The organism is Paenibacillus validus NBRC 15382, assembly GCF_004000985.1.
GTDB classification, from domain to species: domain Bacteria; phylum Bacillota; class Bacilli; order Paenibacillales; family NBRC-103111; genus Paenibacillus_G; species Paenibacillus_G validus.
The window spans coordinates 1-57,671 of the sequence record NZ_BIMH01000018.1; the positions used below are offsets into that span (position 1 = coordinate 1).

Consider the following 57,671-nt stretch of genomic DNA (forward strand, 5'->3'; position numbering starts at 1 on the left):
CCGGCGGCTTCCCGGGGCAGGGGCCGGGACCAGGGCCGGGCGGCCCTCCGACGGGAGCCCCGCAGAGCCCGCCGCCATCGTTCATCCCGCAGCAAAGCGGCCAGCAGCTGTTCGCGGTCGATCCCGGAGGGATACGCCGCTGCTTGTTCCGGTTCGTATACATTTGGCAGCAAAACGGCGAGCAGTATTGGGCCTATTTGACCTTCGTCGGACGAAATTCCTTGGCCGGTTTCCGCTGGTACGGATTCGGTCCGTTCGGGCGCTGGATTTATTTCGGCCTCGATTTGCGGCGTGTGGAGCAATTCTTCTGCTATTGATGCTGGATGTGAGCCAAAACCGGCATATACCGAAAGAACCGTCTGCGATGTGATCGCAGACGGTTCTTTCGCTTGCTCCGGTTCCCAGGGGCCGTTATGATCCGACTTTGGCGGCGCGGCCGTAGCTGCGGTAGTACAACAAGGCGCCTAAAACAATGACCAGCGCGGATAGAAGCATCAGATTGCTGTACATCCACGCCTTGGACTCCCAGACGAACGGATTCAGCTTGAATTGGAACATATTCTCTGCAAGCACCCGCCCGACCAGCGCCATCCCGACGGCGCCCGAAATAAAGCCTACGAGATTGAACAATCCCATGCCGACCCCGGTTTCCTCCATCGTTAGCGTCCGCGACACGCTGTTGGCGATAGCCGTTTGGATAAAGGATAGCCCGATGTAGGTCAGCACCATGGCGCCGGAAATCAGCCACGCGTTGAATCCGACGAAGCTTGAGATCAGCACAAGGCTGGCGATCAGCAGCAGGATGCCGATCGACACGACGAACGGATTGCCGCGCTTGTCCGCCAGGCTTCCGCCGATCGGCCCGAACAGCACCGCGCTGATCGCACCCGGGAACAGCACCCAACCGACTTGATTGGCGCTGAGTCCTTTCACGCTATCCAGCATGAACGGAACGGCGTACATAATGCCCATGACCGTGCAAAAGATAATAAACGCTACGATCAAACCGTTTCGGAACAACACGTTTTTGAATAAAGAAGGCTCGATGAACGGTTCTTTCGTGCGACGAATATGCAGCGTGAACCAACCGAGCAGGCCGACGCAAGCGAGCAGCCAATACCAGTGCGACTCCGTGGAGAATAAGATAAGCGCGGCGACTCCCAAGGCAATCAAGACCGCTCCTGCCACATCCACCTTCCCCGGCTTCGCCCCTTGGCTCGGCAGCGTCCGGTTGAAGAACGGCAGCGAAATTAATGTAAAGACAGGAATGAGGAACAAGTAAGACCAGTGCAGGGAGGATGACACGAAACCGCCGATGACCGGGCCGATCCCGACCGCAAAGGCGACCGTCGAATTCAAAATACCGAATACTTTCCCCCTGTCTTCCATCGAGAAATACCGCGCGATCAGAACCATGATCAACGCCGGTATCGCCGAGGCGCCGGCTCCCTGCACCGCCCGGAACAAAACGACCAGCGGGTAGGAGAATTGGCACACATAGCCGAGCAACGACCCGACATTATAAATGACGATGCCGATGACGATCAGCTTCTTCAGACTAAAAATATCCGACAGCTTCCCGTAAATAACCGAGCCGATGGCGAAAAAAATGATGAACGTCGTGGATACCCAGCTGACCCCCGAAGGCGTTAATCCGTACTGCTCCGCGATGCTCGGCATCGAAACGTTGAATACCGTCTCGTTCAACACCGCGAAAAAAATAATGAACATGATCCATGGCGCCGTTCTCCGCACGTCGAGTGCGGGGTACACGGCCTTATCCCCTGCGCTTTGCGCGCTTGAATCCAACATCTGATTTCTCTCCCTCCCTATCCGAAAACCCATAATATCACATCATCCCGGTGAAAAGAGCGGTAAGTTTGGTTATAGCCAAACATTACTTGCACTTCTTCATACACTTTAACCGCTATCCCTGACAGGAACTGTCATAGTCATTAAAGAAAGAAAGTAGCGGAACGGAGCATCCACCTATAACCATTCTTCCAATCCTACATAAAATACATGGAGTTAAGTTTACTGAGAAGGGGTGAAGCTATGCGATACTTGGATATGCTGACGCGCCTTGGCGTAGGGAGCGCACATCCCGGCGGATTCTCCGCGACGCTCGATCAAATGCAACGTTATCCCCTTCCTCCGGGAAGCCGGATCCTCGAGGTCGGCTGCGGGACGGGACGGACCGCTTGTTATTTGGCGCGGCAAGGGTTTGCGGTTACCGGACTCGATCTGCGGCCCGAGATGCTTGTCAAAGCAGCGGCTCGCTCCGCCTCCGAGCAGCTGCATGTCGATTGGGTGGAAGGCAGCGTTACGGCGCTTCCGTTTCCGGACGAGACCTTCGACGTTGTGCTTGCCGAATCGGTGACCAATTTCACACACATCCCCGAGGCGTTGGCGGAATACTACAGGGTGCTGCGTCCGGGCGGAACGCTATACGACCGCGAGGTGCTGGCCTTGGCAGGACTAAAGGAAAGCGACAGCCAAATGTTGCGCGATTTCTTCGAGTTCGGCGGCTTATTTAACGAAGAGGAATGGTTGTCGGCCTTAAGCGCGGCCGGATACGAACGCTTCGAGCTGGTGGATCGGTCGCTTTTTGAGGAGCACTTGAGCAGAGATCAAATGCAGCATCCGGATCTTCATCAAATGATGGACCACGAAGCGATCATGGATCCGGCGCTATGGCAGCTTTCGCTTCGGCACGACGAGCTCATCGACGCACATCGGGACCGTCTGGGCTACGCGCTTATACGCGCCGAAAAATAAACGTGAATCGAGCGTGATTCCTGTGAGAATGAACGGCATGGAAGCGGCCGGACGTTGTATCGATACGTATTTCCCGAACTGCGAAGCGGCGCTGCTGGCCGGCAGCGTCGTGCAAGGCGGCGAAACCTCCGCCTCCGACTTGGACTTGATCGTATTCGACGAGTCGCAGGAAGGACCATTCCGGCGAACGTACCGCGCATTCGGCTGGATCATCGAAGCGTTCGTCATGACCCGCGATTCGTACCGCTACTTCTTCGACCAAGCGATTGACAGCGCCATCCCTTCCATGCTGCGCATGTGCGCCTGCGGTCAGGCATTGAAGGGAGAAGACGCTATACGCGACATTGTGAGCGAAGCGAGAGACGCCTTGGCAGCCGGGCCTTTCCCCTGGTCCGTGCAAGAGCTTGACCGGGCCCGATACGAGATCGGCGAATCGCTCGCCGACTTGTCGGGCGACCGCAGCGACGCGGAGTGCTTGTTCATTGTCGCCAAGCTTACGCTGCAGCTCGCTTCCTTCGCGCTGCGCAGCGCCGGCTGCTGGCTCGGCGACGGCAAATGGCTGTACCGCGAGCTGGAGCGGCACAGCCTCGAACAGAGCCGCGAGCTGCTCGCGGCGCTGGACGCCTATTATACGAATCGCAACCCGGAGCCGCTGTTTGCGCTCACTGGTCGCTGGCTGGAGCCTTACGGCGGCTTGCTTGCGGAAGGTTATGCAGAGGGCTGGACGTAGAAGGGCATGAAGTAGAATCGGCTTCCTGCCGGTGGTATAATCATGTCAATCAGACGATTCAACCGGGAGGCTGTATACGTTGATTCACTTCGGCACCATCCAACTGCACACCTTCGCCAGCGCCGGCATGGTGGTGATGGCGCTGCTCGCCGTCTTCGTCCGCTCGCGCGCCGGAAGCAAGCCGATCACCGTGTCAAGCATCGTCATGCCGCCCATCGGGATGAGCACCGGCTTTCTGATGTTCGCCCTGCCTTTCTTCCGCATTCCGCTGGCATGGGCCGGAAGCGCGTTCCTCGCCGGTCTGCTGCTGTTCTCCTATCCGCTCATCCGCAGCTCCAGGCTGGAACGGCGCAGCGGCGGCATCTACGTCAAACGCTCCAAATCGTTCGCTCTGGTGCTGCTGATCCTGCTCGCGCTTCGGCTGGGACTTCACGAGTACATCGAACGTTTCGTTTCGATTCCGCAAACAGGCGCTCTCTTCTTCATTCTTGCGTTTGGCATGATCGTCCCTTGGCGGGCAGCCATGCTGCGGCAGTACATCCGGCTGCAAGCCCGGTCCGAGCCTAAGGATACGCGAAACTAGCGGAACAGCCCGTTTCTCCGGCCAACAAAGGCAGCCATCGTTCTCCTCGAAGAACGATGGCTGCCTTTGCCATACCTATAGCGAAGCGACGATACCCGCCGTCTGGGATTCCAACGCGGCCAGAATGACGTTCACGGAACGCAAGTCTTCTTCGCCGGAAATCCACATCTAATTACGCCTGCTGCACATCGTGCTGCTTCAGCCAGTTCAGGCTGTTGGCCACGCTCACCAGCGGCGGATTCTGACAATGATCCTGCTCGACAATCAGCCATTCCACGCCGGTTTCCGAGGCCGCCTCGATGACGTCATTCAACGGAACGATGCCTTGGCCGAGCTCCAGCGTCTGAACCCCGTCGCCCTCGTATTTAAAATCCTTCAAATGAATCAGCGGCAGCCGCCCTGCATATTTGCGGATATAGGCAAGCGGATCTTGGCCGCCACGCATCACCCAGCACACATCCATCTCCACCAGCAGCGTCTCCGGCGACGTCGATTCAAAGATCGCATCGAAAATGAGCGAGGGTCCGAGCTTCGCTTCGAACTCGAACTCGTGGTTGTGATAACCGAACGCCAACCCTTGCCTCCGCACTTCCTCCCCGTACGCTTGCAGCTCGGCAATCACCGATTTCCAGCCTTCTTCGTTCGTATCCGGGGACACATACGGGCATATGATGTATTTGCCGCCGATCGCTTTCAAATAATCGATCTCGCCCTGCAGGCCGGACTGCAGCCGCTGTAAGCCGACATGGCCGCCGACCGCCCGCAGGCCGAGCTCCTGTAACAGCGCATTCATCTCCTCGGCAGGCACACCGCCGTAACCCGCAAATTCTACGCCTTCGAAACCGAGCTCCGCCACTTTACGCAGCATGCCGCGAAAATCGGCCTCCGCTTCTCCCCGAAGCGTATAAAGCTGCAACGCTATTCCCATTTTACCCATGCGTATCACGCTCCCGATCAGGGTGGTATGCAGGACGCAACCTCCTATATAACTTACATACGCTTCAGCCGTAACCGAATTAAAGAAAAAAGTCCCTCTAATAGAGGGACAGAGCAAGCGAATCTCTTTCGTTGAAGGAATGCAGGATAGCTTCGCATCCGACAACTTCGATGCTGATTAAGGTTTGCAAGCATTTTTGCAATGCGTTTCTTCCGGTTTCCACCTTTTTGTCGAGGGCCGCTCTTAGCAGCTTGAGCGTTTTCTTATTCAAGTTGTCGGCGAAGACCGGGATTTGTTTGTTTTGAAAGTTAACAAAAACCTTCATCCCTAACACCGTCCCATCTATCAAAAAATCTAGCGGTACTGCGCCATGCGCTTACTTACTTAATAGGATAAATTACGATGATTAAAATAAGCTTAAAATAATATTACAAAATGGCAACAACTTTGGCAAATTTCCGCGTCATATTCACGCTCTCAACAACAAACGACCTGGGGCGAACCGTATGAAAAGCATCCGGCCGACGCTTGTACACGCTCGCGGCGAAGCGGAGCTCGCCGGACCTCCTCCAGCAAACGCCTGTCGTTCGGACCGGATTTCTCCCCGTTTTCATCCATTCGGGCGATGGCTCATCATGGCAAAAGAACCGTTGCAAGAGCAACCGTTAGGATTTATACTTATTTATAGTGGCATTTGCAACTGATTATTTAAACACGAGGAGGATTCCGATGCCGGATCATAAATATACGATTTCCCGCTTGATTTCGCTGCTGTACCGTACAGGCCAAATGTACATCGGCAGCCGGTTGAAGGAGCACGATATCGGGAAAGGCCAGTATATGTTCCTCAGCGCGCTGTATAAACAAGACGGCTTGAGTCAGGAAGAGCTCTCCGATTATTTGATGATAGATAAAGGCACGACGGCCAAAGCGTTGAAGAAGCTGGAAGAACAAGGCTATGTAAGCCGCGAGGTGAGGGATGACGATAAACGCTTTTACCGGGTATTTCTAACCCCGAAGGCGCTTGAAATTAAAGACGAGGTGCGCAGCGTATTGGCCGATTGGCGAAGCCTGCTCACCTCCGGCTTCACGGAGGAGGAGAAGGAAGCGGCAATCGCGCTGCTCGACAAGATGGGCCATAACGCCGCCCGGTTTACGAAAGATAGCAGCCGCTTACAACCGGAATCATCCGAACATCAGGAGGCAGGTGACAGGTCTTGAATGTAAAGCTAGCTGGCGCTCGGCTCGTCAATAATCATTTTCACGCGCTGACGCATCGGAATTATCGATATTTTTGGATGGGGCAATGCGTCTCGCTCGTCGGAACGTGGATGCAGAACATCGGGCAAGCATGGCTCGTGCTGACATTGACGGGATCGCCTTTCCTGCTCGGTCTAATCGGCACGATCCAATTCCTGCCCTTCACATGCCTGTCCCTGTTCGCAGGCGTCGTGATCGACAAGTTTCCGAAAAAGCGGATTTTGCTGGTGACGCAGAGCATGTCGATGCTGCTCGCGCTGACGCTGTCCGCACTCGTCTTTACCGATACGGTCCGGTACGGCTACGTCATGGTGCTCGCCCTGCTGCTTGGCCTGACGAACACGTTCGATATGCCGACGCGGCAGGCGATCAATATCGAGATCGTCGGGAAGGACGATCTGATGAATGCGATCGCCTTGAATTCGATGACGTTCAACCTGGCGCGAATTCTCGGACCGGCAATCGGTGCGACGATGATGGCGCTGCTCGGGCCGGCCTGGTGCTTTCTGTTGAACGGGCTAAGTTTTATCGCCGTCATATACGGTTTGCTGCAGATTGAGGCGGTCCCGTATGTGCGGGAGAAAAAACAGAACATCGGGGTGTGGAATGAGATTAAAGACGGTCTGGTTTATATCCGGGGAGATCAAGTGCTGCTGCAGACGCTGATGATGGTAACCGTCGTCGGAACGCTCGCCTACAATTTCGCCGTGCTCATTCCCGTATTCACGAAGGACGTCCTGATGATGAAGGAGCAGATGTACGGGCTGCTCATGTCGTGCCTCGGTGTCGGCTCGTTCGGCGGGGCGCTTGCGATGTCGTTCATGAGTAAGAAAGGCCCGCGCCGCAAGCTCATCCTGATCAGCTCCGTGCTGCTGTCCGTCTTCCTGCTGCTGATCGGACTCACCCATTCGCCTCTGATCGCCGGCTTGTGTCTGGCCGTCACCGGCGTATTCAACATTCTGTTCGCGACAAACAGCAACTCAACGCTCCAGATACACGCGAAAGACGAGTACCGCGCGCGCGTGATGAGCATCTACTCGCTCGTCTTCGCCGGTTCGACGCCGATCGGCAACTTCTTCGCCGGGTATGCGGCCGACCGTTACGGTGCAAGCGGCGCCTTTATGCTGTGCGGAGGCATCTGTCTGACGCTGTGCCTGGGGATCATTTGGATGTTTCGCCGGAAGGCCTCATCCGTTACGCCCGGCGAAGCCTTGCAGCAGAAATAACCGTTCGGCCCTCTGGGCTGAACGGTTATGTGGCTTTCGCCCCTTCCGGGGATGGATTCGGAAAGAACGCCAAACCGGACATCGCCGCTGCTTCTACTTATGCATGTGATAGGCAAGGGGCATCACGCTGATCCCTTGCTGTCGTTCCCTCGCCAGAAAGCGAACAAACTCGTCGGCCGGCAGCGGACGGCTGACGAAATACCCCTGCACTTCGTCGCAGCCCAGCCGTGCCAGCATGTTCCACTGGCCGAGCTCCTCCACCCCTTCGGCAACCACCTTCTTGCCTAAGTTGTGGGACATCGCGATCATCGCAATAATAATCGCCCGGTCACTGTCGTTGGTCTCCAGCTCTATGACGAACGAGCGGTCAATCTTGATCGAGTGAACCGGCAGCTGCTTCAGCAAAACCAACGACGAATACCCTGTACCGAAATCATCGATCGACAGCTTGACGCCGAACGACATGATTTCCCGGCAAATGTCGGCGCAGCCCCCCTTGTCGAGCATCGCCGTGCGCTCCGTAATCTCCAGACAGAGCAGCGAAGGCTCGATGCCGGTCCGATTCAGCGTATCGGCCAGCACATCCGGAAACTTCGGATCGAGGAACTGCTTGGCCGACAAATTAATCGATATGCAGAGCGGCGCATACCCGGCTTCCATCCACTTCCGCAGCTGCTCGCAGGCGGTGTCCAGCACCCAGTAGCCGATATCGACAATCGTGCCCGATTCTTCCGCCAGCGGAATAAATTCGTTGGGCGGGATCAATCCCTCCTCCGGGTGGTGCCAGCGAATCAAGGCTTCCGTTCCGGTCACACGCCCGCTCTCCATATCGACCTGCGGCTGGTAATGAAGCGCAAACTCCCCTTGTTTCAGCCCTTTGCGAATCCAGCCGTCCATGCGGAACCGCTCCTGCTCTTCCCGATGAATGAAAGGATCATACAACACGTACCGGTTCCTTCCCGATTGCTTCGCATGGTACATCGCTAAATCCGCAAACTGCAGCAATTGTTCCGCCTGTTGCCCGTGCTCGGGGAAGAGAGAGACGCCCACGCTGGCGGAAATATAATAGGACTTATCCTTATACAAGAACGGCGCCTGAAATCCCTCGAAAATGTCGTGGCAAAGCTCGGAAATAGAAGCCTGGCTCTCCGAATGCGGCACGATCATCGCAAACTCGTCTCCGCCTAAACGGAAGACGGTCGCGTCGAGCGCCGCTCTCTTCAGCAAAATATCGGCCACATGCTGCAGCAGCAAATCTCCGACATGATGGCCTTGCGAATCATTCACTTTCTTGAATCCGTCCAAACCGATAAGAATGACGGCAATTGATCCTTGATGATGCTTGACGGCGGATAATGACTCTTGGAGCCGCTGCTGGAACATAAACCGGTTCGGCAGGTCCGTCAATGTATCGTGGTACGCCAAATGCCGATTTTTCGCTTCTGCCAGCTTCGTTTCCGTAATATCCAATAAAGCGACGCATTGAAACCGCTCCCCGGCGGTATAGATGAATTCGCTGTCGGCGCGAACGAACCTGATGTCGCCTTGCCTGTTGTGAACCGCATATTCTCCTCTATACAGTGCTTCGCGCTGCGAATCCTCTGCCGGCTTCGCAGCGTCCTCCTCGCACGGGGTCAACCATTCATCCAGCCGGCGCATTGCCGGCTCCTGGTGCAAGGGTCCCAGCATCGCCTCCGTCTGGGCATTGGTTTCCCGGATGATACCGTTCCGGTCCACGATCAGAATCGACACCGGCGACATTTCGCACAATATCTTACGTTCGATAGAAAGCAGGAAATCATACTTCATCATCGCATACCGCATGAAAAACGCATAAATCAAAACGCCGAACATGCTAAGATCGGGCATCCACAGATCGTCCGGCACGATAGAAAATCGCTTATGAGAGGCAAGCAGCACCGCCCATGCTCCTCCGAGACCAACCCCCCACATCACCATCTGCAGTTGCTTGCGCTTGAGCTTCAATTGAAGAGCAGCCGCTTCGCGCAGACCGGCGCCGACCAAATAGAGCGACAGCCCCATCGTGTACACGGCCGTCACGACCGTCACCCCCATTAACAGCGGACTGACCTCATGATAACGCCATCCCCCGATCTCAGCGATCTCGATGTAGGACCACTGCGGAAAGAGCAAGGTCGATAGGCCCGAGAGGAGCGGCGCATAGCAAAGAATGAGCAACAAGGGGCGGCTCATCGCCCGGTCCCGCTCGCTCAGCAGCGCACAAAACCGGATGAGCAAACACATCGCCGCAAACGCGGGGAGATAAATAAACAAGTAGCTTATCTTGCCCGAAAAAGGAACCGTGAATAAGCTGGTCATAAAATTGCCGAACAACATAAGCATGGCGGAGAAGAAAAACAGTGAGGCGCATTGGTTCAACCGGTCACGCTTGTTACGCTGCAGCGTTTCAACAGCCATATAGAATAGGATGAAAACAGGAGTTAAAAACAAACTGAGGGAAAGAAGAAAATAAAACATGTCTCTTACCTCCGAATCGAGTGCTGTGATGCCTCATTCAGTTACGGAGGGCTGATCGGTTCATTCCCCATAAACGGAAAACGGCAACTGGCTGGCATGCGGCGAATGGCGCGTAGCCCCTGTAGTTTTGCGTCCCATATTTTCATATGGTTTGCCTAAATTTTAGGTGATGTCTAGTTCTTTTATAGCATGCTTTGTCGAAAATTGAAAGCGTTTTTTGCAGGATGTATGATGCCCGGCGTTTCCTCCCGAATTTTGACGAATCGTAAAGCCGCCCCTGTTTGCGATTGCGGCGATCGTGTCCATCTTCTGGCGAACAGCACGAGGAGCCCTGCGAGTGTCCAGCCAGACAGTCGCAGGGCCGGTCGTGATCCGGTCACCATTTTTGAGACGTATACCTGCATTCAGATGAATTACCCTTGGAAGGTAACTCGAATGTCCAGCAGCTCGGATCGGCTTCCGATACGCAGCGGCGGTCCCCATGAACCGAAGCCCGAGGAGACGATCGCATGCATGACGCCTTTGCGCAAATAACCCCAATCTAGTTCGAAAAGGCGCCGTGTAATCAAATGGTTCGGCATCATTTGGCCGCGGTGCGTGTGCCCGGACAGCATCAAGTCGACGCCCGCTTCGGCGGCTGCGCCGAGTTGATGCGGCTGATGATCCATCAGTATAATCGGCTTGGACCGATCCACGTTCGAGCTTTCCAGCAGCGCATCGACGGTAAGCCGTCCTTCGTTCGTGAAGCTCTCTACGGCGTGGTCTTTGCGCCCGGCGACATACAGACCGTCCTCGAACTCCACGACGCGATCGAGCAGTACGTCGATGCCGATCGCCCGCATCCGCTCCACATACTCGGCAATATGGCCGCCGATATATTCGTGGTTGCCGAGCACGGCGTACACGCCGAGGGGAGCGCGCAGCCCGCTCATCACCTCAGCCATATTTTCGCGTACGAAAGGCTCTATGCTGTCGTCGAGCACATCCCCCGGCAGCAGAATGAGATCCGGCGCAAGCGATGCCACCCGCTCCGTCAGCCGGGAGAGATGCCGTTTGCCGACCATCGTGCCGAGGTGCAGATCCGAGGCGGCGGCAATGCGCAGCTCCTTGCGCCCTCCGCCCGGCTTCGCGATCTCGATGTCGTAACGGCGGACGATAGGATTCCACGCGTTCCAGGAGCCGACCAGCAGCAGCACCGCCATGACGGCCAGTACGGCGGAGCCGACGACGGTGACGGCAACCGAGGCATCGGTTCCCATTAAGATGAGCAGCCAGGCCGTCAGATCGGCGAGCGGCACGAGCAGAACCGCGTAGAACAACAACCCAATTCCATAGGAACCGATAACCTTGAGCGCTTTGTACAACGCGTACGGCATCGCGCGGCGGGCCAGCATCGCGATCAAATACGAGAAAGCCAGCAGCACGTACACGAATATAAACAACGCGTCGGGGGCTGCGGGCATGACAACGTTCCAATACTGCAGGCCGCTCCATCCGATGAAAGCGCTCAGTCCCAAATAAGCGAGCAAGATCAGAACAAAAACGGGGATTCGACTTCTCATTTCATCTGGCTCCCTTGCTGTGAAAATGTTCATTTGCCAGTATTGTCTCATATTTCATGCCCCCAGGTAAAATGCAGCCGGCTCGGGGAAAGCGGCAGCCGCTCCTGCTGCGCCTCCCCTTCGTTCAGCTTACAGTCCGATGGCAGCAGCTGCGCTAGAGGCACCGTACCGAAGAATCGAAAGGAACAGCACGTTTTTCCGTCCGAACCGGTCGGATAACGGTCCGCCGAAGAACGCCTTTTATCAGCCGGCCGCGTATTCGTGCATGTGACGGATATACTGGCCGACCATCGCATTCAGCGCTTCGCTCACGTCTTCAAGGTCCGCTTTCCCGGCCAGCTGCGTAAGAATACGCCCGACGGCCTCGTCGCATGCCGGTTTCAGCGACGGCTGCACCCGGCTGAAATCCTCCAGGTACGCCGGAACGAAGAAGCAATCGAGGGAATTCATCGCGTAGACGTACGGCTCGGCCCGCTCGTCGCCGCCATTCCACGCTTTCAGCTTGTCATAAAGCTCGCTTAACGTAATCAGTCCGAGTCTGTAGGTGCGCCGCGCATATTCGTAAGACGTCGGATCTATCAGGCCGTTCTCGTGCCGCTTCTTGTTCGTTTCATCGAGCAAGTACAACGCTCCGCCCCATTCCGAAGCGAATTTCAACCAGAAATCCGCATCCTTCGTCCCGATATCGATCCGGATCCGCTCGTCAAACACGAGATCCGGATTCGCCGCCAGCAGATGTCTTGCTTCCTCGGCACTCCCGTTTCGTTGGTTTCCCTGTTCGCTTCCGCTGTTCATCTGTTATTCCTGCCCCTTTGATCAGAATCTGTTGTTCTCCTATCATACTACACGAAACCTATTTTATATAATGGCTCCTTAGGCAAGAGACGTCTGAAGAAGCCGGCGTTATCCGCGGGAGTTGAACAAAATTTGTGGGTCAACTCATTTCGCGCAATCTAAAATATATCCCTGTTGTTGTTTATACTGCAACAAGTCTATTTCGTTATTTTTCATTTCGTCATAATATGATAATGATTAATAATAAATAGAGGTGATCACATTGTCTACATACGTACTCGTACATGGAGCCTGGCATGGAGCATGGTGCTGGGAGAAGATTGTTCCTTTACTCGAGCAAAAGGGTCATACCGTTCACGCTATTGATTTACCGGGACATGGTTCTGATCAAACACCCGTTTCACAAATTTCACTTAAGAGCTATACGGATAAAATTTGTTCCGTTATTGATGAAGCAGACGAACCTGTTATCCTTGTTGGACACAGCATGGGTGGTATGGCCATCACGCAAAGCGCCGAATATCGTCCGGAGCAAATAAAAGCACTCGTTTATGTAACCGCATTCTTGATTAGAGATGGAGAATCCATGGTAGATGTGATTCAAACGGATGCCGGGGCTCTGGTAGCATCTAATATGATCGTATCCAGTGACGGCAGTTACGCAACCGTTAACGAGGCAAAAATAAAAGAGATTTTTTACGGCTGTTCTGAACATGCTGATGCAGAGCGTGCGAAATCTTTATTGAATGCTCAAGCTTTGGAAGTTTTAGCAACAAAGTTAAGTCTGACGGACGAGCGGTTTGGTCAAGTTCCGCGTTATTACATTGAGTGCCTGCGTGATCAAGCGATAACGAACTGGTGTCAAAAAAATATGTACGCTGCAACTCCCTGTGAAAGCGTCTACACTCTGGATACGGACCATTCGCCGTTTTACTCAACCCCTCAAGAACTGGCGACGATTTTACTTGAGATCGAACAAATTAATCAGGTAGCGGATGATCTGGTTTCATAAATGATCGTTCTTGAAAAGTTCCTTACACCAAGAGGCTGTTGACAAAGTATTACCTAAGAGTTTAAAAAGAACTGCGTAGAATTTATTTCTATGCAGTTTTTCTTTGGGGAAATTGCCATGCTTTCAGGAACAATCCCATGGGTTCGATCGTGCGTTCGGTTTCCCGCTTTTGTGAATCCGTCCAGCAACATTGCTGATGGGTAATGCGTTTGAGATAAGATAGCGTTGTAAAGATTAGGATCGGAGATTAGATCGATGAAAAATTCCTTTCATCCTGGGGGGGTAACTATGCGGGCATTTCTAATGGTTTGTTCTTTCCTTATTTCCATCTCTGTTTTGTCCTCCTGCACGAAATCACAAGAGGTACAACGCGACTTACTCCATGTGAAGCCTGTAAATGTATTTGAAGGTGACGCCAAAAAGTTCCAGCCCTTTATGGGACCCATGTCAGGAGCGGTGAAACTAAACTATAAAGGAGATCAGAAATCGATTAGGGCAACCGCTGAAATATGGGAGAACGGGGTGAAAAAACAGACCATAGGGGAATTCAGCACATTGTTGCGAAGTGAAGAACAAAGAACGTTTGACGGTGAATTCATAGTTTCGATGAAAGAGCTGGATACTGACAAAGAAGGAACCCATTACATGGCCACAGTAGCCATCATTCATGAGGATGGGTCCTCCAGCACTCAGTTTCGGATTGATTCCCCTGTGAAGCACACATCAAAGATGCCGGTCACTTTGGGCAAGCCTATAGATGTTCCCGACAACGAGGAGGCTGCCGTTTGGGGGATGCAGGCAACGAATGAAAACAGCATGAGAACGATCGATTTTACGCCTGAATCTCTGAAAAACGCAAAGTGGGTTATACTCTTTAAAATTAATATGTCAGATGACTCCTAAATCTAGCGATCAAGTTGCGGCAGATCGTTGCCGTTGAAACAACGAAAAAGGATAGAGGCACCGGATCCGTTCCGGTACTTCTATCCTTTTTTTCATGTCCTATGTATATTTTGCTAGCTACTGAACCCACACTATGTAACAAAGGAGGTGAAACCATGGCACAAGATGTATTATGCGAAGTGAACTCCTGTAAGTACTGGGCTGCAGGCAACAAGTGTAACGCTTCCTCGATCTATGTCGTCAGTCATCGCGGAAAGCAAGCCAACAACTCCGAAGAAACCGACTGCAAAACGTTTGAATCTAAGCTGTAACTTCTTTTGGGGCGACCTTGTATAAGGTTGCCTCTTTTTCGTCTACATCCGATAGTATACCCAACATTGATAATGATAATCATTGTTATGTTGAAATATTCGGTTTCCGTGTCCGTTTGAATCGTTCGATTCAGGCCAGGACCGCCTTCCCGACTTGTGACGCCGATTTATGAAGTATAACCGTGTCGTAGATCGGGTTTGACTCGATGATTTGAACCGGTAACCAGTCTCTGGTTAACCCGTATTCAAACGGATAATTAAAGATGGACTTCACTCCGTTCCCGAATCTTACCATAATTTCGACATCGTCCCTGGTTGTTTCTTTTAATTGCTTCAGCACCTCGTGCTTGTTCTTGACCAGCGAAGCGATCATGATATGAGTCGCCTCCCGCCGAAAGGCGAGGCCGCTTAATTTCTCGTCTGAGAAACGAACGAGCGTCTCCAGTCCGCAAGCTTTAGCCGCACGATTGGCTAACCCTACGGTTGCGGGGTCAATATCAATTCCCAATGCTGTCGAACCGAACTCCTTGGCAAAGGTAAGAACCGAAATGGGCAGCGCCCCCGCTCCGATAAAAAGCAATTTCGAGCGGCCGTCCATACCAAAGCTTTGCCATTCTCCCTTCACCGAGTGGAATAGGTGGTTTAAATACGGGCTTGCTCCCCATTCCTCAAGCGAGATGGATTGGGATACATATTTTTCTACATTGCAAAGGGCTTCTAAGGAGGCTTCTCTTAATCGCTCCGCTTGATTTTGAATTTCTTTATCACGTCCCCAAACCTTCCATTGTCGTATGGTTTCGTCCCTAACCATAAACTCGCACAGCTCATCCAATTTAGTTCGGAGAAGGTTGTAACCGCCGCCGCACGCTTGGGAACCATGCGTTAAAGCCATTATTTCATCTTCAAGCAACTGCAAGAGCGACAACAATTCAAGCTTTCCCCTCATTTACGCCCCCCCATCAGCTATCATGAAGTATATTGCTGATGTATATTTATGAACGGGGAACAATTTTGAGAAGCATACGATTCGGGGCCGGTTGGTCCTCGGCTCGCAGCAAGGGGACGCGGCTCCATGTCATCGGATCGAATGACGCAACGTAGTAGAGCAGGTCCTGCAACAAAAGAAAAACCGTCCCGGAGGACGGCTTTCAATCGAAATCCTTATGTACCCACTCGTCCTCCGGCAGCGGCAGCGGCTCCCCGGAGAACCGTTCTTCCTTGAACGGATCGGCTTCGTTATGAAACCCGTTGTTTTCCCAGAAGCCGGTCCGGTCTTCCTTCATAAACTCGAAGCCGCGCACCCACTTGGCGCTCTTCCAGAAATACAGATGCGGCACGAGCAGGCGAAACGGCCAGCCGTGCTTCGGCGTCAGCGGCTTGCCGTCATAGCTGTGCGCCAGCATCGCCTGATCGCCGAGCAGATCCTTCAGCGGCACATTCGTTTCGTAGTCGTGGTCGGCGTACACCATCACGTAACCCGCTTCGGGGTTCACGTCCAGCAGGCCCAGCACGTCCCGGACCAAGACGCCTTCCCATACCGTATCCGCTTTGGACCAGCGGGTGACACAGTGGATGTCGCAGGTGATCCGCGTTTGCGGCAGCGCCATGAGGTCCCGGTGCGTAAGCGTCTTCTCTTCCTTCAACTCGCCGAACATGCGCAAGCTCCATGTCGCCAAGTCGTACGCCGGCACCGCGCCCTCATGTAAAATCGGAAACCGGTCCGTCCACACTTGGCCCGGCGGCAGCCGATGCTCAAAGCCCGGCTTGGACACCTCGCCGGGTAGTTTCATTCGTTTGATGCGTTCCGCTTTCTCGTGCATGGCCGGTTCCTCCGCTCGTTTCATAAACTCGCTCCTGGTAAAAAAAATTCGGCATTTCCACCCGATTCTCGTAATGGCTGTGAAACACATGCGTCGTCGCCGGGGACATCGGCGGGATCAGCCAGGTCCAGTCCCCGGTCGTCTGCCGTCCACGCTTCGCCTCCAGCTCTTCAAAGCGCCGGAACTGCGAAGCCGCCGTGTGATGGTCGACAATCGTGACGCCCTGCCGCTTGTACGAATCCAGCACCGCCACGTTGAGCTCGACGAGCGCCTTATCCCGCCACAGCGACGATTCTCGGTTCGTGTCGAGCCCCATGACGGCCGCGACCCGAGGCAGCATGTCGTAGCGCTGCGGATCGGCCAAATTGCGCGCCCCGATTTCCGTGCCCATATACCAGCCGTTGAACGGCGCTGCCGTGTACGATAGGCCGCCGATGTCGAGCCGCATATCCGATACCATCGGCACTCCGTACCACTTCAGCCCCAGCCCGGCCATCGCCGGATACTCCGGATGCGTAATCGGGACCTCCAGCACAAGCTCCTTCGGAATCGGGAATAAGCGCGGAGGACGCCCGTCCATGCTCAGCACCAGCGGCAGCACGTCGTAAGGGGTGCCTTCCCCCTTCCAGCCCAGCTCCAGGCAGCATCGGGTCAGCGACGCCGAAGCCGGGTCTCCGACCATGCCGAACTCCGTCTCGTACCCCGCATACCGGATAAGCTGATGATTCCATATTCGCGCCCCCCGCCCCGGCTCGGTTTCCGGCTTGAAGATCGTGATCGCGGGACGAATTTTCCCGCTGTTGGCAGCGAACGCCATATAACGGAATAACGTCTCCGCCATGTCCGCCTCCGTATCGATATGTCTGGCGTCGAAAACTTCGAGCGACTCCCAGAACAGCCGCCCGATGCACCGGTTGCTGTTGCGCCAAGCCATCTTGGCGCCATGCCGCAGCTCCTCGGGCGTATGCTCGTAACCCCCCGTTGCGTCGACCGCTTGTCTGATCTCCTCGATGCGCTCAGCCGTCTCGCCCGGCGTCTTGTTCAGCTCCGCGTAACACGCTCGCACGAATTGTTCGGCTTCTTCCATCAGTTTCCGCGACTCGGCCATCTGTCGTCGTCCCTCCGTTCATTTCATTCATCTACAATAGTATAGCAAATGTCGAAACGACGCGAAAAATATGCTTGTGAACGTATTGGGAACATTGATCCCCTTATAGACGCATAGCTCCAAGCCAATCGGCCATGGCGTGGGACGGCGAACCCGAGCGTGAAGAACAAGTAGCGTAAAAAACAAGAGCTGTTCGATAAATTCATGAATGGCTTCGGCGGAGCATACCAAAAAGGACTCGGCGGACTTCACTTCCGTCGGGTCCTTGGGATGGAAAGAAAAAAGCCTCCCCGGCTGCGGCTGCCGGAGGAGGCCGTGTCGAACAGCGTCAGGCCCGTTCACTTCCCGTACTGTACCTTCTCCACGTTCACCCGCCCCGAGAAAAAGACGGCCCCTCCCCCCATATCCGCCAGACGGTCAGGGGTCAGCGCGTTGACGAGCGTCTTGCTTCCCGGCGAGTCCGCCCATAGCCCTTGAGTGACGACGACGCCCGGCAGGACGTCCTCGCCCGCGATCGCCATGAGCTCGCATTCCCCCCGGTCATTCCAGAGACGGACGCAATCTCCGGTCGTAATACCGAGAGCCGCAGCATCCGCCTCATTCATATGCAATTTTGGAGCTTTCTCCAGGCGGACATGCTTCTCGTTATGCGCGAACGTGGAATTGAGAAAGTTATGGTTCGGCGCCGGAATGAACAAGAACGGCAGGTCGCCGTCTCCGGCAAGCGGTGTGTACGTAGGCAGAGGCGGAAACCCCCGGCGCTCCATCGTCCTGGAATACAGCTCGATCTTCCCGCTTGGCGTCGGCAGCTTGCCCGGCAATAGCGGCTTCACCCTTCCCTTCACGAACTGCTTCTCCGCCAACGTCTCGTAGGTAACGTCGGCCAGATGCGGATTGCCGGGATGGTCCAACGCCTGCCGGATCATCTCTGCTTCCGTATCCTGAAACGCCGGTTCCTCGAAGCCCATCGCCTGCGCCAACAGACGGAACACATCCACATTCGATTTGCTTTCGGCATAGGGTTTGATCACCGGCCGCTGCAGCTGCACATAGTGATGCCAGTAAGAACGGTAGAAGTCCGTATTCTCCAGCGACGACGTGGCCGGCAGCACGATATCCGCATACGCCGCCGTTTCCGTCAGGAACAGATCATGGACCACCGTAAACAGATCTTCCCGCTGCAGCCCTTGTCTCACCTTGTTCGCATGCGGAGCGACCACGGCCGGATTGGAATTATATACATACAGCGAGCGAATCGGAGGCTCCAGCTCCAGCAAGGCGCTGCCGAGCTCATTCATGTTAATCCGCCGCGTCGGCTTCCTTAACAAATCCGGACGCTGCAGCGCCGACGCATGATGCGCCAGATAGCCGCTGTTTCCTTTGATCGCGCCTCCGCCCTTCTTGAGCCATTGTCCGGTCAGCGCCGGCAGACACGAGATCGTCCGGATGCACATCCCGCCGTTATCGTGATGCTGCGGCCCGTTGCCGATCCGGATGAAGGACGGCGAGGTTTGCCCGTACAACCGGGCAAGCCGGTAAAGATCTTCCTTCGGAACTCCCGTAATCGAGGAGACGACGGCCGGTTCATACTGCCGCACATGCTGCCGAAGCTCCTCGTGCCCCACGGTGTACTCACGGAGAAAGTCTTCGTCCACCAGCTGCTCGGCGAACAGAATGTGCATGATGCCCAGGGCCAGCGCCGCATCCGTCCCCGGCAATACCGGGATAAACCAGTCGGCCCACCGGCCGGTTTGGTTCTTGTGCACATCGATGACCACAACGGTCGCCCCGTTCTTGCGGGCCTTCTCCGCCAGCATCACCTGATGCATGTTCGTGCTGACCGCATTGATTCCCCACATGATGATCAGCTTCGAGTGGACGGTATCCTCCGGATCGATGCCGAAGCTGCCTCCCATCGTGTAGCCGTACCCTTCCGTACCCGCGGCTTGGCAGATCGTATACAGCAATCGGCTGGCGCCTAACCGGTGGAAAAACCGGCGGTCCATGCCTTCCGTCCCGAGCATTCCCATGTTGCCGTAAAAGCTGTACGGAAGAATCGCTTCCGCCCCTTCCGCGGCTATGAGGCGTTTCCACCGGGTAGTAATCGTATCGATGGCCTCTTCCCACGAGATGCGCTCGAAACGGCGCTCCCCCTTCTTCCCCGTACGTTTCAACGGATAGCGCAGACGGTTCGGATCGTAAATACGCTCGGCCATATGGCGCACTTTGTTGCAGATCGCCCCTTGCGTGACAGGATGTGCCGGATCGCCCTCGATTTTCACGATTTTACCGGCTTCTTTATGAATCAGCAGACCGCACTGGTCCGGACAATCCAACGAACATACGGACGGGAACACTCCCGTTTCCTGATCAACGTAGCTATTCATAGCAAGCTTCCTTTCCTGGTTACGGATACACCTGATTCCAATTATACATGCAAATTGGTTTTAAACTCGATAACGCCTTTTTCCACCAGCCGGGAGTCAGCCGGACTGTAGATGTGGGCGGACTGTTCAAGCCACGTCAGATGCTTGCCTTGAGGAGCTTCCAATCGTTCGTAAAACTGCTGGAGCAGCTTGCCCGATATCGTTATGTCATGCAGGCTATGGAAAAAGCAAACCGGCATGTCAAGCCTGCGGATGCCGGACAAGGCATCATAACTGCCGGTTTCCTGGGCCCGCCCCAGCAGCCACTCATAGGCGATTTGGTCGCTCTCCGCCCAATTCACAATCTGCGCAATGCCGATATAGGCATGAAATTTATCCGGGTAACGGTGTGCCAATTGAATCCCGATAATCGAACCCCAGGACACCCCGGAAAGAAAAATTTTGTCCGTCTGGAAGCGCGCCTGCAGCCAATCCGTCAGTTCACTCGCGTCAGTCAGAAACTGCTCCATGTTCATGGAGGATGCCGGTGTTTCGGCAGCGTACGTTTTGCCCGTACCCCGCTGATCCCAGAACACGACCGTAAAGTGCTTGATCAATTCCGCCGTCGATAGATTGAACACCCAGTCGACACCGCGGCAGCCTACGCCGGGAACCGGCATACCCGGTCCCCCGTGCAGCACCAGCAAGACAGGCTTGCTTGCATCTTCGGCCTGGATCAGGACGTACTGCTTTAAGCCGCCCAACCGGACCTCCTCGACCGAGCTTATTCCTCCAGCCGCTATCAACCGCTTGCTTTGATTCCTGATCCGCCGCTGCAGGTAAGCCCGATAAAGCAGCAGCCCCGCCACCGCGATGATGACCAGACCTAGCGCGATCCATACGAATACCATTCACTCATCTCCCCCATGGTTTCTAACGATACCCGTATAAGTAAGACGGGACGCTTCATTTATCAGTTCCTCCACCGTGATGCCGAAATACTGTAGATCACCCATTTCATTGGCATTAAAAATACCGTCGCCCAGCGCGTAGAGAACGAGCATGAACCGGATCGGGTCGATATTTTGCAGCTTTTTTGTGATGTTCATCGGTTATTCATGCTTTCGACATGGGATATTCACAACAATCGCTTACGCTGGTTCAAAGCGAGTTTACTTGAGAAAGGGAGAGGAACATCCATTGAACACAAAGACGTTAGCATTACCTGCACTGTCGCTTCTGTTGGCGTTCGGCGCGGCCGGCTGCAGCCCGGATATGGCGGCGAAGCAAACCGGCTCCGGGTTTACCCCGCTGGGCAAGGAGGAAACAGCCAAAATCAAGGTGCTGTTTTACAATGATCAGGCCTTCAACATGCTGTACGGCTCCGCCTTCAGCGTTAAGCATCCGAACATCGAGGTGGAAGTGGTCTCCATGATGCCCTTGATGATGTCCGGCAATCCGTCGAAAGAAGCGTTCGATCAGTTGATTAAAGAGCAAAAGCCGGATGTGCTCTTCCTGAATGCGGAGCAATATCAGCGCCTTTCCGGAGACGGGCGGCTGCTGCAGCTCGACCCGATTGTGAAGCAGACTGGATTCGATATTGAAAACCTGCATCCGACGGTCGTAGAGCTGCTGAAATCTAAAGGAAACGGCAGCCTCTACGGTCTGGCGCCCAGCTTTGGCGGACGCGCGCTCTTTTACAACAAAGACCTGTTCGACCGTTACGGCGTTGCGTATCCAACCGATCAAATGACGTGGGACGAAGTGCTTCAGTTAGCGAAACGGTTCCCGGCAGACCAGCAGGGCGATCAGCGGATTTACGGCTACGCCTCCAGCGGTTACGGGATGGGACCGGCAAGCGGCTACTTCGAGCTTGTCTACGATATCGGCTTGACGCAAGGGCTGCAAATGATTCATCCGGACGACAAAACCATCGTAAACATGAAATCGGAGGGCTGGAAAAAAACGCTCCAGAGCGCAGTGGACGCTTATAAATCCGGTTCCGTTCGTCCGCCGGCCAAACCGTCTTTCGACGAGAATAAACCGGAAACCATCTATACGCAAAATCCGTTCATTGCCGGAAAAGCGGCGATGACCCTTGGGGGTTATTACATGATCACCTCCATGGAACAGGCCGCGCAAAATGTCAAAAGCTTGAAGCCGGTCCAATGGGAAGCCGTTACCGAACCCGTCGATCCGGCCAATCCCGATCAGTCCTCGAGCTTCTACATCAACCAGATCGTGAGCATTAGCGAAGACTCCGACGCCCAATCCGCCGCCTGGGAGCTGGTGGAATACATCAACAGCGACGAACTGGCCAAAACGCTATCCAAATCCGCATTCGAGCTGTTATCGCGACCTGCATATATGAAAGAAAAGAACGGCCGCAGTCTGGAATCCTTCTATAAACTCAAGCCCAGCGACAAAAATACCGGCGACTTTACGGGTGTGCCGATAAGTTTTTATGCAGCCTTCGACAAAGCGGCCAATCAGGAGATCGAAGCGCTTATGCAAAATAAAATTTCGGTGGATCAAGCGCTGCAAAACATCGAGCAGCTGGCCCAGCAGGAGCTGATCAAGGCAAAGGCGGCGCAGCCGGAGGACAATTCGGCTCAGCAGCCGTCCACATCGCCGTAATCGAAACAAATCCCCTGACAAACAGATAAGTGTTTGTCAGGGGATTTTCACTACCGCTATCCATCCGTATCTACTTCCGCGTTGACTTGTTGTTCTTAACCGCTGTGAAGATCGCCCCGAAAATAAAGATCAGGGCAAGAGCCCAGCCAACGAGGGGAGACCATGTCCACAGGTTCCTGGCGGCCATACCTGACAATAAACAAACGATGCCAAGTAAACAAAGCACGGCCGGTCTCATCATCTTTTTTCCTCCTCACACTAGGGCTTCACCGGTACGGTTACGATAAACACCGCGCCGGTTTCGTTATTTTGGGCATGAATCTCGCCCTTGTGAAGGTCGACGATACGCTTGGAGATGGCCAGGCCCAGCCCGTTCCCCTCCCGTTTGCGGTTCCGCGACTTGTCTGCTTTATAAAACCGGTCGAATATTTTATCGATTTCATCCGCCGGAATACCCGGCCCGCTATCCATGAAGCTGACACGGACTTGTTTCCCGGCCCTGGTCAAGGACACGACGACCGTTCCTCCTTGCGGAGTAAACTTGATGCTGTTATCGAGCAGGTTTTTCCATACCTGAAACAGTTGGTCCTGGTCGGCTGTGATGACCGCAGGCTCCAATTGTATCCGGATGTCGATCTCTTTCCGCGCCCATAGCGGCTCACTGGCTATAATCACTTTGCGAAGCTGCTCGTCCAGGGGGTAGGTGAGGAGCACGAAGGGATGATGGTCCGATTCCAGCGAAGCCAGCTTTAACAAATTATCGCACAGCCGGGATAGCCGCTCGCTTTCGTCATGGATAATGGTATAGTAGCGCACCCGGTCCTCCTCCTGCACGAGACCGTTCTTCAGCGCATTGGAGAAGCCGCGAATCGAAGTAAGCGGCGATTGGATTTCATGAGATACGTTCGATACAAAATCCCTGCGCATCTGCTCGATCTGCTTCAGTTCCCCCGCCATGCGGTTAAAATGAAAAGCCAGCATCCCCACTTCATCCTTGCGTGTAGCGGCTACTTTAACCTCAAAGTCTCCCTTGGACACTTTCCGGGTCGCCCTCACCATTTCCCTAAGCGGTTTCATCAGATGTTTGGTCGATACAAAAAAGAGCAGCACGCTGCCGATAAGCAAGAAAATAAGCAGAACGATCGTCAAGTTAATTTGGAATTTCACGGAATTGGTGAAGTCCTGCTGGAGCAAAATCGCATAAGGCTGTCCGTTATGATCAAAGGGGACGCCTAGCACCGTAAGTGACATATCCTTCGGATCGTAATGCGGATACGCGGGTCCGTGGTATTCCTGCTTGTTCAGAAACATCGCCCTGACGATCGAAGGGTCTACATCGATTGTCGCGTTACCGCCCATCGGGACGAGAACAGGCTGCCCGCCGTCGAAGCGGTATATATTCAAAAAATAGCTTTTCGGCAGAAAAAAGCCCTTCAGCACCAGCGTGAACGACTCATCCGTCATTTCGTTATACAAATGGATGGAGGAAACCGCCACCCGGTGCATTTCCTCCTGTACGCGATCGCGCAAATAGTTGCCCAAGTAGGTGCTGATCACGTAATATCCAAGCCCTAATATGGATACGACGATGGCAAGGAAAAGTAAAATGACCTTGGCGTAAAGCGACTTAAACATGAGCGACCTCGATCCGGTAGCCGAGTCCGCGTACGGTCACGATTTTCACGGATGGCGCAAGATCGTCGAATTTGTCCCTCAACCGTTTGATATGAACATCAACCGTTCGTTCATCCCCGTCGAAATCGCTGCCCCAGATTTGTTCGATCAGGTCGCCTCTCGTAAAAATTTTGTTCGGATAGTTAGCCAATTTGAATAAAATATCGAACTCCTTGGGCGGCAGGTGCAGCTTTTCTTTATTAACCCGGACCTCGTGCAGCGGCCCGTCGATTTCCAATTCGCCGAAACGGATCACGCTGGCCGTAGAAACCTTGTATCTCTTCAACAAGGCTTTCACGCGCATGATCATCTCCACCGGGTCGAACGGCTTGGCCAAATAATCGTCTGTGCCGACCTGAAAGCCTTTGATTTTGTCTACCGTTTCCGATTTGGCCGAAATCATCAGAACGGGCAAATCGTAATGGCTGCGAATGGTCCGGCATAGCTCCCAGCCGTCCATCTTCGGCATCATAATATCGAGAATGACAAGGCCTACGGAAGCTTCGGAGAGCAGGCGCAGCGCCTCCTCCCCGTCCTCCGCTTCCATAATGCCGTAATCTTCATTCTTCAAGTAAAGCCGGATGAGCTCCCGGATATAAGGATCGTCATCGACTACCATGATTTTAATCATCGGATAAGCCTCCTAATTATTCCATCGGCTTATATCGTAGCATATCGCGCCTTGTTCGTGTTCGCCTATTTGGGAAAGCTACGCGGCCACGTCTCTCTTTGCAAATACCGTCCAGGACACCGCGTTAAAGAGCACAAAGTATGCGGCAAGCACGGCTAAGGAGAAGTTCATGCTCATCCCTTCCATCGGAACCCCGCCGTCCAAATACTTCGTTAAGTCGGTGTTGGCGAACAGCACATATTTCACCCATTCGAATTTGCTGAGTACGAACACGATTAGATTTCCCGTAAAGAGCAGCAGAATCGAGATCGCGACCGCCATGTTCACGCTGCGGAATACGGCGGAAATCATAAAGGCGAGCGTCACGAGCATCAACAAATTGACCGATTTCAGCCCATAGGTGCTCATCGAATGAAGAACCATGGAGCCTTCATGGACGGCGCCGTCTTTCACATACAAGTACGGGTCCGATACGCCTTCGAATCCGTGCGCGATCGAGCCGATGATGAAAGAGGCCGCAAACAACAGGCATAGCAGGATCAGGCCGAAACAAAAGGAGGCCAAATATTTGGAAAGCAGCACCTTGGAGCGGCTGACCGGTCTCGTTAACAGCATCTTGATCGTTCCCGCGGAGAACTCGCCGGCCACGGCATCCGACGTGACGATAACGGTAAAAAACGTGACGACCGCGATGTATACCGACAATTCGTTGACCGTTCCCCATACCGAGTTGTAAGGCTTGATGCTATGGGCTATCCGGTATTCGTTCACCATGATCTTGTTTCGAAGCGATTGCACCTCCGACTGAGGCATTTCCGGGTCGCCGACCGTCTTCTGAAGCTGGATATTCTCCTGTTCCAGCTGCGTCTGCCAGTTGCCCTCCTGCGGCGCCTTGTTCTGAAGAAACAGCGGCAGCAGCGTCAACAGCACGAGCAGCACCATGAAGCTCCACGTGCGAAAACGGCTAAAGATTTTCATATGTTCATTACGAACGAGCGACAGCAGATGCATCACGGGCTCCCCTCCTTGTGATTTCCAAAAATTTGTCTTCGAGCGATTTTCCGCGCTTCGAAATGGCATATACCTTCACACCCGTGCCAACTAACCGGTCGGTAATGAGAGGGATGCTCTCCTTCAAGGCTTTCACCGAGAAGCCGTTCGGATGAACCTCCCTGACGAATTCGGACGACATTCCCATCACTTGCTCGGCTCCATACTTCGGCTTATCAACCTCGAAGAAGACGTCCAGCACTTCGTCCCCTTCCTTGACCTCCGCAAGCGATTGAATTTCCACCAACGCTCCGTTTTGAATGATGGCCGCGCGGTCACACATGAGCTCCATCTCGGACAACAGATGACTCGAAACGATAATAGCCGTCCCTTCCACATGAGCCAGCACTTTCAAATAATCGCGAAGCTCGCGGATTCCGGCAGGGTCCAGCCCGTTCGTCGGTTCGTCCAGAACGAGAAGGGACGGCTTGTGAAGCAGCGCTTGCGCTACGCCAAGCCGTTGGCGCATCCCGAGCGAATACGTTTTTACTTTGTCATGGATCCGGTCTTCCAATCCGACCAATTCGACCATTTCTTGGATCCTGTGCTTCGTAATGCCCGGAATCATGCGCGCGAAATGCAGCAGGTTTTTGTACCCGGACATATATTTGTACATTTCCGGGTTCTCCACGATCGAACCGACGAATTTCAACGCTTGCTTTTTCTGATGCCGGATACTGAACCCGTTTATTTTGATCTCTCCGGCCGATAAGGCAATTAATCCGACCAGCATTCGAATGGTCGTCGTCTTCCCGGCGCCGTTCGGACCCAAGAAACCGAATACCTCACCCGGGTAGACGTCCAGTGAAAGTCCGCGTACGACTTCCCGGCTTCCATAGGTTTTGGTTACATTCACAAGCTCCAAAATCGGTTTATCCGATTTTGTTGTTGCCGCAGCATATGGCCCTCCGCTCATCTCCATCTTCAACCTCTCGCTTTGGATTCTTCTGCCAGTATATAGACCGTGTATGAACAATTAATGAACGAATGATGGCGGTTAGATGAAGCCTTCACACTGCAGCAACGCCAAACAACGGCGTCCCTCGGTAAAGAGGGACGCCGTTGTCTGTGAAGTTTGTATTAACCTGCTTCCTGCATGCCTGTATTGGCCTTCACCAAGATCTCATCGTACTTCGCATCGTTGCGCTTGGACGAGAGCATGGTGCCTGCATAGGCTCCAAGGAAACCGAGCGGTATCGAGATAATGCCGGGATTCGTGAGCGAAATGAGCGGATTGCCGACGAGAACCGCCTTGCCGGCCACCGGGTCCCATACGTTGGGGCTGATCGCCACCAACGCCAGCGCGCTGATCAAGCCTACGAGCATCCCCGTCACAGCGCCGGCCGTATTGAATCTCCGCCAGAACACGGTAAACACGAGCACGGGCAGATTGGCGCTTGCGGCGACGGCGAAAGCGAGTGCCACCAGGAACGCTACGTTGAGCTTTTGGGCGAATAACGCCAGCACGATGGAAATCAGCGCCACGCCGATGGAAGCCAGCTTCGCGGCCTTCACCTGCTCCTTCTCCGTCGCCTTCCCCTTACGTACGATATGCCCGTAGAAGTCATGAGCGAACGCGGATGCCGCCGAGAGGACGAGGCCGGCGACTACGGCCAGTATGGTCGCGAAGGCCACAGCCGATACGAAGGCGAACAGGAAGTCTCCACCAAGCGCCTTGGCCAGCAGCGGAGCCGCCATGTTGCCGGCGGCGTTCGCCTGCACAATCACATCGTTTCCTACAAAAGCAGCTGCGCCGAACCCGAGGAAAATCGTCATCACATAAAACACGCCGATAATCCAGGTGGCGACGACCACGGACTTCCTTGCGGTCGGGGCGTCTTTCACGGTAAAGAAGCGGATGAGAATATGCGGCAGTCCCGCCGTGCCGAGAACGAGCGCCAGATTGAGCGAGATCGTGTCCAGTCCGTTCGTAAACTTGTTGCCCGGATTTAAGAACGCCTCCTTCAGCGGCGTGACCGTAGCCATCTGCTCGAACATATACAGGACATTGAAATTGAATTTGGCGAACACGATCAGCGAAATAATGAGCGTGCCTGCCATGAGGAGCACACACTTAATGATCTGCACCCAGCTGGTGGCCGTCATGCCGCCGAATACGACATATACCGTCATCAGCGCACCAACGATCAAGACGGAGGTCGTATAGTCCAACCCAAGGAGGAGCTTGATCAAGGCGCCGGCTCCAACCAATTGGGCGATCATATAAAAGATGGAAATCGTAATCGAATTGAGCGCCGCGACGCCCCGAACTTTCTTATCGTCGAATCGGGCCGCGATCATATCCGCCATCGTATACTTGCCTAAATTGCGCAGCGGCTCGGCGATCAAATAAAGCACGACGAGATAGGCGACCAGAAAGCCGATGCTGTAGAAAAAACCGTCGAACCCGAAAAGCGCGACCATCCCGGCAATGCCCAGGAATGAAGCGGCGGACATGTAATCGCCCGCTATGGCAAGACCGTTCTGCCAACCCGTTAATCCGCCCCCCGCGGTATAAAACTCGCTGGCGGTCTTCGTCTTTTTGGCCGCGTAATACGTAATGACCAACGTTCCCGCTACGATGACCAAAAAGAGGAGAAATGCCGTATTCATGGATCATCCCGCCTTTCGTAGGCTTGTTTTCGAATCTTCTTTGATTTTCTCCGCCAATTCATCAAACTCGACGGCTTTGCGGGTATACAGAGAGCACAAGACCCAAGTCATAATAAATTGCGCGGAAGCAAATACCCAAGCCCAAGTGATCGAACCGAACGCCTTCTCATTCAGCACTTTCGAATACGAGGTCATGATCGGAAGAACGAAATAGAACACCAGGAAGAAGACCGACATCGGTAAAATAAATCGTTTTTTCTTGGCCATCAGCCTTTGAAAAGAATCGGATCTTACAATTTCACTGTAAGGATTGTGGGATTGTTCTTTCATGGTTGTATTCCCCTCCTATAGATTAGTCCTCGATTGTCGACAAATCGCCCGTAGGAAGCCCAAGCTCTTTCGCTTTCAGAACCCGGCGCATAATTTTTCCGGAACGGGTTTTGGGCAGCTTCTCCAGCACTTCGAACTCCCGCGGAGCCGCATGAGCGGAAAGCCCGGTTTTCACAAACAACCGAATGTGATCCAGCAGCTCGTCAGATGGCGCATAGCCCTCGCGCAGCGCAATGAACGCCTTGATGATTTCCCCCCGCAGCGGGTCCGGCTTGCCGATCACTCCCGCTTCCGCCACCGCCGGATGCTCGACGAGCTTGCTCTCCACCTCGAAAGGACCGACACGCTCGCCCGATGTATTGATCACATCGTCCACCCGCCCTTGAAACCAGAAGTAACCGTCCTCATCCATGTAAGCGGAATCCCCCGATATATACCAGCCGGGGACGGAGAAATATTCGTCATACTTGGCGGGGTTGTTCCAAATTTGCCGCATCATGGACGGCCAGCCGGTTTTGACGGCCAAATTCCCCAGCGAATTAGGAGGAAGCACATTCCCCTGATTGTCTACAATCGCGGCCTCGATCCCCGGGAACGGCTTGCCCATCGAGCCCGGCCTGATGTCCATACATGGCAGATTGACGATCATGTGAGCTCCGGTTTCCGTCATCCACCAAGTATCATGAATGCGCTTGCCGTAAACTTTAAGCCCCCATCGGATGACCTCCGGATTCAGCGGCTCTCCGACCGAGAGCACGTGCCGCAGTCTGCCGAAGCTGTACTTGGCCGTCAGTTCGTCCCCGGCGGACATCAGCATGCGAAACGCCGTCGGAGCGCTGTACCAAACCGTGACCCCATAGTCTTGGAGCGTCCGGTACCAGCCGTCAGCGGAGAATCTTCCTCCGCGAACCAAATTCGTCGCCCCGTTCAGCCAGGGCGCAAAAATTCCATAGGAGGTTCCCGTCACCCATCCCGGGTCCGCCGTACACCAATAAATGTCGTCTTCCTGCAAATCAAGCACCCATTTGCCTGTAATATAATGCTGGATCATGGCGCCTTGAACGTGCAGCACGCCTTTCGGCTTCCCGGTAGAGCCGGACGTATAGTGAAGGATCATCGGGTCTTCGAGCGAGCCCCAGGCCAGCTCCAGCTCCTCCTCCGATTCGGCCATCGCCTGCTTGAAATTCACTTCGCCCGCGGCATATTCCGGCTGCTCGTCCACGATGATCAAATGGCGCAGATTCGGCAGCTTCCCGCGCGGCACACGCTCCTTCAAAGCTGCGGTCGTCACCAGCACCGCAGCCTCGGCATCCGCAAGCCGGTCGGTTACGGCGCCTTCCATGAAGGCCTCGAACAGCGGGCCGACGACCGCGCCGATTTTGAACGCGCCGAGCATCCCGATGTAGACTTCAGGCGATCGCGGCATGAAGAAGAAGACGCGGTCTCCTTTGCTTACGCCCAGTCTTTGAAGCAAATGCCCGAATCGATTGGATAGCTTCCGAAGGTCTTCGAACGTATACGATTCGCGGCGGTGATCGTCTGCATACAAGAGCGCCGTTTTATTTTTCCGGGGTCCCGTCGTATGGCGGTCGATCAATTCATAGGCCATGTTGACTTTACCGGTTGTGTGCCAGCTGAAATCCGCATGTACATCCTCAAACCGGAATGTTCCGTATACGGATTCATAATTTTTCAGATGATGCTGCCCCCCATCGGGAGGTATAATTTCTTTCATTTCCAATGTCCCCATCGGTTAGGATCGCCTCCGCTGCCCTATTTACGCTATTTGTAAGCGCTTTATTATTTTAGCATGGAAAGCACGCCCTGGAGAGCTTTTCGGCGCGAAATGTCAGAATGCTATCCTCAAATTCATAAAAAACGGCCCTAAACGAACGATGGCCGCAGGCCTGCTACTCCCCCTGCAGCCGTTTGATCAACTCTTTGGCCGCCACCCGCGATAAAGGAATTCGGCTGCGCTTCGCGTCCTTCAGAATGACGTTATAAGCGCCGTTAAACCACGGTTCGATCTCATCGATAAATTCTACATTGACCAAATAACTGCGATGCGGCCGAAAAAAAGAGTACCCCGTCAGCTTTTCTTCCAATTCCTGAAGCGTTTGTCGCGTCGCATGTACCTGCCCGTCGGCCATGTGAATCTGCGTCAGCTTCTCTTCTTTGACGGCAAAGCCTACCTTCATAGGCTCGACCACGATCATACGACTCCCGTCATCGATCAACAATTTCGGTTTGATCGATGACGCGAGCGTCTTGACGCCTTCCGCGGCGGCAGGCGCTGCGCCGGCAGCGGAAGGGCCCGCGACCTCTCCGGAGGCCGCCAGCCTGCTGCGTATGCGCTGCAAGGCTTGCCGAAGGCGCTCCTCATCATAAGGCTTCAGCAAATAATCGACGGCCTCCAGCCGGAACGCTTCTAAGGCATATTGCTCATAAGCCGTCGCAAAGACGATGAAAGGCCGCGGCTCGACCTGCATGAGGCTTTGCGCCGTTTGCACCCCATCCAGCCCCGGCATGTGGATATCCAGAAATACGACATCCGGCTTGTGCATGCCCGCCAGCTCCAGCAGCTCGGCGCCATTCGTTGCGAACGGAAGAAGCTCGACATCGTGTTCCCGGGACAATAAGTAGGTCAGTTCTTCCCGCGCCAACCGTTCATCTTCAGCTATCATGACTTTCATTCGTCGATTCACGCTTTCATCAGCTTGATAGGGAATCGTAAACTCAATGCGGGCTCCGCCCTCCGGCCGGTTGCTGAATCTCAGTCTGGATCCCGGCCCGAACAAGTTGATCAGCCGCCTGTTCACGTTATATAAGCCGAGGCCCGTGCTCTCCGTGCCGTGCGCCGGGACCTGGCCTAATTTGTCCAACAGCCCGGCAGGAAACCCGCTTCCGTTATCCTCTACGGTTACCTGAACCCCGTCCCCGCCGCGGCGCAGCGCAGCGAGAATCTCACCCTGACCGGTCCTGCCCTTCAAGCCGTGGTGAATGCTGTTCTCCACCAGAGGCTGAAGCGTAGACGGCGGAATGGCGACGGCCTCCAGCCCCGGCTCGCAGACGCACTTCACGGAAAGGCGGTCCTCAAACCGGATATGAACGATCCCGAGATACGTCTGCAGATGCTCCAGCTCCTTGTAGAGCGGAACGAGCGGGGATTGGGTCATGGTTAAATTCATTCGCATGTAGCTGCCGAGCTGAACCGTAACCCGTCTGGCCGCGTCGGGGTTTACCCGGATCAACGTAACGATGGCATTCAAGGTATTGAACAAAAAGTGAGGATTGATTTGCGCTTGCAGCGCTTTAAGCTCCGCATCCTTCATCAACCCCCGGAGCTCCTCCGCCATCGCGATGTCGAGCTGAATCGAGATCAGCTTGCTGAGGCCCTTGGCAAAGGCCTCCTCCACCGGACGGATCTGCCTCACGCTATGGTAATACAGCTTGATCAACCCGGCAACCTGTCCCCCGTTCCGGAACGGAACGATAATGGCCGCGCCCAGAGCAGGGTGCTGCGGCTGAATGTGCTCCTTGGCTTTGGCGATTTGAATTTCTCCGGTCTGGATCGCCTTGCGGGACAATTCGGTCTTGATACGCTCACCTTGAAAGAGACTTGTCGTCCCAATACCGACATGAGCGAGTATTTCTTCCGTATCCGTGACCGCTACCGCGTTGGCGCGAAGCTCGCGGCGGAGTATGTTCGCCGTCGCTTCCGCCGTTTCGAAAGTTAACCCCTGCTTGAGATAAGGAAGCGCCATCTCGGCGATATGAAGCGCGCGTTGGGTTTCCGAGGCCGACGCCCGCTCTTCCTCCCTCAAGACAGCCAATATCATGGCGACGAAGATGCCGACCCCGATACTATTGGCGACGACCATCGGAACCCCGATCAGGTTCACCATGCGGATCGCGGATGCCGAAGATTCCGTGGCGATGAGAATGACGCCCATTTGCAGAACCGGCGCGAACACGCTGATAAACAAAGCCTTCACCGGAGCTATCACTCGTTCTTCGGCAAAAAAACGGGCCACTAAACCGGCAAGGAGACCTATAACCGGCGTTGACCACGCCTCGGCGGCGCCTGTCAGCCCCCCCATCCAATAGGCGTGAACGCCGGATAGAATCCCGGCTCCCGTACCTACGGCGACGCCGCCGAGAAGGCCGGCCATCACAATGCCGATCAAGGCCGAATCCGCCATAGCTTCATCGGGACCGAGAGATGCCGCGAAAAAATAGGAGCCGATTCCCTCCTCCCCGATCGTGACTCCGGCATACGTCCCCCCTATGCTGACCAACCCAAAAAACAGAGAAAACGTCACCCCTGTCTTCCAGTCCATTCTCCGATCGAGCAAGTAACGGAATTGCGGAATACGGGTAAGGATAAACGTAATCAACAATAAAAGGCCCATCCGCTCAAAGAGCAGCAGCGTTAACTGCTCCACCTGTATGCCTCCCCTGGCTTTCACTGATTGTCTGTCTATATTATAACAGAAAATGGAAGATTGCGACCCATGATCATGCTTCCGTACACGGGCAGCCCCTAAGACTGTCCTTCTTTGGGTTTCTTTCGCCGTTCTTGTATAATAAGCCTACGTCGGAACGTCGCCAAAGGAGCTGAGCTGAAGCGTGTCAAATCGGAAATGGAACCTCGGAATCGCTATCCTTTTTATCGTATTTGCCTGCTTGCTGCTGCAGTTCTTGTTCTCCGCGCTGCGCATTCGCGAGCTGGTCCAGCCCTTGAAAGAAGGCAGAGCGGGCGGCGATGCGAAGCGCCATGTCGTGCTGATCTCCCAGGAGCTGGATAATCCGTTCTGGCGGTCCGTCGAGCAAGGAGCGCGGGAGGCGTCCGCCGAGTACGGAATGCTTCTGGAATATACCGGACCGTTCCGGATCAATCCGGCCGAGCAGATCAAGCTGCTGGAGAAAACGATAGCCGCAAAAGCCGATGCGGTGTTGGTGCAAGGCATCAATGACCCGCTGTATCGGCAATTGATCGATAAAGCCGCCGGGCAAGGAATTCCCGTCATTACGGTAGACACGGACGAGCCCGGGAGCCGCCGGCTGTCCTACGTCGGCTCGGACAATCTGGAAGCGGGGAAAAAAATGGGCCAGCTGGTCGTCCAAGCTGCGGGAAGCGAAGGCCGAATCGGGGTGCTGGTCGGCAATGAGCAGGCCGATAATCAAAAGCTTCGACTCGCGGGCTTCGATTCGGTAATCAGCCGTTATCCGGAGCTTACCGTCGTCGCTGTCCGTTCGTCGAACATTTCTCGTCTCCAGGCCGCCGGGCAAGCGGAAGACATCCTGACCCATCACCCGCAGGTCGGGTATATGGTCGGGTTCAGCGCCCTGGATGGTGTCGGGATACTGGAAGCCGCCGGGCGCGTTGGCCCAACAGGGCTGCGCATCTTCGCATTTGACGACTTGGCGGAAACGGTCGAAGGCATCAAGCAATGCAAGATTGCGTCGACCCTTGTGCAGCAGCCCCGCGAGATGGGGTATGAGGCCATATCGCTGCTGCACGATTATTTTCACGGAAAGACGCCGCAGCCGCAGCATTTTACCGCTACCGCTGTGCTTGACCGCAGTACGGTCGGCGCCGGGGAAGGCTGCCGATGACGATTCGAACGAAGCTGCTGGTATTTATTCCGTTGCTGGTTCTGCTCGTCAACTCGGTGACCTTCTTCTTGTTTGAGAGCGGGAAAATCGTGCAGATGAGCTACGGCGTCATGATGGACCGCATCCTGCTGTACAATCAATCCGCCCAAACGGCGGAAGATAATCTCCGGCTGCTTCACGCCTATTTGCTCAATCCGGGCGGAAGCGGCGGCGCCGAGCTGGAGCAAGCGCAAGCCAAGCTGCAGGAGCTGCGCGCGGGGCTTGCCCGGAGCACGAGCTCCTCGCTGCAAGCGTCCTCGCTGACGAGCTACGTCCATATGCTGGACACCCTCATGGAGCAGGAACAGGCCGCGCGCGCCGCGGCGGAAGCTCAAGGCGCACGCGCCGCGCTGGCCCATTACGAGGAAGCGGAGAAAACAACCGCTTATATCCGCGAGGAAGGGCAGCGTCTTGTCGATTTGGAGCTTGGCTCCTACCGGCCGGTCTACAAGCAAATTCAACTTGAAACGGAACGCATGAACCGCCTGGGCGCAGCCGTACTCGTCATCAATACGCTGATGAGCGTCGTGCTGGCCGTCTGGATTTCCCGCAGCATTACCGGACCTGTCAGCCGGCTGGTCGATATGGCCGGACGCATGTCCCGGGGGAACCTCGATCTGGAGCCGCTCCCCCCTCCGCGGCGGTCGGATGATGAGCTTGGCCTATTGTCCGCGGCCTTCGGGCAAATGTCCACCAATCTGAAGGCCTTGATCGAGAAGGATAAGGAAAGTCTGGAGAAGGACCGGCTCGTCAAGGAATTGGAGCTTCAAGCGCTGCAAAGCCAGATCAATCCCCACTTTCTATTTAATACGTTGAATGTCCTCTCCAAGCTGGCGCTGCTGGAAGGCGCGGAGAGGACCAGCGATCTGATCGTATCGATGTCGAACCTGCTGCGGTACAATTTGCGCAAGCTGGACCAGCCGGTTACGCTGCGGGATGAGCTTGCGCACGTTCAGGAATACTTTACGATTCAACAGGCCCGCTTCCGCGACCGCGTCCGGTTCGAGCTGGATATCGAACCGGACGCCTTGCAAGTGCCTGTACCGGCGCTAACGCTTCAGCCGCTGGTGGAAAATGCGTTCGTGCATGGCATTGAGGGCATGGAGCAAGGAGCTGTCATCCGTTTGGAGATTGGGCATGTTCCGGAGGGCGTGCGCATCGCGCTGTCCGACAACGGCGGCGGAATGCGCGAGGAAGTTCGCCAAGCCTTGCTGCGGCTGGAGGCCGGAACGGACAACAAGCATTCCACGGGGCTCGGCACAAGAAATGTGTTCAAGCGGCTGCAGCTGTTTTACGGACGCAGCGACCTTGTGGACATTGACAGCGAGCCCGGAAAAGGAACAACGATTACGATTGTAATTCCCTCTGGAAAGGAGGTCGAACCCCTGCATGTACCGGCTGATGATCGCGGATGACGAGGCGCTGGAGCGCGAAGGACTGGAATGGATCGTTCAGCGCATGATGCCGGGAACGTTCCAGGTGATCCATGCGGAGAACGGGCGGACGGCGATTGAACGCGCGGAGGAGCATCGTCCGCATATCGTCATGATGGATGTCAATATGCCGGGCATCCAAGGCTTGGCGGCTATACGGGAAATCAAAGAACGTCTTCCGGATACGAAATTCGTGCTGGTGACGGCCTATGATTATTTTGCTTATGCCAAGGAGGCGCTTTCGCTCGGCGTGAAAGAGTACATCGTCAAACCGGCTAAGCGGGAGCAGCTGGTCGGCACGCTGGAGCAGCTGGTCCGGGAACTGGACCAGGAGAAACGCAAGCGCGCCGATGAACTGGAGCTCAGGCATCAAGTCTCCCAACTGCTGCCCCTGGTGGAAAATGAGCTTGCCTTGATGTTCATGGTCGATCACATGGTGGACGCCGGTCCCGAGCAGCTGTCCGAATGGCTCGGCTTCCCTCTCGATCAAGGCTGCGCGATCGTGGTCGCCTTCCCGGAACACTTCTACACCCCGGACAAGAAAAAAATGTACGATAACATCCGCAGCTTTGCCAAGACGCACGGATCGGCCTGCATCGTCAGCTCGGTGATCGACCGGCACATGGCGATTTTCTTGCGGAAACCGCCCGGAGCCCGGGAGGACGATTGGAAAGAAGACGTTAAACGGTACGGGGAGAAGCTGTGCGCTTTGGCGGAACGGCAAGCAGGCTTTTCAGTCTCGGTCGGCATCGGGTCGACCCGGAACGGTGCGGACGGCTTGCGCAAGTCTTACTTTGAAGCGGTGTTTGCGTCCACCTATTTCGAGATCGGCGGCAAGGTGTGCCACTTCGACGAGCTGAAGCAAGGAGCGGACGGAATCGTCCCGGAACCGGAGAAGCCGTCCTTAACCGGGGGAGGCGATCAACGATCCTACGTCATCTCCGCCCTGCAGCGCATTCGCGAAGAACGCGAGGAGCAAACCTTAACCGTCCTTGACCGGGCCAAGAGCTATATTCGGGAAAGATTCACCGAGGAGGTATCGCTCGAGGAGGTGGCGGACTTCGTCCACCTGAATCCGCACTACTTCAGCAAAATTTTCAAGCAGCAGGTGGGAGAGACGTTCATCGACTTTGTCACCGGCTTGCGGATCGATAAGGCCAAAGCGCTGATCGCCTCCGAGCAGCTGAGCCTCAAGGAAGTATGCTACGAGGTCGGTTACAAGGATCCGAACTATTTTAGCCGGGTGTTCAAAAAAGTCACCGGCGTTACCCCTACCGAGTATCGCAGCCAAATCAAATAGGGCGGCGCGCGAGTCCATGCTTTCACGGCATGGACTTTTTTGTGATGGGCAGACAAGAATGTGCTAGTTATTTGATCATCGGGAAGCAAATTGCGGATAGTGCGAATTAAATGCGGGAAGAACACTGATAAGTGAAGAAGATTGCCGTCTGGGTCCCCAGATTCACATGATATAATGAACCTCGTTCTGATCGAAAGAAGCCTTCTTACCGGACGATGCACGGAACAACCGGTAAGCTGGCGCGAGAACGGAAGGGAGAAATGAAGTTGGAACTAACGATCAACAGGCACCAAGAACAAGTGAGCATGAAGTTTGTTACGCTTGTTTCGATTGTAGCCGCTTTGGGCGGTTTATTATTCGGATTTGACACAGCTGTGGTGTCGGGAGCCATCGGCTTTATGGAACACCGCTTTCAATTAAATCAGGTGGAAGTCGGCTGGGCCGTCTCCAGTCTCATTATCGGCTGTATTGTAGGCGCCGCCATGTCCGGTATGTTAAGCGACAGATTCGGCCGGAAAAAAGTATTGATCACTGCGGCGATCCTGTTTATCATAGGCTCCGTCGGCTCGGCCATTCCGGATACGTTCTCCGCCTATATTATGGCCCGTATCCTCGGCGGAATCGGCATAGGCATTACCTCCACCCTATGCCCGCTCTATAACGCGGAAATCGCTCCCGCCAAATACCGGGGGCGTCTGGTCGCTCTAAACCAGCTGGCCATCGTTACCGGTATCTTCCTTACTTATTTCGTCAATTTGTGGATTGCCGGTTCCGGAGACGACGCTTGGGACATTGCCACCGGCTGGCGCTGGATGTTCGCCGTAGGCGCCGTTCCCGGCCTCTTGTTCCTGGCGCTGCTCTTCTTCGTGCCGGAAAGCCCCAGATGGCTGATCAAGCAAGGAAGGCCGGCAGAAGCGCTGCCGATTCTATTGAAGATTCACGGCGATGAACTGGCCAGACAAGAAGTATTGGATATCAAGGAATCGTTCAAGCAGGAAAACGGCTCGATCCGGCAATTGCTCAATCCCGGGCTGCGGATCGCGTTGATCGTAGGCGTGGGGCTGGCGATCCTTCAGCAAGTTACAGGAATTAACGCGATCATGTATTACGCTCCGGAAATATTCAAGGAAACGGGCGCCGGCACGAACGCCTCGTTGATCCAGACCATTCTGGTCGGGTTGATCAATTTCCTGTTCACCATCTTGGCCCTGTGGCTCATCGATAAGGTAGGCCGCAAAGCGCTGCTGCTCGTCGGCTCGTCCTTGATGACGCTATGCCTCGTTGTCATAGGCTTCGCTTTCCAAACGGGTCATACTTCCGGCCCGCTGGTGCTTATCTTTATTTTGCTGTACGTGGCCTCCTTCGCCATATCGCTCGGACCGGTCGTCTGGGTCGTTTTGTCCGAAATCTTCCCGAACCGCATCCGCGGGAGAGCTACGGCTATCGCGGCCATGGCGCTCTGGGCGGCGGATTACGTCGTTTCTCAATCGTTCCCGCCCATGCTGAATTCCGCAGGCCCGGCGATTACTTTCTGGATTTTCGGCTTCATGTCCTTGTTCACGTTCTTGTTCACCTGGCGCGTCGTACCCGAGACGAAGGGGAAATCGCTGGAGGAAATCGAAGCTTTATGGACGTCCGCCCAAGGGGCCCGAAACTCATAATCGAATAGGCGGGAGTGACAAACCCCCGCCCCTCCCGCCCTCCCGCTTCCCACAAGGAAATCGGGAGGGCGTTCTTTGTATTCCGGGATATTCCCCAAGGACCGTGACGCGAGTCGGCCATCCTGAGCCGCCCACTCGGTCCGGCTATCCCTATGATGGAACATATTGGCGGAACAGCCGCTCGATATACGCCTCCCGCTCCTCCTGCCGCGCATAATCGATACCGTATAAATCCGGAAGCTGCTTGTGCAGCAGTACGGGTATCGTTATCCATGAATGCGGCAAACTTTACGTTCGCGGCTTGTTGCTGCACCGTAAAGCTCCGCTTCTCCGGAGAAGTTTCCGTTCTCTCCTTGCTGTCGCCCTCAGCAATAGGCCACTTCACAGGCTGAGCCCAAGGGAATCACTTCATAAAGATACTGCCGAATCCGTTCCTTCTCTATATCGTTAACGGGGGTGTTGGCGTGGAAAGCAAAATGAATGGTGCCGCTAATGGAATCGTACCTGTCAAAGGTCAGACTGCCATAAGGAAACATGCGGTTCATGACCGCGGTGATTCCATGTTGATCCAGGCTTCTGTTCATAGCAGCTTGAACAATGGGTGCCGGCAGTTCATGTACTTGCGGAACTTTATCGTTTTGGACCATGTTGTAGGATTTAACTTTAAAGCAAACGTGCGGAAGCAAGTGACCGGAAGCAAACTGCTTCAAGCTGCCTATCTCCTTATCAGGCAAATCCAGGTCGTTGTTCCACGCATAGATCGTAGCCGTATTTTTACCCTGCGAATGGATCCTTACATATCTGATGTGAGGAAAACGATTTTTAATTAAATGCTCCGATAATAAACGGGTCCCCATTGTCATCACCTCGTATGATGAAGAATTTTAAACCGCCTTACTGTTAGCGCTTTCATTTCTGCGATCAACATGTTCGCCGCTGTCGTTCACCCCCCCGTAAAGATGCGCAACCCGCTTCAATATTTTAACAAATTCGCCATAAAAATAATACCCCTGTTTCTTGGACACACGCAGTCGAAATAAAAGAACCCTTGATCCATCAAGGGTTCTTCGTCATTGCGTATTCGCCTACCTTCGGCCTGCCTCGAATTTGCTGATGCTTGATTGCGCGATTCGTAAGATACACGCCTGTAACGATCAACACGGTGCCCAGCAGATGATACAAATGAATGGATTCTCCTGTAAAAGCCGTCGCAAATATGGCGCTGAACAAAGGAATCAGATTAAGAAACCCGGCGCAGCGCTGCGGACCGGCTAATTCAATGGCGCGATTCCACGATAGAAAGGCGACGATGGAAGCGAACAAGCCGATATACAGCAGCCCGACAATCGAAGACGGACTCCAGTCGATTTCAGGCGAGAGCGTGACCAGTTCAACGGCGGAGAGCGGGATCAATAGCAGCAAAGCTGCCGCGACCTGCACAAGCAAGAAGGGAGTCGCCGGAAAAAGCCCGGCCGCTCTTTTCATACCGACCGAGTACAAGGACCACATGAAAATGGCCAGCAGCATATACAGATCGCCTTTATTAAAGGATAGCGCCGTCAGGGCTTCCAAGCTGCCCCGACCGATAATCCAACATACGCCCGCCATCGAAATAAGGACCCCTGGAAAAGCAGACCAAGCGATTTTCTCTTTGATCATCAACCAAGTCAACATCACGACCATAATCGGGGTTGCCGAATTCATTAAGGAGGCGTTAATCGAACTGGTAAATTGTACGGCCACATACGTTAACGTATTAAAACCCGCTACGCCGGTCGCGGAAAGAAAAACAATCATTTTCCAGTGACGACGAAATTCGGCTCGCAGCGACCATGCCTCCTTGCCCAGGAAAGGGAGCAGACACAGGAAGGCGATGCACCAGCGTACAGTGGCAAGCGTCAGCGGCGGAATGTGCGTGACAAGCGCTTTGCCGGCAACAAAGTTGCCTCCCCAAATACAAGCGGCCATAACAAGCAGCACATAAGGCGAATTTCGAATCATGAGATACCGGACTCCTTTTAGGCAAACTCTTCCTTAGCATTAAGGTTAGTATATGCCACTCCGGGCTGTAAAGAAACGATTATTTTAATCAATTAGCCGCTCTCTCCGGCAGGTTGAGCCGTTACCCTATTCTCATTGCTCGCTGCGATCAGGCACCAGGCCACGATTACAAATACCAGAATATATCCCAGCAAAGCTCCGGTATTATGCCAATATTGACTCCAATCTCCAGTCGAAATTACGCTTCGGAAGCCTTGCACGGCATAAGTCATCGGCAATAGCTTGCTTACATACTGAATAAAAGAAGGCGCCAATTGCAGCGGAAAGGTTCCTCCCGAGGATGCAAGCTGCGTAACTAAGAGAAAGATCGCCGCCAGGCGGCCAAGCGATCCAAAAAGCGCGACCAGCATGAAAATACAGGTCATGTAGGTGAAGGATGCCGCCAGACTCAGCAGTAGAAATTTGGGAATACTTAATACATGAATCCCGAACCCGTATAGAAGGACCGCATCCACAATGAAGGTCTGAATCAAGGCAATGGAAAGAAACAAACAAATTTTATTAATAAAATGGCTGCCTCCCGCTACTCCTTGATGCGCCTTTCGGTTAAACGGAATAATATTCGACGCGATCAATCCGCCTACGAATAATCCGAGCACCAAAAAGTACGGAGCCATCGCCGTACCGTAATTCGGCACTGCATTGATTGGATTCTCCTTCAATTGCACCGGTCGGGAAAACATGCTCAGCAAAGAGTCGCTTGCATGTACGCCGGATGTCTCCTGCGCTGCGGCCGTAAGGCTCTTCGATAATTCCCCGCTGCCGTCTACTAGCTGCAGCATGCCTTGGGCCAGCGGCACGGTGCCGGTTTGCAGCTGCCTGCTCCCGTCCGCCAAGGACGCGATCCCGTCGTTCAGCTTCTGAAAGCCTTCTTGCCACTTGTCCATTCCTGCCGAAGCCAGTCCTAATCCAGCCGCAAGCTGCCGGCTGCTTTCAGCGGCTTGCGACAGCTTGTCACCGTATTGATGCAGGCCGTCAGCAAGCCGGGACTGGCTATCCAACCAAGCTTTCATACGTTGGACTTGTTGTTTTTGCCCGTCGTCCGCTGCTTTCGCTTCCGTAGACGCGACATCCGCGTTTTGTACGATCGTCTGCAGCTCCTTATCTTTCGCAAGCTCCGGATGAAGCTGCATATAGTTGTGCAATCGCTCGGCCACGCCTTGCGCATGTTCAAGTACGTCTGCGGTCTCCTTCTCCTCCGACTCCATGCCTGCGCTTAATTGCTTAGCGCCTTGAACAGAACTCGCGGCGCCTTGCTCCAGCTGTTGATGCGCGGCGGTAAGCTTCGTCTCCCCGTCCGCTAAAGCTGCGGACCCCTCCTTCAGCCGAACCATACTTTGAGCAAGCTGCTCCTGACCTTCGGTCAACGGCTTCATCCCGGCGGATAAGCTTGCGGCTCCGTCCGCCAACCGGTCAATGCCCTCTTGAACGGAATGAAGCCCGTCCTGAGCCTTCTTGGTCCCGTCATTCAACTGAGAAGCGCCGTTGCCTGCTTTAGCCAAACCGTCCGATAATTGATGAAAACTGTCGAACACCGTTTCGGTATAAGATTGCGTAATCTTATTCGCTACTTCGTCTTTCAGCTTGTCGATGGCCGCCGCCCCGATTTGTCCGGCAATAAAATTGTTACCCGGGTTTGTTTGATAAACTAAGTTTGCCGGCTCGGGCTTGTCGTCCCTTAAGGTGGTTACCTTCTGCGAGAAGTCTTCAGGAATTTTGACCAGCATATAATAGCGCCCGTTCTTCAATCCCTCTTCGGCGTCGTCCAAAGCGACAAAATGGAAATCCAGCGCTTTGTCCTCGTTCAAATTGGTAACCATGTCTTCTCCTACGTGAAGCGGTTTGCCGTCCATCGCCGCTCCCTTGTCCAAGTTCACAACAGCGACCGGAAGCCGGTCCAATTGTCCGTACGGATCCCAATAACCGATAAGAAACATGCCTGCATAAAGCAGCGGAATGAACAGAAGGACGCCAACAGCTATTCGTGCTTGCTTGTGCTTCGCAATATGAAGCCAATCCTTGATAAACAATTGCAGTCCTTTCAAGTGCTCTCTCTCCAATCTGCATATAAAAGATTTCATGCGTAATATTATATGGACTTGAAATAATAATGTATAATATATAATTATCTATATTTATATAGCTTTAAGTCTATTAGAGAGCAGGAAGGTGAACCTCCATGGAGTTTCTTCAGCTTCAATATTTTCAGACGGTAGCCCGACTCGAACATATAACGAAGGCCGCAGAGGAGCTTCAAATCGCCCAACCTTCTCTCAGCAAAACGATTGCCCGCCTGGAAGCGGATCTCGGAGTGCCTTTATTTGACCGCCGTGGACGCCAGGTCCGGTTAAATGCCTATGGCAAAGCCTTTCTTGCCCGGGTGGAAAAAGCTTTCATGGAGCTTAACGAAGGAAAACGGGAGCTTCAGGATTTAGCCGGGCTGCATCGGGGAAGTATAACGCTAGCCGTCTCCATTCCGAGAATTTTACCTGAATTATTAGGCTCGTTCCTGACCCGGTATCCGCACGTTCATTTACGCCAGTTTATCGAATCCACATCCTCTATGAAGCGTCTGCTTGATCAGGGAGACATTGACTTTTGTATCTCTTCCATCCCGATCCAAGGTCCTGATGTGGAATGGAAGCCGCTTATGACGGAAGAAGTTTTCCTCCTTGTTCCCCCCGGTCATCGCTTGGCCAAGCGGGAGAGCATCGATCTCATTGAAGTCAAGGACGAATCTTTTATCAGCATGAATGCGGGATTCGGCTTTCGGGATCTTACGGATGATTTTTGCCGCGAAGCCGGATTTGTACCTACGATTTCCTTTGAAGGGGACGAACCGGACATCATCGGAAAATTGGTTGAGCAAGGGCTTGGCGTCGCTTTCACCCCTGCCTTATCGTTGAGTCGTATTTCCCGTCCTACACTGAAACGTCTTCGAATCAGGAAACCGGTTTGTCAACGAACCATAGGCTTGGGATGGTCCAACAGACGTTATTTATCGCAGGCCGCTCACCACTTTCAAAAATTTGCAGCTGATTATTTCAAGAAAATCTCAACCGAGCGTCTATAATTGCCGTTATGGGATGAAGGCAGCCAGCTAAGGGGTAACAGGCCTTTGCCGGTCATAAAAAAAACACCTCTACCCCGATAAACGGCGGTAAAGGTATATAATCCTTGTCTTGGGTTACACGTTCAATCCATAGGCTTCCGCCAAGTACTCTACCAGGTGGACCGCACGCATGCTGCCTCCCAAATTTTCACGCTCGATGCCTACTTTCATCTGAAGCAGGCAGCCTGGATTGGTAGTGACAATCGTCGTAGCCTTTGTATCTTTGACATGTTCCATTTTGAGATCCAATATGTCCATCGAGGCCTCGTAATGAACCATATTATAAATTCCGGCTGATCCGCAGCACATATCCGCCTCTTTCATCTCGACCAATTCGACGTTGGGTAATTGTCGAATCAATTGAACCGGCTCCCGGGTTACACGCTGAACGTTGGTCATGTGGCAAGACCGCTGATACGTAACCCTTTCAGCGGGCCGTTCTTTTCCTTTAATTCCTCCACATAAGGCAAGAATCTGGGATATATCTCTCGTTTTCCGAGCAAACCTTTGCGCCCGTTCCGCCCATTGCGGTTGATCGGCCAGCAAATGATCGTATTCCACCATCATCCCGCCGCAGCCGCCCGCATTGTTGACTATAAAATCGGCGGCCTCCGCTTGTTCAAACGCATCGATATTTCTTTTCGCCAGCCTTTTACTTTCTTCCATTTCTCCCGTATGGGCATGCAGCGCGCCGCAGCAGGTTTGGTTCTCAACCACGATGACATCGCAGCCAACCTCGGCAAGGAGCTGGATGGACAGCTGATTAATTTTTCTGAACATGGCGTCCATAACGCAGCCGACAAAGAACGCTACGGTATATTTTTTGCTTCCTTTAGCGGGTGTATAGGCAGGGAGACTGGACCGTTCCCAAGGGGATACCGCCGGCGATGTGATCGCCTCGAATTCGCCTAAGTGAGCGGGCGCCATTTTCGTCAATCCGCTTTTTCTGGCCAGCTTTTGGGCGCCGCTCTTCTCATAGATCCACATCGCGTTGCCAATCAGATTCATCGCCTTACGGCTGGGAAAAACTTTCTTCAACAACGTGTTGCGCAAAATTTTGACGGGTAAAGAATGCTTTTTTCGACGGGTAACGGCCGCGCGCGCGGATTCGAGAATGGCGCCGTATTCTACGCCTGTGGGACATACGGTTTCACAAGCCCGGCAGCCCAGACATAAATCGAGCGGCTCCTCTAAAACAGAGAGGTCCGTTATCCTGCCCTCCCCGGCCATTTTCACCAAATTAATCCGTCCGCGCGGGGAATGCGTTTCCTTACCCATGGTCAGATAAGTCGGGCAGACAGGCAAACAATATCCGCATTGAACGCATTGGTTCGTTTTCTCATAGTTTAATTCTTTACGTAATGCCGCAAGGTTGTCACTCATTCGCTCAACACCAACTTTTGCCCGGGCTCGGGAAATATTTTGCCGGGATTCATAATGTTGTTCGGATCCCACGCTTCCTTAATTCGCTTCATCATGTCCAGGCCGGCCGCACCCAGCTCCATCTCCATAAAAGGCGCTTTCATGGTGCCGATGCCATGTTCTCCCGATAACGTTCCGCCCAGCTCAACGGCCGCTTCGAATATTTCGGCAACCGCCTGCTCTACGCGCAGCATTTCTTCTTTATCCGATTTGTCGGCAATGATATTGGGATGCAGGTTTCCGTCCCCGGCATGACCGAAAACAACAAGGTGCAGCCGGTACTTTTCCTTAATCTGCTGCAGCCTGCGGCACATTTCCGGTATTTTGCTGCGGGGGACGGTCGCATCCTCTGAAATTTTGGTCGGCTTGATCCTCGCAATAGCCGGAGAAACGAGCTTTCTCGCCTTCCATACGTCTTCCTGTTCTTCCTTCGTTTGCGGAACGCGCACTTCCCTCGCTCCTGCCGCCTTGCATACCTTTGAGACTTGTTCAGCCTCATCGCGCACCGCCATAGGATGACCGTCAAGTTCAATGAGGATCATCGCATCCGCATCCAGGGGTAAGCCGGACGGCTGGTAGTTCTCTACGGCCACCATAGAAGCCTGATCCATCAGCTCCATTTTGGAAGGCAGTATGCCGGAGGATAAAATCTGCGAGATCGCTTTACCTGCGTCAACCAGGCTGTCAAAGACAGCCATAACGGTTTCGGATGCGGGAGTTTTCGGAATGAGGCGCAAAATCGCCTTTGTAATAATACCAAGGGTGCCTTCCGAGCCAACGATAAGCTTGGTTAAATCATACCCCGTTACATTTTTAACCGTTCTTCCTCCCGTGCGAATGATTTCGCCTTGCGGCGTAATCATTTCAAGCCCGATCACGTAGTCCTTGGTCACGCCGTACTTCAATCCGCGCGGCCCTCCGGAATTCTCAGCCAAGTTGCCTCCTATTGTAGATACATGGGAGCTGCTCGGGTCAGGCGGGTACATCAGGCCTTTGGCTTCAGCCGCTTTATGAATATGGGCTGTCAACACGCCCGGAGATACGACAGCGACTAAATCTTCCTCATCAATCTCGAGCAGATCGTCCATGACGGATAAATCGATGACCATACCGCCCTTCACCGGAAGAGGCCCGCCGCTTAAGCTGGTCGCTTGACCGCGCGGGTAGACGGGAATTTTCTCGCGATTGGCGTATTTCACCAGCTCCGCTAATTCTTCCACACTTTTCGTTTGTATGACGATATCCGGAAGATAGGTCCCAAACGAGCCGTCAAAAGAATAACTGAAACGATCGCTCTCATCCGTCAGCACTCTGCCGGTTTGAACGATGCTTGCAATCTCTTGGATATGAATAGCGGTCATGGACTTCATGATTTCCTCCTTTTGCCGTTTGTTTAGAAGAACAGGCTTAACTTTTTCTCTGCATTCTTGAGATGAATGGCGCACTGAATTTTGGCCAATTCCGGTTCTTCCATTTCGATGGCTAATAAAATGTCCTGATGTTCTTTATAGACGGCTTTCCGTTTCTTTTTTAAACCCAAATTGGACTGGAGCGTTATTTTTAACGATCTCTCGTAAAGGGAGGATAAGTTCTCCATCGCCTGGATCATGACCGGATTGTGCGTGGCTAAGAAGATCGACCGGTGGAACTCCATATCGGGCTCCATTCCAATTTTGCTGTCATCGGCAAGCTCAACCTCCAGCCATTGAAGCGCCTGCCTCATTCGTTCCAATTGTTCGGGGGTTCGTCTCAACGCAGCATAATAAGCAGCCTCAGGCTCTAAAATTTTTCTCATTTCAAATAAATATTTGATCCACTCCGCATCATCGTTCTCAATCCGGAGATTATTTAATATAGGCGAACCGATTCTTTCTTCTACAAAGCTTCCTCCACCCTGCCGCGAGTTAATCACACCGGCTGCGCGAAGCACACTCAACGCTTCCCGTATAGGAATTCGGCTTACGCCAAAATGTGCCGCCAGTTCCATCTCCGTCGGTAATTTCGAACCCGGCGGGAACTTTCCCGACTCAATCATATTTAACAAGTCACGAGAGATGATTTGCGAAAGTTTTTCTTTGGACATCTGGTTCTCCAATTCCTTTTTGTTAGATTAATTTGTATTACAAATATTAAGGTTTTTGTTGCATAAAGTCAAATAAATTGCGAGATTATGCCATTGATTCGCTTCGAATCGTTCAGATCGTCCCGAAAAACTCTGAATATTGTAATACAAATTAGCTTATGCGCCCCTCAAACGGAACGACCATAACTTCGACATCTCAGGCCGGAATCCTTTGTACGGGTTACGTGTAGCTCAACAAGCGTCGCCGCACTCCTGATGAAAGGTTCTCCTGAAAATAAAAGTTCATTATGGGTTGATCCCCCATAATGAACTTTAGGATTCATGACCTATACGGATATGGGGGCGCGAAGGTTTTGCGCCTTAGTTCAACACCTTGCCCTTGGTTTCAGGCAAGAAGGCTATGACGAGCAGCGCAGCCAGCGCAAAGGCGATGGCAAGGAAGCCGAACGCGGCGCCTAACCCTATGCTTGTCGCCATAAAACCTACTACCGTAGGAGCCGTCGCAGCAATGCCGCGTCCGAAATTATAACAGAAGCCTTGTCCGGTTGCGCGAATTTCTGTCGGGAACAATTCGGCCAGAACCGATCCGAAACCGCTGAAATACCCGGAGCCAAAGAAAGCGACGAAAGGTCCCAACAATAAGAGAGAGGTGGCATCATGCGTCATCCCGTAGACGGGCACCAGAAGGGCCGCCATGACGAAAAACAGGATAAATGTCTTCCTCCGTCCGATCTTATCGGCCAAAAAGCCGAATGTTACGTAACCGAACCAGGCTCCCGTTTGCATGATCACAATCCAGGTCGTTGATTTGAGAATATCAAGTCCGGCTCCGCCTTTATCGATCGGTGTCCCCAAGTAGGACGGAATCCAGGTAAATAAGCCCCAGTAACCGAATTGCGCGCAAACGCTTAAAGCAGCGCCCAACATGGTCCAACGAATAATTTTACTCGAAAATAGCTCCAGCAATTTAGGCTTGGCTTGTTTTACTTTGGAAGATTCTTGTTTCATTTTTTCCCATATTTCCGGTTCTTTCGTTCCTTTTCGAATCCAGATGGCGACTATAGCCGGGATAATACCGAAGAAAAAGACACCTCTCCAGCCCCACAAGGGAGAGATAAGGCCCGCTACGATTGCGGCAAACGCATAGCCGATGGCCCAAGCGCTTTGCACAAACCCCATAGCTTTACCGCGATGCTTCGCATCCCAGGTTTCTGTAATTAACGCCGCTCCGGCAACCCATTCTCCACCCATACCAATGCCAAGCAGCAAACGGAATACAGCCAGTTGCGTAACCGTTTCAGAAAATCCGCACAGGAAAGTAAAGATCGAATAAACGAAAATACTTAGCATTAATGATTTGGTACGCCCGTATCGGTCTGCTACCATGCCGAATAATATGCCGCCTACGGCAGAGCTCAACAAAGTAAGCGTTGCCAAAAAACCGCCGGTCGTTTTGTCCATCTGTAAATCCGCCATCACATGAACAAGAACCATGGAGTACAGCATGACGTCCATCGCATCCAGAGCCCAGCCGGAGCTTGCCGCAATCAAGGCTCTCCATTGGTTTTTCGTGACCTCTTTATACCATGGCTTATTCGATACTTGTACTTGAGCCATTTGTTTGATCCTCCCTTTACTTGTATTTAAGTTAGCCCGATTAATTCAGCCGGGTTGGAACAGGCCATTTGTTCAACCTCTTTTTCCGTCAAACCGTGCTCCAGCAAGATTTGTATGAAATGGTTATACCCTTCCGTAGGCGTCGGATGATTCGCTTGGCCAAAATCGGTTTGCAGGATGCATTTATCAAGCCCGATCTGACGAATGCCTTGAACAAGCTCATCCGGCTCGATCGATTTCCACAGCGGCATCAACGTTAACATGGACTTCTCTACATAAGCGCCCATTTTCACTAATTCAATTTGGAGAGACAGGTCCATCTTATTAATTTTCAAATCGGGATGGGCGACAAGCACCTTCTCAACCCCTCGTGAAACGGCTGCTTCCACGACAATCCGGGTTTCCAGAGGGGATAAATGACCCGTAGCCAATACGGCCCCGCTGCCCTTAATTAAATCGATAATGTCATAGACAACGGGAAGCAAGCGGCCGTCTTCCGCAAGAACCGTAATCCCTTTCTGGGGCAATAAACGAATCGTCGATTTCATTTCCTTGTAGTCGCTCTTTCCCCCGTAATGCTCAAGATGATGTTTGGCCGATCCTGTGGGCATCCAGATCAATTTGGCGCCTTGTTGAATCGCCATATCAACGGCATAAGGGTTAAGACCTCCCACATACTCATTCAGAACGAGGGAACCGTAAACCTCGATTCCGTCAATCACTTTACTGACCAGTTTCGCTCTGGAAACCGTCGATTCTTCGTGCGCCTTTAATACAATCGCGCGCATCCCCGCCTTTTTCGCTTGTTCCGCCAGCTCCAAATCATTGACCGATCTGGGAAAGATGCTCGGACTGGAATGAACGTGAATGTCGATAGCACCCTTCAAATGGTTCATGAATCTCACCTTCTCTTGTCTTAAATCTTTATAGAGAATTTCTCGTCCTTCCACGGAACGATAATATCTATAACGCTTTCATTTAAGGGCACGACTTCGACCTGCTGTCCGGTTCTTCGGATCTCCAGCAACCGGTCATGGCCCGGAACGACAATGTCCGCCCATTGTTTGACGGCGTTAATACTCTCCCTGCTTCTTGCATCGTCCCATGTCATGGCAACTTCACCGGTGATCAATTCGGATATGTTCTTGACGGTGTCGGATACGAGCGCCCATTTTTTCCCTTGATAGTCCAGAAGGATCGAGTACAGTCCCGGCGTATGGCCCGGGGTATGGATCCAATTCAGTCCTTCGACGACACCCGATTTGCCGGACAATAGCGATAATCTCCCGGAATCTCTCAGCGCCGGATACATCTCGGCAGGAACGGCAAGATCGGCTTCCCCATTGTTCTCGATATGCGTTACTTCTTCTTCATGCAAATAAAAGGTCGCATTAGGAAAAAGAGGGTAATTGACAGCGTGATCAAAATGAAAGTGACTTAATAAAACCGTCCCTATATCCTCTCTGTTCACGCCTAGCTCTTGTAATCTGGTTAAAAGCGCGCCGCGCTCGTTGAATCCCACCGTATCAAACAGAATGGGCGACTTCCCCTCCTGTCGAATCAATACGCAGCTGCTCCATCCAAGAAACCCGCGACTCGAACGGCCTGGAAAGCCCTGAAACAAGAGATCAACCCGCATACTTTAAAACCACCGCTTTTCTGTTTGAGAATTGTAAATTCGGCTAACTTGTATCATATTTGTACTACAAATTGTTATTACAAATTTCCGTGATCTTGAAGACCATATTCTTTTTTTACCCCTATTTTCCCAAGCAATAAAAGAATACAATAAGATTCACAAAATGTCCATATGCAATCCATGAATAATTTTTATTTAATTTGTATGACATGCACGCTATAATTGTATTACAAGTTTATACTTATTGCTCAAGAGAAAGGTGATAAAAAAATGTACGATTATCTCATTATCGGCGGCGGTATCGTCGGTCTCTCCACCTGCTATTCCCTCATTCAAAAATATCCGCAAGCCAAAATCGCCGTCATTGAAAAGGAAAGCACCCTTGCCTTTCATCAAACAGGCCATAATAGCGGAGTCATTCATTCCGGCATTTATTACAAACCCGGAAGTTTGAAAGCCAATCTGTCCAAAGAAGGAGGCGAGCTGCTGCGCGCTTTCTGCGACCGGCATCATATTCCTTACGAGATGTGCGGCAAAGTCATTGTGGCGACCGAGCAAGAGGAGCTGCCGCTGCTGAACCGTCTATATACGCGCGCTCTTGAGAATAAACTGGATGTGTCCATGATCGATTCCGGTCAGCTCAAAGAAATTGAACCCCACGCCTACGGAATAAGAGCGATTCACGTGAAAGCAGCCGGCATCGTCAAATACAAGTCTGTTGCGGAAGCGCTTGCCAAAGTCATTCGGGAGCAAGGAGGAGACATTCATTTAAGCACCAAAGTGGAAAATATCGTAGAGGGTCCGGACCGCATTCAAGTCGAATGCTCAGCCCAAACGTTCCATACCCGCTATCTGATCAATTGCGCGGGACTGCACTGCGATCGCATCGCCGCCAACCAAGGACTCAAGCCCGGTATGAAAATCGTGCCTTTTCGCGGCGAATATTATGAGTTAACGCCTGAAAAACATCATTTGGTTAAGCATTTGATCTACCCGGTGCCCAATCCGAATTTCCCTTTCCTGGGCGTTCACTTTACCCGTATGATCGACGGCCATGTCCATGCGGGTCCAAACGCCGTGTTAAGCTTTAAACGGGAAGGTTATCGCAAATCCGATTTTAACTTTAAAGATTTTACTGAAGTCATGATGTATCCTGCCTTTTGGAAAATTGCCCGGCAGAACATCGGCGAAGGCTGGAAAGAAATGGCCCGTTCTTGGAGCAAAAAAGTGTTCGTCCGCAGTCTTCAACGGTTAATACCCGAAATCCGGGAAGACGATTTGGTTAAATCGGAGAACGGGGTCAGGGCGCAGGCGCTTACGAAGGATGGAAAACTGGTGGATGACTTCATGATCGTGAGCAATCCGCGTTCCATTCATATCCTGAACGCTCCCTCGCCGGCGGCGACCGCTTCTTTGGCGATCGGCCGGACCATTTGCGAGCGCATACCGGAACCGGTACATTAAGCTCCGCTCCTTCCTCAAGAGCAAAGCCCCGAAGAATCCTCTTCGGGGCTTTTTATCGATCCTATTTAACCGCGGCTCAGCAGCGCGCGATCAATCGCGCAAGCAAGGCGGTTCGCTGCGGAATCTCGCCGATCCGCACATATTCCAAGGGTGAATGCGCGTGATCACCGCGGGCGCCGAGACCATCGAGAGTCGGTGTGCCGACGGCCGCTATGAAGTTGCCGTCGCTGACGCCGCCGGTCGATGTCTCCTCCAGGGAGACGGCCAGCTCGCTCTGCGCAATTTCGCGGGCCAGCGCATACAACGCCCCCGCCGCCTCCGACCGCTCCATCGGAGGACGCGTCATGCCGCCCGAGACGGACAGCTCCGCGCCCGGCAGACTGGGAGCCAACGAGGCGAATACCGCTTCGATCCGTCTCGCCTCGTCCAGCGTAGCCACCCGCACATCGATTTCGGCCTCGGCATAATCGGCCACCACGTTGGCGCCGATCCCACCTTGAATGACACCGACATTCAAGGTGGTTCCGAGGGAATAATCGGTCATGCCGTGCAGCCGCTGAATGTGGCGGGCCAGCTCTTCAATAGCCGACACCCCTGCTTGCGGATTAACGCCGGCATGGGCGGATCTGCCTTTCACCTGCAGCTTATACCGGCCGCTGCCCTTCCGGGCGGTTTTCAATGCGCCGGCAGGCTCCATAGGCGGCTCCAATACGAAAGCGGCCGCCGATTGGCGCGCCGCGTTCTCGATAAACTCACGGGAATTCGGGCTGCCGATTTCCTCGTCGCTGTTCAGCAGCAGCACGACCCGTTTGTCTTCAGGGAAGCTTCCGGTATCCTGCAGCGCCTTCAAGGCGAATATGGCCTGCAGCAGACCCGTTTTCATATCGTACACACCGGGACCGTAGGCATTCCCGTTCTCGATGCGAAACGGCCGGCGTTCCGCCTCGCCGAGCGGCCATACCGTATCATAATGACCTACCAGAAGAATTTGCTTAGGTCCATGTCCTACCTCGCACAGCAGGCGATCTCCGGCAATCGGATGAGGAACGCGCTGGACGCGCCCCCCGGTCAAGCGTGTAAACTGTGCCGCATACCAATCGGCCATACGATCGTTTTGCACTTTGCTTCGGGAGGGAGAATCGATATTGACGCTCTCCTCCAATAGTTGCAGCAGCTCAGGCAAATAGGATTCGATCTGCTCTGTAAGTGAAGTTAACATGATAGTAATGCAGCTCCGTTAATGGGATTGCGAATTGGAACCGAACAACCGGTCCAGACCATATACGCGCTCCAAGAGAATAATAAACACAAGACTCAACAAAATGACGACCGACGATATCGACGCGACAAGCGGATCAAGCGTCTCCTGCATGTAGCTGAAGATGGCAAGCGGCAGCGTCGTATTGGACGGCGAGATCAGGAACAGCGACACGGTCACGTTATCGAACGAAGTCAGGAAGGCAAATATCATTCCCGACATGATGGCCGGCTTCAGCAATGGCAGGGTGATGTCCCTGAACACGTGAAACGGTTTGGCCCCCAAAATATAAGCCGCACGCTCCAGCGTATAGTCGAACGAGCTGAGCCCCGTTAAGACAAGACGCACGACATACGGAATCGAAATCAGCACGTGCGCCAGCAGCAAGCCCAAGAATGTACCGGCCAGTCCCATCCGCGTAAAAAACAACAGTACCGCGATCCCGATGATAAGCGCGGGAACGGTCAGCGGCGACAGCAGCAGACCGTTGATGACGCTGCTGCCGCGGAATTTGTACTTGTGCAAAGCAAGCCCTGCCAGCGTTCCGATGATGGTGGAAATGACAGCTGTTAAAGCCGCAAGCTGCAGGCTGAACAGGAACGAATCGATAAACTCCGGCCGATCGAATATTTTTTCGTACCACATGAAGGAGAACCCGACAGGCGGAAACGATAAATATTTAACGGACGTGAGAGAGGTAGGAATAATGACCAGCAGCGGCGAAACGATAAAAAATACGACGAAAAACGTGATCACGCCTAACGGCGTTATTTTTCTGCTCATGAAGAGAACACCTCTTTATAACGCTTCGTCTCCACCAGCCGGGTAAACAGCGTCACTAATGCGATCGTGGAGCCAAGCAGCAGAAAGGCCAGCGCCGCTCCGAGCGGCCAATTGAGCTGGGCCATGACCTTCTCATACGTAATGACCGGAAGCACCTTCACGGACGTACCGCCCATCAGGGCCGGCGTTACGAATGCGCTCATGGACAGACTGAAGACAAGCGTCGTGCCGGCGACCATGCCCGGCAGCGAGAGCGGTAAAGTAACGGTAAAGAACGTGCGCAGCCTGCTGGCGCCCAGAATGCTTGCTGCCTTATACAAGGAACCGTCAATTTGATAAAGGCTCGTCGAAATCGCCAAGATCATGTACACAATGAACGAGTCGGTCAAGCCGATAACGACGCCCAGCTCGTTATACAGCAGCTTCAAGGGCTCCTGGATCAGTCCAAGCTGCAGGAGCGTCGTATTGATCCAGCCCTTCTCCCCGAGAATGACGACCCATCCGAAATTTCGGATGACGACGCTGACCAGATGCGGGGAAATAATCAGGAAGGTGATGATCCCCCTCATCTTCCCCGTCGTCTGCGCCATAAACATGGCTACCGGGTAGCCCAGCAGGAAACAGGCCAGCACCGTTAACAGACTCATTTTAATCGTCCGCCATAAAATTTGAACATAATACGGATCCTGCACAAACAGCAGGTAATTTTCCAATGAAAAGGCCTCATGCTTATCCTGGAAACTGAGAATCAGGATATAGAGCATCGGAAGCAGGAAAACGCCCAGCACTACCGCCATCCCGGGGGCAAGCAGCAAAGCCGCGGCTCGCGTCGAACGGTTGCGTCCCTCGCTCATTGTTCCTTCACCTGCCCGGAGAATACAAATACATCTTCCGACTTCCAGTTCAGGTTGACGGTTTGGCCGGCCGCCAAGGATGCTTCCTGCTCCGCGGTTTCGATGCGGAAGGTAAGGACGTCATGGCCCACCTCAACCTCGCATTCGGTATAGGCCCCGAGGAACGAGGTCAGCTTCACGCGGCCCTGCATTTCATTATTGCTCTCCGCCCGAGCATCTGCGGTTTGCAAGTGAATTTTCTCGGGTCTGACGTAAATCGAGACCGGCTCTCCGATGGAAAAACGGCGCTCGCGCGATGGCGCTTGCAGCGTAAAGCCCGATGCCGTCTTCAACACGAGCGTATCGCCTTGAACCTGCTCGACGACGCCTTGCATCCGATTGGACTTGCCGATAAAGGTATGCACAAATTCAGACGCCGGCCGGTTGTAAATTTCCCAAGGCGTACCGATCTGCTCCACCTTGCCGTGGTCAAGCACGACAATCCGGCTCGACAAATACAAGGCTTCTTCCTGATCATGGGTAACGAAAATCGTCGTGACGCCGATTTCTTGCTGCAGCCTCTTCAGCTCATCGCGCAGCTCCTCCCGGAGCTTGGCGTCCAGGTTGCTAAGCGGCTCATCGAGCAGCAGCAGCGACGGCTCGGTAACAAGCGCCCTCGCAATGGCGATCCGCTGACGCTGACCGCCGGACAGCTGCTTCGGATAGCGGTCCGCTACATGAGGCAGCTTAACCAGCTCCAGCACCTTGCCGACGCGCTCGGCAATTTCCGCCTTAGCTACCTTGCGGAGCTTCAAACCATAGCCGACATTCTCGGCTACCGTCATGTGAGGGAAAAGAGAATACGTCTGGAAGACCATCCCCAGGTCACGCTTGTTGGACGGTACGCCGTTCATCCGTTTGCCTTTAATCAGCAGGTCGCCTTGATCAGGCTCCAGGAAGCCGGCGATCATGTTCAGCGTCGTCGTCTTTCCGCACCCGGACGGGCCGAGAAAGGAGACGCATTCGCCCTTCTCGACCTGCAGATTAAAGTTGTCTACAACCACGTTGGAACCAAATTTTTTCTGTACATTGAGCAATTCTACATCGATGCTTTTGGCCACGGGGATCACCTATTTTCCGACTTTAGGAGCTACTTCTTTGTTAAAGCGGTCAAGCCATTCCGGCGTCTTGCTGCCTACGACCTCCAAATCGAACTTCACGACCTTGTTGCGGTCAAAGCTCAGCTTCTTCGCGATATCGTCAGGCAGCTTCACGGCAGTCGCCGGGTTATAGTACAGCTTCTCGCCGTACATGGTTTGCACTTCATCCGTCAACAAGAAATCAATGAACAGCTTCGACGCATTCGGGTTTTTAGCCCCTTTGACAATGGTCGCCACGTTAGGAACGAGGTTGGAACCTTCTTTGGGAATGACAAACTGGAGATCCAGACCGGCGTCTTTCTGCACCAAGCTTCTGGCCATCGTCCAGGCGGTGTAAGCCGCCGTCTTGTTCTGCAGATTTTGCTGCAATTGCGCGGCGCTCTTAGCGAACGTCGGCATGTAACCCGCGATCGTTTGCAGCTTCTCGAAGCCCGCGTCCATATTTTTCTCCGAACCGCCGTTAGCGTAGGCAAGCATAATCAGCGCCGAGCGGCCAAAGTTACTGGAAACCTCAGCTAACGTCACATTGCCCTTCATCTCCGGCTTCGCGAGGTCATTCCACGATTCCGGCACCGGCAAGCCCTTCGCTTTGACAAGCTCCGCGTTGTACGAGATGCCCATCGGCGTGAAGTTAACGGCTACCCCGCTGTTATCCTTCACCTTGAGATCTTCGCCGACCTTCTTCATATTCGGGATATCTTTATCCGAGAGCGCTTCCCATAAACCTTCAACACGACCGGCCTCCTGCTCCCCGCCTTCGACGATCGTCACGTCAATTTGCGGAGAAGCCTTCTGTGCTTTGACCTTCGCTACAATTTCGGTGGAGACGCCGGAAACGTAAGTCAGCTTGACATCCGGATATTTCTGGTTAAATTTTTTAAAGATCTCGTCCTTCATTAATTGCTCTACGGTAGCACCGTTACCTGCGACAACAAGCTGCTTCTCAGGTTGAAGCGCTGCCGGTTCATTCGTTGTCGACGCTCCGGCATCACCTTTCGGTTGTTCCGCCGTAGAACCGCATCCCGCAAGCATAGTGCCGCACAATGCTGCAATCGACAAAATTCTTCCCCACTTTTTCATAAGAATCCTCCTTGAGAGTCGGTTTTTCGTTCACTATACATGAACGATGTTTACTATATGTGAAAAGTATATTAAAATATTATCACGCCAATACAAAAGAATGCAATAAAAAATTTAGTCGATGTCATCTTTTCTGCCACGTCGTCATTTATCTAGGAAAGCGTTACCTTTTGTGATACACTAACTTTTAAAACCCGCAAGAGGCTTCGCTTTCCCCAAATAAGGAGTTTAGATCAAGCATGGACAACCACCTTTCTTCTGTTAAAAACAGTTGCAGGCTAT

At 53.5% G+C, this 57,671-nt stretch carries 51 protein-coding genes, 1 pseudogene and 1 riboswitch (1 of these 53 running past the window's edge); of the genes and pseudogenes, 17 read left to right on the plus strand and 35 right to left on the minus strand.

The window, feature by feature from the left end; all coding sequences use genetic code 11:
- Window positions 1-317, plus strand: a pseudogene (locus PVA01S_RS13660) (hypothetical protein); the annotation flags it as partial.
- 94 nt (window positions 318-411) lie between these two features.
- Here the strand turns inward: PVA01S_RS13660 and PVA01S_RS13665 are convergent.
- Window positions 412-1,812: an MFS transporter gene (locus tag PVA01S_RS13665; RefSeq protein ID WP_127608078.1), complete on the minus strand. Its 1,401-nt coding sequence runs from the start codon at window positions 1,810-1,812 to the stop codon at window positions 412-414.
- Between the two features lie 243 nt (window positions 1,813-2,055).
- Here PVA01S_RS13665 and PVA01S_RS13670 point away from each other — a divergent pair, with 243 nt between their 5' ends.
- The 3 genes from PVA01S_RS13670 to PVA01S_RS13680 all read left to right on the plus strand — a co-directional run bounded on the left by PVA01S_RS13670 (window position 2,056) and on the right by PVA01S_RS13680 (window position 4,091).
- A complete protein-coding gene (locus tag PVA01S_RS13670; RefSeq protein WP_054797491.1) occupies window positions 2,056-2,778 on the plus strand; it encodes a class I SAM-dependent methyltransferase in 723 nt (240 codons plus the stop codon).
- 13 nt (window positions 2,779-2,791) lie between these two features.
- Window positions 2,792-3,508: a nucleotidyltransferase domain-containing protein gene (locus PVA01S_RS13675; protein WP_236595778.1), complete on the plus strand. Its 717-nt coding sequence runs from the start codon at window positions 2,792-2,794 to the stop codon at window positions 3,506-3,508.
- Window positions 3,509-3,587: 79 nt separating this feature from the next.
- Window positions 3,588-4,091 carry a CcdC family protein gene (locus tag PVA01S_RS13680; RefSeq protein WP_054800467.1) on the plus strand — a complete coding sequence of 168 codons (504 nt, stop codon included), beginning with the start codon at window positions 3,588-3,590 and terminating at the stop codon, window positions 4,089-4,091.
- A gap of 172 nt (window positions 4,092-4,263) precedes the next feature.
- Here PVA01S_RS13680 and PVA01S_RS13685 read toward each other — a convergent pair whose 3' ends face one another.
- The gene (locus PVA01S_RS13685) at window positions 4,264-5,028 is read right to left on the minus strand and encodes a sugar phosphate isomerase/epimerase family protein (RefSeq protein WP_054797489.1); all 765 of its coding nucleotides are present in this window, start codon (window positions 5,026-5,028) and stop codon (window positions 4,264-4,266) included.
- Window positions 5,029-5,125: 97 nt separating this feature from the next.
- A complete protein-coding gene (locus PVA01S_RS13690; protein ID WP_127608079.1) occupies window positions 5,126-5,353 on the minus strand; it encodes a 3-dehydroquinate dehydratase in 228 nt (75 codons plus the stop codon).
- Between the two features lie 404 nt (window positions 5,354-5,757).
- Here PVA01S_RS13690 and PVA01S_RS13695 point away from each other — a divergent pair, with 404 nt between their 5' ends.
- Both PVA01S_RS13695 and PVA01S_RS13700 read left to right on the plus strand, forming a co-directional pair.
- Window positions 5,758-6,249 carry a MarR family winged helix-turn-helix transcriptional regulator gene (locus tag PVA01S_RS13695; protein ID WP_127608080.1) on the plus strand — a complete coding sequence of 164 codons (492 nt, stop codon included), beginning with the start codon at window positions 5,758-5,760 and terminating at the stop codon, window positions 6,247-6,249.
- Window positions 6,246-7,514, plus strand: coding sequence for an MFS transporter (locus PVA01S_RS13700; RefSeq protein ID WP_244932955.1), 1,269 nt, complete (start codon window positions 6,246-6,248; stop codon window positions 7,512-7,514). Before PVA01S_RS13695 ends, PVA01S_RS13700 begins: the two co-directional genes overlap by 4 nt.
- Before the next feature lie 93 nt (window positions 7,515-7,607).
- Here PVA01S_RS13700 and PVA01S_RS13705 read toward each other — a convergent pair whose 3' ends face one another.
- The 3 genes from PVA01S_RS13705 to PVA01S_RS13715 all read right to left on the minus strand — a co-directional run bounded on the left by PVA01S_RS13705 (window position 7,608) and on the right by PVA01S_RS13715 (window position 12,370).
- Window positions 7,608-10,013: an EAL domain-containing protein gene (locus PVA01S_RS13705; protein WP_127608081.1), complete on the minus strand. Its 2,406-nt coding sequence runs from the start codon at window positions 10,011-10,013 to the stop codon at window positions 7,608-7,610.
- 79 nt (window positions 10,014-10,092) lie between these two features.
- Window positions 10,093-10,179, minus strand: a riboswitch (cyclic di-GMP riboswitch).
- Window positions 10,180-10,426: 247 nt separating this feature from the next.
- Window positions 10,427-11,575, minus strand: a complete 1,149-nt coding sequence (locus tag PVA01S_RS13710) for a metallophosphoesterase (RefSeq protein ID WP_127608082.1) — start codon at window positions 11,573-11,575, stop codon at window positions 10,427-10,429.
- Window positions 11,576-11,818: 243 nt separating this feature from the next.
- Window positions 11,819-12,370, minus strand: a complete 552-nt coding sequence (locus PVA01S_RS13715) for a hypothetical protein (protein ID WP_127608083.1) — start codon at window positions 12,368-12,370, stop codon at window positions 11,819-11,821.
- A 262-nt stretch (window positions 12,371-12,632) separates the two neighbouring features.
- On the opposite strand from PVA01S_RS13715, the gene PVA01S_RS13720 reads away from it, so the two are divergent.
- The 3 genes from PVA01S_RS13720 to PVA01S_RS13730 all read left to right on the plus strand — a co-directional run bounded on the left by PVA01S_RS13720 (window position 12,633) and on the right by PVA01S_RS13730 (window position 14,596).
- Window positions 12,633-13,382, plus strand: coding sequence for an alpha/beta fold hydrolase (locus PVA01S_RS13720; RefSeq protein WP_155615078.1), 750 nt, complete (start codon window positions 12,633-12,635; stop codon window positions 13,380-13,382).
- A 255-nt stretch (window positions 13,383-13,637) separates the two neighbouring features.
- A complete protein-coding gene (locus tag PVA01S_RS13725) occupies window positions 13,638-14,285 on the plus strand; it encodes a hypothetical protein (protein WP_127608085.1) in 648 nt (215 codons plus the stop codon).
- A 155-nt stretch (window positions 14,286-14,440) separates the two neighbouring features.
- Window positions 14,441-14,596, plus strand: coding sequence for a DUF1540 domain-containing protein (locus PVA01S_RS13730; protein WP_127608086.1), 156 nt, complete (start codon window positions 14,441-14,443; stop codon window positions 14,594-14,596).
- 130 nt (window positions 14,597-14,726) lie between these two features.
- On the opposite strand, the gene PVA01S_RS13735 is transcribed toward PVA01S_RS13730, so the two are convergent.
- From PVA01S_RS13735 to PVA01S_RS26630, 6 genes are all read right to left on the minus strand, one after another.
- The gene (locus PVA01S_RS13735) at window positions 14,727-15,542 is read right to left on the minus strand and encodes a class I SAM-dependent methyltransferase (RefSeq protein ID WP_127608087.1); all 816 of its coding nucleotides are present in this window, start codon (window positions 15,540-15,542) and stop codon (window positions 14,727-14,729) included.
- A gap of 202 nt (window positions 15,543-15,744) precedes the next feature.
- Window positions 15,745-16,416, minus strand: a complete 672-nt coding sequence (locus PVA01S_RS13740) for a sulfite oxidase-like oxidoreductase (RefSeq protein ID WP_127608140.1) — start codon at window positions 16,414-16,416, stop codon at window positions 15,745-15,747.
- The gene (locus tag PVA01S_RS13745; RefSeq protein ID WP_127608088.1) at window positions 16,349-17,524 is read right to left on the minus strand and encodes a nitric oxide synthase oxygenase; all 1,176 of its coding nucleotides are present in this window, start codon (window positions 17,522-17,524) and stop codon (window positions 16,349-16,351) included. Before PVA01S_RS13745 ends, PVA01S_RS13740 begins: the two co-directional genes overlap by 68 nt.
- A gap of 338 nt (window positions 17,525-17,862) precedes the next feature.
- Complete coding sequence (locus PVA01S_RS13750) at window positions 17,863-19,911, minus strand: molybdopterin oxidoreductase family protein (protein WP_127608089.1); 2,049 nt, start codon at window positions 19,909-19,911, stop codon at window positions 17,863-17,865.
- A 41-nt stretch (window positions 19,912-19,952) separates the two neighbouring features.
- Complete coding sequence (locus PVA01S_RS13755) at window positions 19,953-20,801, minus strand: alpha/beta fold hydrolase (protein ID WP_127608090.1); 849 nt, start codon at window positions 20,799-20,801, stop codon at window positions 19,953-19,955.
- Window positions 20,802-20,999 (minus strand): hypothetical protein, encoded by a 198-nt coding sequence (locus tag PVA01S_RS26630; protein WP_164751829.1) that lies wholly within the window; start codon window positions 20,997-20,999, stop codon window positions 20,802-20,804.
- Window positions 21,000-21,090: 91 nt separating this feature from the next.
- On the opposite strand from PVA01S_RS26630, the gene PVA01S_RS13760 reads away from it, so the two are divergent.
- Entirely contained in the window at window positions 21,091-22,527 is a 1,437-nt protein-coding gene (locus PVA01S_RS13760; RefSeq protein ID WP_164751830.1) for an ABC transporter substrate-binding protein, read from the plus strand.
- Between the two features lie 70 nt (window positions 22,528-22,597).
- Here PVA01S_RS13760 and PVA01S_RS26635 read toward each other — a convergent pair whose 3' ends face one another.
- The 9 genes from PVA01S_RS26635 to PVA01S_RS13805 all read right to left on the minus strand — a co-directional run bounded on the left by PVA01S_RS26635 (window position 22,598) and on the right by PVA01S_RS13805 (window position 33,270).
- The gene (locus tag PVA01S_RS26635) at window positions 22,598-22,768 is read right to left on the minus strand and encodes a hypothetical protein (protein WP_155615083.1); all 171 of its coding nucleotides are present in this window, start codon (window positions 22,766-22,768) and stop codon (window positions 22,598-22,600) included.
- Between the two features lie 17 nt (window positions 22,769-22,785).
- The gene (locus PVA01S_RS13765) at window positions 22,786-24,162 is read right to left on the minus strand and encodes a sensor histidine kinase (protein WP_127608092.1); all 1,377 of its coding nucleotides are present in this window, start codon (window positions 24,160-24,162) and stop codon (window positions 22,786-22,788) included.
- Window positions 24,155-24,832, minus strand: a complete 678-nt coding sequence (locus PVA01S_RS13770) for a response regulator transcription factor (protein WP_127608093.1) — start codon at window positions 24,830-24,832, stop codon at window positions 24,155-24,157. Before PVA01S_RS13770 ends, PVA01S_RS13765 begins: the two co-directional genes overlap by 8 nt.
- Before the next feature lie 78 nt (window positions 24,833-24,910).
- Entirely contained in the window at window positions 24,911-25,843 is a 933-nt protein-coding gene (locus PVA01S_RS13775; RefSeq protein ID WP_236595779.1) for an ABC transporter permease, read from the minus strand.
- Window positions 25,818-26,804, minus strand: coding sequence for an ABC transporter ATP-binding protein (locus PVA01S_RS13780; RefSeq protein WP_244932956.1), 987 nt, complete (start codon window positions 26,802-26,804; stop codon window positions 25,818-25,820). Before PVA01S_RS13780 ends, PVA01S_RS13775 begins: the two co-directional genes overlap by 26 nt.
- A 158-nt stretch (window positions 26,805-26,962) precedes the next feature.
- Window positions 26,963-28,495 carry a solute symporter family protein gene (locus PVA01S_RS13785; protein ID WP_127608095.1) on the minus strand — a complete coding sequence of 511 codons (1,533 nt, stop codon included), beginning with the start codon at window positions 28,493-28,495 and terminating at the stop codon, window positions 26,963-26,965.
- Window positions 28,496-28,498: 3 nt separating this feature from the next.
- Window positions 28,499-28,825 (minus strand): DUF485 domain-containing protein, encoded by a 327-nt coding sequence (locus PVA01S_RS13790; protein ID WP_127608096.1) that lies wholly within the window; start codon window positions 28,823-28,825, stop codon window positions 28,499-28,501.
- A 22-nt stretch (window positions 28,826-28,847) separates the two neighbouring features.
- Window positions 28,848-30,575: an acetate--CoA ligase gene (acsA, locus tag PVA01S_RS13795; RefSeq protein WP_244932957.1), complete on the minus strand. Its 1,728-nt coding sequence runs from the start codon at window positions 30,573-30,575 to the stop codon at window positions 28,848-28,850.
- Window positions 30,576-30,735: 160 nt separating this feature from the next.
- Window positions 30,736-33,270 carry a LytS/YhcK type 5TM receptor domain-containing protein gene (locus PVA01S_RS13805; RefSeq protein ID WP_307720684.1) on the minus strand — a complete coding sequence of 845 codons (2,535 nt, stop codon included), beginning with the start codon at window positions 33,268-33,270 and terminating at the stop codon, window positions 30,736-30,738.
- Between the two features lie 184 nt (window positions 33,271-33,454).
- Between PVA01S_RS13805 and PVA01S_RS13810 the strand changes: the two genes are divergently transcribed.
- The 4 genes from PVA01S_RS13810 (at window position 33,455) to PVA01S_RS13825 (ending at window position 38,877) form a co-directional block, all read left to right on the plus strand.
- Window positions 33,455-34,444, plus strand: a complete 990-nt coding sequence (locus PVA01S_RS13810; RefSeq protein WP_127608097.1) for a sugar-binding protein — start codon at window positions 33,455-33,457, stop codon at window positions 34,442-34,444.
- On the plus strand, window positions 34,441-35,898 hold the full coding sequence (locus PVA01S_RS13815) for a sensor histidine kinase (protein WP_054797468.1): 1,458 nt from the start codon (window positions 34,441-34,443) through the stop codon (window positions 35,896-35,898). The genes PVA01S_RS13810 and PVA01S_RS13815 overlap by 4 nt, the downstream gene beginning before the upstream one ends.
- Complete coding sequence (locus PVA01S_RS13820) at window positions 35,873-37,216, plus strand: AraC family transcriptional regulator (RefSeq protein ID WP_127608098.1); 1,344 nt, start codon at window positions 35,873-35,875, stop codon at window positions 37,214-37,216. Before PVA01S_RS13815 ends, PVA01S_RS13820 begins: the two co-directional genes overlap by 26 nt.
- Window positions 37,217-37,431: 215 nt before the next feature.
- A complete protein-coding gene (locus PVA01S_RS13825) occupies window positions 37,432-38,877 on the plus strand; it encodes a sugar porter family MFS transporter (protein WP_127608099.1) in 1,446 nt (481 codons plus the stop codon).
- A 365-nt stretch (window positions 38,878-39,242) separates the two neighbouring features.
- Here PVA01S_RS13825 and PVA01S_RS13835 read toward each other — a convergent pair whose 3' ends face one another.
- The 3 genes from PVA01S_RS13835 to PVA01S_RS13845 all read right to left on the minus strand — a co-directional run bounded on the left by PVA01S_RS13835 (window position 39,243) and on the right by PVA01S_RS13845 (window position 42,983).
- The gene (locus PVA01S_RS13835) at window positions 39,243-39,587 is read right to left on the minus strand and encodes a hypothetical protein (RefSeq protein ID WP_244932958.1); all 345 of its coding nucleotides are present in this window, start codon (window positions 39,585-39,587) and stop codon (window positions 39,243-39,245) included.
- 346 nt (window positions 39,588-39,933) lie between these two features.
- Entirely contained in the window at window positions 39,934-40,878 is a 945-nt protein-coding gene (locus PVA01S_RS13840; protein WP_127608100.1) for a DMT family transporter, read from the minus strand.
- Between the two features lie 92 nt (window positions 40,879-40,970).
- The gene (locus tag PVA01S_RS13845; protein WP_164751832.1) at window positions 40,971-42,983 is read right to left on the minus strand and encodes a YhgE/Pip domain-containing protein; all 2,013 of its coding nucleotides are present in this window, start codon (window positions 42,981-42,983) and stop codon (window positions 40,971-40,973) included.
- Window positions 42,984-43,117: 134 nt separating this feature from the next.
- Between PVA01S_RS13845 and PVA01S_RS13850 the strand changes: the two genes are divergently transcribed.
- Window positions 43,118-44,011 (plus strand): LysR family transcriptional regulator, encoded by an 894-nt coding sequence (locus tag PVA01S_RS13850; protein ID WP_127608102.1) that lies wholly within the window; start codon window positions 43,118-43,120, stop codon window positions 44,009-44,011.
- Window positions 44,012-44,125: 114 nt separating this feature from the next.
- On the opposite strand, the gene PVA01S_RS13855 is transcribed toward PVA01S_RS13850, so the two are convergent.
- The 6 genes from PVA01S_RS13855 to PVA01S_RS13880 all read right to left on the minus strand — a co-directional run bounded on the left by PVA01S_RS13855 (window position 44,126) and on the right by PVA01S_RS13880 (window position 50,736).
- Entirely contained in the window at window positions 44,126-45,433 is a 1,308-nt protein-coding gene (locus tag PVA01S_RS13855) for a (Fe-S)-binding protein (protein WP_127608103.1), read from the minus strand.
- Window positions 45,430-46,833 carry an FAD-binding oxidoreductase gene (locus PVA01S_RS13860; protein ID WP_127608144.1) on the minus strand — a complete coding sequence of 468 codons (1,404 nt, stop codon included), beginning with the start codon at window positions 46,831-46,833 and terminating at the stop codon, window positions 45,430-45,432. Before PVA01S_RS13860 ends, PVA01S_RS13855 begins: the two co-directional genes overlap by 4 nt.
- A 32-nt stretch (window positions 46,834-46,865) precedes the next feature.
- Window positions 46,866-47,555, minus strand: coding sequence for a FadR/GntR family transcriptional regulator (locus PVA01S_RS13865; protein WP_127608104.1), 690 nt, complete (start codon window positions 47,553-47,555; stop codon window positions 46,866-46,868).
- A 360-nt stretch (window positions 47,556-47,915) separates the two neighbouring features.
- Window positions 47,916-49,172, minus strand: a complete 1,257-nt coding sequence (locus PVA01S_RS13870) for an MFS transporter (RefSeq protein ID WP_127608105.1) — start codon at window positions 49,170-49,172, stop codon at window positions 47,916-47,918.
- Between the two features lie 26 nt (window positions 49,173-49,198).
- Window positions 49,199-50,068 (minus strand): DUF6282 family protein, encoded by an 870-nt coding sequence (locus PVA01S_RS13875; protein WP_127608106.1) that lies wholly within the window; start codon window positions 50,066-50,068, stop codon window positions 49,199-49,201.
- A gap of 20 nt (window positions 50,069-50,088) precedes the next feature.
- Window positions 50,089-50,736 carry an MBL fold metallo-hydrolase gene (locus tag PVA01S_RS13880; RefSeq protein WP_164751833.1) on the minus strand — a complete coding sequence of 216 codons (648 nt, stop codon included), beginning with the start codon at window positions 50,734-50,736 and terminating at the stop codon, window positions 50,089-50,091.
- A 345-nt stretch (window positions 50,737-51,081) separates the two neighbouring features.
- Between PVA01S_RS13880 and lhgO the strand changes: the two genes are divergently transcribed.
- Complete coding sequence (lhgO, locus tag PVA01S_RS13885; protein ID WP_127608108.1) at window positions 51,082-52,275, plus strand: L-2-hydroxyglutarate oxidase; 1,194 nt, start codon at window positions 51,082-51,084, stop codon at window positions 52,273-52,275.
- Window positions 52,276-52,351: 76 nt separating this feature from the next.
- On the opposite strand, the gene PVA01S_RS13890 is transcribed toward lhgO, so the two are convergent.
- From PVA01S_RS13890 to PVA01S_RS13910, 5 genes are read right to left on the minus strand one after another with little or no spacing between them, the layout of a single operon-like run.
- A complete protein-coding gene (locus PVA01S_RS13890) occupies window positions 52,352-53,494 on the minus strand; it encodes a M20 family metallopeptidase (protein ID WP_054796973.1) in 1,143 nt (380 codons plus the stop codon).
- 18 nt (window positions 53,495-53,512) lie between these two features.
- Complete coding sequence (locus PVA01S_RS13895) at window positions 53,513-54,316, minus strand: ABC transporter permease (RefSeq protein WP_127608109.1); 804 nt, start codon at window positions 54,314-54,316, stop codon at window positions 53,513-53,515.
- Entirely contained in the window at window positions 54,313-55,170 is an 858-nt protein-coding gene (locus PVA01S_RS13900; RefSeq protein WP_127608110.1) for an ABC transporter permease, read from the minus strand. Before PVA01S_RS13900 ends, PVA01S_RS13895 begins: the two co-directional genes overlap by 4 nt.
- On the minus strand, window positions 55,167-56,270 hold the full coding sequence (locus PVA01S_RS13905; protein WP_127608111.1) for an ABC transporter ATP-binding protein: 1,104 nt from the start codon (window positions 56,268-56,270) through the stop codon (window positions 55,167-55,169). Before PVA01S_RS13905 ends, PVA01S_RS13900 begins: the two co-directional genes overlap by 4 nt.
- A 9-nt stretch (window positions 56,271-56,279) precedes the next feature.
- Entirely contained in the window at window positions 56,280-57,389 is a 1,110-nt protein-coding gene (locus PVA01S_RS13910) for an ABC transporter substrate-binding protein (RefSeq protein ID WP_127608112.1), read from the minus strand.
- Window positions 57,390-57,628: 239 nt separating this feature from the next.
- On the opposite strand from PVA01S_RS13910, the gene PVA01S_RS13915 reads away from it, so the two are divergent.
- On the plus strand, window positions 57,629-57,671 hold the 5' end (the start) of the coding sequence (locus PVA01S_RS13915) for an IclR family transcriptional regulator (protein ID WP_127608113.1). Its footprint extends 716 nt past the window's final position; 43 of the gene's 759 nt are visible here — the first part of the coding sequence; it begins with the start codon at window positions 57,629-57,631; its stop codon lies off the right edge, out of view.

Coding starts and splice junctions, on each gene's coding strand:
- PVA01S_RS13855 (WP_127608103.1), bottom strand. CDS start 45,433: ATGAGTGACAACCTTGCGGCATTACGTAAAGAATTAAACTATGAGAAA.
- PVA01S_RS13895 (WP_127608109.1), bottom strand. CDS start 54,316: ATGAGCAGAAAAATAACGCCGTTAGGCGTGATCACGTTTTTCGTCGTA.
- PVA01S_RS13685 (WP_054797489.1), bottom strand. CDS start 5,028: ATGGGTAAAATGGGAATAGCGTTGCAGCTTTATACGCTTCGGGGAGAA.
- PVA01S_RS26635 (WP_155615083.1), bottom strand. CDS start 22,768: ATGATGAGACCGGCCGTGCTTTGTTTACTTGGCATCGTTTGTTTATTG.
- PVA01S_RS13765 (WP_127608092.1), bottom strand. CDS start 24,162: ATGTTTAAGTCGCTTTACGCCAAGGTCATTTTACTTTTCCTTGCCATC.
- PVA01S_RS13780 (WP_244932956.1), bottom strand. CDS start 26,804: ATGGAGATGAGCGGAGGGCCATATGCTGCGGCAACAACAAAATCGGAT.
- PVA01S_RS13750 (WP_127608089.1), bottom strand. CDS start 19,911: ATGAATAGCTACGTTGATCAGGAAACGGGAGTGTTCCCGTCCGTATGT.
- PVA01S_RS13790 (WP_127608096.1), bottom strand. CDS start 28,825: ATGAAAGAACAATCCCACAATCCTTACAGTGAAATTGTAAGATCCGAT.
- PVA01S_RS13910 (WP_127608112.1), bottom strand. CDS start 57,389: ATGAAAAAGTGGGGAAGAATTTTGTCGATTGCAGCATTGTGCGGCACT.
- acsA (WP_244932957.1), bottom strand. CDS start 30,575: ATGGGGACATTGGAAATGAAAGAAATTATACCTCCCGATGGGGGGCAG.
- PVA01S_RS13785 (WP_127608095.1), bottom strand. CDS start 28,495: ATGAATACGGCATTTCTCCTCTTTTTGGTCATCGTAGCGGGAACGTTG.
- PVA01S_RS13710 (WP_127608082.1), bottom strand. CDS start 11,575: ATGAGAAGTCGAATCCCCGTTTTTGTTCTGATCTTGCTCGCTTATTTG.
- PVA01S_RS13900 (WP_127608110.1), bottom strand. CDS start 55,170: ATGAGCGAGGGACGCAACCGTTCGACGCGAGCCGCGGCTTTGCTGCTT.
- PVA01S_RS13715 (WP_127608083.1), bottom strand. CDS start 12,370: ATGAACAGCGGAAGCGAACAGGGAAACCAACGAAACGGGAGTGCCGAG.
- PVA01S_RS13725 (WP_127608085.1), top strand. CDS start 13,638: ATGAAAAATTCCTTTCATCCTGGGGGGGTAACTATGCGGGCATTTCTA.
- PVA01S_RS13890 (WP_054796973.1), bottom strand. CDS start 53,494: ATGTTAACTTCACTTACAGAGCAGATCGAATCCTATTTGCCTGAGCTG.
- PVA01S_RS13770 (WP_127608093.1), bottom strand. CDS start 24,832: ATGATTAAAATCATGGTAGTCGATGACGATCCTTATATCCGGGAGCTC.
- PVA01S_RS13815 (WP_054797468.1), top strand. CDS start 34,441: ATGACGATTCGAACGAAGCTGCTGGTATTTATTCCGTTGCTGGTTCTG.
- PVA01S_RS13670 (WP_054797491.1), top strand. CDS start 2,056: ATGCGATACTTGGATATGCTGACGCGCCTTGGCGTAGGGAGCGCACAT.
- PVA01S_RS13755 (WP_127608090.1), bottom strand. CDS start 20,801: ATGGTATTCGTATGGATCGCGCTAGGTCTGGTCATCATCGCGGTGGCG.
- PVA01S_RS13850 (WP_127608102.1), top strand. CDS start 43,118: ATGGAGTTTCTTCAGCTTCAATATTTTCAGACGGTAGCCCGACTCGAA.
- PVA01S_RS13865 (WP_127608104.1), bottom strand. CDS start 47,555: ATGTCCAAAGAAAAACTTTCGCAAATCATCTCTCGTGACTTGTTAAAT.
- PVA01S_RS13665 (WP_127608078.1), bottom strand. CDS start 1,812: ATGTTGGATTCAAGCGCGCAAAGCGCAGGGGATAAGGCCGTGTACCCC.
- PVA01S_RS13825 (WP_127608099.1), top strand. CDS start 37,432: ATGCACGGAACAACCGGTAAGCTGGCGCGAGAACGGAAGGGAGAAATG.
- lhgO (WP_127608108.1), top strand. CDS start 51,082: ATGTACGATTATCTCATTATCGGCGGCGGTATCGTCGGTCTCTCCACC.
- PVA01S_RS13730 (WP_127608086.1), top strand. CDS start 14,441: ATGGCACAAGATGTATTATGCGAAGTGAACTCCTGTAAGTACTGGGCT.
- PVA01S_RS13860 (WP_127608144.1), bottom strand. CDS start 46,833: ATGACCGCTATTCATATCCAAGAGATTGCAAGCATCGTTCAAACCGGC.
- PVA01S_RS13705 (WP_127608081.1), bottom strand. CDS start 10,013: ATGTTTTATTTTCTTCTTTCCCTCAGTTTGTTTTTAACTCCTGTTTTC.
- PVA01S_RS13695 (WP_127608080.1), top strand. CDS start 5,758: ATGCCGGATCATAAATATACGATTTCCCGCTTGATTTCGCTGCTGTAC.
- PVA01S_RS13775 (WP_236595779.1), bottom strand. CDS start 25,843: ATGCATCTGCTGTCGCTCGTTCGTAATGAACATATGAAAATCTTTAGC.
- PVA01S_RS13840 (WP_127608100.1), bottom strand. CDS start 40,878: ATGATTCGAAATTCGCCTTATGTGCTGCTTGTTATGGCCGCTTGTATT.
- PVA01S_RS13820 (WP_127608098.1), top strand. CDS start 35,873: ATGTACCGGCTGATGATCGCGGATGACGAGGCGCTGGAGCGCGAAGGA.
- PVA01S_RS13875 (WP_127608106.1), bottom strand. CDS start 50,068: ATGAACCATTTGAAGGGTGCTATCGACATTCACGTTCATTCCAGTCCG.
- PVA01S_RS13870 (WP_127608105.1), bottom strand. CDS start 49,172: ATGGCTCAAGTACAAGTATCGAATAAGCCATGGTATAAAGAGGTCACG.
- PVA01S_RS13690 (WP_127608079.1), bottom strand. CDS start 5,353: ATGAAGGTTTTTGTTAACTTTCAAAACAAACAAATCCCGGTCTTCGCC.
- PVA01S_RS13735 (WP_127608087.1), bottom strand. CDS start 15,542: ATGAGGGGAAAGCTTGAATTGTTGTCGCTCTTGCAGTTGCTTGAAGAT.
- PVA01S_RS26630 (WP_164751829.1), bottom strand. CDS start 20,999: ATGAACATCACAAAAAAGCTGCAAAATATCGACCCGATCCGGTTCATG.
- PVA01S_RS13740 (WP_127608140.1), bottom strand. CDS start 16,416: ATGCACGAGAAAGCGGAACGCATCAAACGAATGAAACTACCCGGCGAG.
- PVA01S_RS13745 (WP_127608088.1), bottom strand. CDS start 17,524: ATGGCCGAGTCGCGGAAACTGATGGAAGAAGCCGAACAATTCGTGCGA.